The organism is Endozoicomonas sp. 4G, assembly GCF_023822025.1.
Lineage (GTDB): Bacteria > Pseudomonadota > Gammaproteobacteria > Pseudomonadales > Endozoicomonadaceae > Endozoicomonas_A.
Genome location: NZ_CP082909.1, coordinates 4343358 through 4401028, shown reverse-complemented (window position 1 = coordinate 4401028; position 57671 = coordinate 4343358). Strand labels below are relative to the sequence as shown.

General features: G+C 47.4%; 44 protein-coding genes and 2 rRNA genes (2 of these 46 cut by a window edge). 24 read left to right on the top strand and 22 right to left on the bottom strand.

What is annotated here, in order from left to right:
* Together K7B67_RS17220 and rrf are read left to right on the top strand one after the other, a co-directional pair.
* Positions 1-1116, top strand: a 23S ribosomal RNA gene (locus tag K7B67_RS17220) (it extends 1865 nt beyond the left edge of the window).
* 191 nt (positions 1117-1307) lie between these two features.
* A 5S ribosomal RNA gene (gene rrf / locus K7B67_RS17215) occupies positions 1308-1423 on the top strand.
* 114 nt (positions 1424-1537) lie between these two features.
* Here the strand turns inward: rrf and ilvA are convergent.
* Entirely contained in the window at positions 1538-3052 is a 1515-nt protein-coding gene (gene ilvA / locus K7B67_RS17210; protein WP_252177111.1) for a threonine ammonia-lyase, biosynthetic, read from the bottom strand.
* Positions 3053-3237: 185 nt separating this feature from the next.
* Between ilvA and rpiA the strand changes: the two genes are divergently transcribed.
* Positions 3238-3909, top strand: coding sequence for a ribose-5-phosphate isomerase RpiA (rpiA, locus tag K7B67_RS17205; protein ID WP_252177110.1), 672 nt, complete (start codon positions 3238-3240; stop codon positions 3907-3909).
* A 53-nt stretch (positions 3910-3962) separates the two neighbouring features.
* Here the strand turns inward: rpiA and K7B67_RS23905 are convergent, their stop codons facing one another.
* The gene (locus K7B67_RS23905) at positions 3963-4085 is read right to left on the bottom strand and encodes a hypothetical protein (protein WP_256484535.1); all 123 of its coding nucleotides are present in this window, start codon (positions 4083-4085) and stop codon (positions 3963-3965) included.
* Positions 4086-4331: 246 nt separating this feature from the next.
* Here K7B67_RS23905 and K7B67_RS17200 point away from each other — a divergent pair, with 246 nt between their 5' ends.
* Positions 4332-5447 carry a branched-chain amino acid ABC transporter substrate-binding protein gene (locus tag K7B67_RS17200; protein WP_252177109.1) on the top strand — a complete coding sequence of 372 codons (1116 nt, stop codon included), beginning with the start codon at positions 4332-4334 and terminating at the stop codon, positions 5445-5447.
* A gap of 70 nt (positions 5448-5517) precedes the next feature.
* On the opposite strand, the gene K7B67_RS17195 is transcribed toward K7B67_RS17200, so the two are convergent.
* Positions 5518-6570 carry a PDDEXK nuclease domain-containing protein gene (locus tag K7B67_RS17195; RefSeq protein WP_252177108.1) on the bottom strand — a complete coding sequence of 351 codons (1053 nt, stop codon included), beginning with the start codon at positions 6568-6570 and terminating at the stop codon, positions 5518-5520.
* Here K7B67_RS17195 and K7B67_RS17190 point away from each other — a divergent pair.
* Together K7B67_RS17190 and K7B67_RS17185 are read left to right on the top strand one after the other, a co-directional pair.
* Positions 6563-6859, top strand: a complete 297-nt coding sequence (locus K7B67_RS17190; protein ID WP_252177107.1) for a hypothetical protein — start codon at positions 6563-6565, stop codon at positions 6857-6859. The two genes, K7B67_RS17195 and K7B67_RS17190, sit on opposite strands and share 8 nt — an antisense overlap.
* Before the next feature lie 294 nt (positions 6860-7153).
* Positions 7154-8566, top strand: a complete 1413-nt coding sequence (locus tag K7B67_RS17185; protein WP_252177106.1) for a hypothetical protein — start codon at positions 7154-7156, stop codon at positions 8564-8566.
* A gap of 69 nt (positions 8567-8635) precedes the next feature.
* On the opposite strand, the gene K7B67_RS17180 is transcribed toward K7B67_RS17185, so the two are convergent.
* From K7B67_RS17180 to K7B67_RS17160, 5 genes are all read right to left on the bottom strand, one after another.
* The gene (locus K7B67_RS17180; protein WP_252177105.1) at positions 8636-11908 is read right to left on the bottom strand and encodes a DEAD/DEAH box helicase family protein; all 3273 of its coding nucleotides are present in this window, start codon (positions 11906-11908) and stop codon (positions 8636-8638) included.
* Between the two features lie 131 nt (positions 11909-12039).
* A complete protein-coding gene (locus K7B67_RS17175; protein WP_252177104.1) occupies positions 12040-13086 on the bottom strand; it encodes a PDDEXK nuclease domain-containing protein in 1047 nt (348 codons plus the stop codon).
* On the bottom strand, positions 13083-14402 hold the full coding sequence (locus K7B67_RS17170; RefSeq protein WP_252177103.1) for a restriction endonuclease subunit S: 1320 nt from the start codon (positions 14400-14402) through the stop codon (positions 13083-13085). The genes K7B67_RS17175 and K7B67_RS17170 overlap by 4 nt, the downstream gene beginning before the upstream one ends.
* Positions 14402-15454, bottom strand: a complete 1053-nt coding sequence (locus K7B67_RS17165) for a PDDEXK nuclease domain-containing protein (protein ID WP_252177102.1) — start codon at positions 15452-15454, stop codon at positions 14402-14404. Before K7B67_RS17165 ends, K7B67_RS17170 begins: the two co-directional genes overlap by 1 nt.
* Positions 15451-17685, bottom strand: a complete 2235-nt coding sequence (locus tag K7B67_RS17160; protein ID WP_252177101.1) for a class I SAM-dependent DNA methyltransferase — start codon at positions 17683-17685, stop codon at positions 15451-15453. The genes K7B67_RS17165 and K7B67_RS17160 overlap by 4 nt, the downstream gene beginning before the upstream one ends.
* A 197-nt stretch (positions 17686-17882) precedes the next feature.
* On the opposite strand from K7B67_RS17160, the gene livH reads away from it, so the two are divergent.
* Genes livH through K7B67_RS17140 form a run of 4 tightly spaced genes read left to right on the top strand, consistent with a single transcriptional unit; the run spans position 17883 to position 21697 of the window.
* Complete coding sequence (gene livH / locus K7B67_RS17155; protein WP_252177100.1) at positions 17883-18809, top strand: high-affinity branched-chain amino acid ABC transporter permease LivH; 927 nt, start codon at positions 17883-17885, stop codon at positions 18807-18809.
* On the top strand, positions 18806-20125 hold the full coding sequence (locus K7B67_RS17150) for a high-affinity branched-chain amino acid ABC transporter permease LivM (RefSeq protein WP_252177099.1): 1320 nt from the start codon (positions 18806-18808) through the stop codon (positions 20123-20125). The genes livH and K7B67_RS17150 overlap by 4 nt, the downstream gene beginning before the upstream one ends.
* Before the next feature lie 39 nt (positions 20126-20164).
* Positions 20165-20932 (top strand): high-affinity branched-chain amino acid ABC transporter ATP-binding protein LivG, encoded by a 768-nt coding sequence (gene livG, locus K7B67_RS17145; RefSeq protein ID WP_252177098.1) that lies wholly within the window; start codon positions 20165-20167, stop codon positions 20930-20932.
* 45 nt (positions 20933-20977) lie between these two features.
* Positions 20978-21697, top strand: a complete 720-nt coding sequence (locus K7B67_RS17140) for an ABC transporter ATP-binding protein (RefSeq protein WP_252177097.1) — start codon at positions 20978-20980, stop codon at positions 21695-21697.
* Positions 21698-22035: 338 nt separating this feature from the next.
* Here K7B67_RS17140 and K7B67_RS17135 read toward each other — a convergent pair whose 3' ends face one another.
* Positions 22036-22800 carry a hypothetical protein gene (locus K7B67_RS17135; RefSeq protein WP_252177096.1) on the bottom strand — a complete coding sequence of 255 codons (765 nt, stop codon included), beginning with the start codon at positions 22798-22800 and terminating at the stop codon, positions 22036-22038.
* Positions 22801-22986: 186 nt separating this feature from the next.
* Here K7B67_RS17135 and K7B67_RS17130 point away from each other — a divergent pair, with 186 nt between their 5' ends.
* The 4 genes from K7B67_RS17130 (at position 22987) to K7B67_RS17115 (ending at position 29988) form a co-directional block, all read left to right on the top strand.
* On the top strand, positions 22987-27147 hold the full coding sequence (locus K7B67_RS17130) for a response regulator (RefSeq protein ID WP_252177095.1): 4161 nt from the start codon (positions 22987-22989) through the stop codon (positions 27145-27147).
* Complete coding sequence (locus K7B67_RS17125; RefSeq protein WP_252177094.1) at positions 27144-27974, top strand: protein-glutamate O-methyltransferase CheR; 831 nt, start codon at positions 27144-27146, stop codon at positions 27972-27974. The genes K7B67_RS17130 and K7B67_RS17125 overlap by 4 nt, the downstream gene beginning before the upstream one ends.
* On the top strand, positions 27974-28552 hold the full coding sequence (locus K7B67_RS17120) for a chemotaxis protein CheB (RefSeq protein ID WP_252177093.1): 579 nt from the start codon (positions 27974-27976) through the stop codon (positions 28550-28552). Before K7B67_RS17125 ends, K7B67_RS17120 begins: the two co-directional genes overlap by 1 nt.
* A 71-nt stretch (positions 28553-28623) precedes the next feature.
* A complete protein-coding gene (locus K7B67_RS17115; RefSeq protein WP_252177092.1) occupies positions 28624-29988 on the top strand; it encodes a diguanylate cyclase in 1365 nt (454 codons plus the stop codon).
* A 64-nt stretch (positions 29989-30052) separates the two neighbouring features.
* Here the strand turns inward: K7B67_RS17115 and K7B67_RS17110 are convergent, their stop codons facing one another.
* On the bottom strand, positions 30053-31318 hold the full coding sequence (locus K7B67_RS17110) for a 6-phosphofructokinase (protein WP_252177091.1): 1266 nt from the start codon (positions 31316-31318) through the stop codon (positions 30053-30055).
* Between the two features lie 209 nt (positions 31319-31527).
* Between K7B67_RS17110 and mpl the strand changes: the two genes are divergently transcribed.
* Positions 31528-32892, top strand: coding sequence for a UDP-N-acetylmuramate:L-alanyl-gamma-D-glutamyl-meso-diaminopimelate ligase (mpl, locus tag K7B67_RS17105; protein ID WP_252177090.1), 1365 nt, complete (start codon positions 31528-31530; stop codon positions 32890-32892).
* A gap of 4 nt (positions 32893-32896) precedes the next feature.
* Complete coding sequence (locus tag K7B67_RS17100; protein WP_256484529.1) at positions 32897-33511, top strand: flavin prenyltransferase UbiX; 615 nt, start codon at positions 32897-32899, stop codon at positions 33509-33511.
* On the opposite strand, the gene K7B67_RS17095 is transcribed toward K7B67_RS17100, so the two are convergent.
* From K7B67_RS17095 to K7B67_RS17070, 6 genes are all read right to left on the bottom strand, one after another.
* The gene (locus K7B67_RS17095) at positions 33504-34355 is read right to left on the bottom strand and encodes a hypothetical protein (protein ID WP_252177089.1); all 852 of its coding nucleotides are present in this window, start codon (positions 34353-34355) and stop codon (positions 33504-33506) included. The two genes, K7B67_RS17100 and K7B67_RS17095, sit on opposite strands and share 8 nt — an antisense overlap.
* 77 nt (positions 34356-34432) lie before the next feature.
* On the bottom strand, positions 34433-35356 hold the full coding sequence (locus tag K7B67_RS17090; RefSeq protein WP_252177088.1) for a hypothetical protein: 924 nt from the start codon (positions 35354-35356) through the stop codon (positions 34433-34435).
* A 49-nt stretch (positions 35357-35405) separates the two neighbouring features.
* Complete coding sequence (locus tag K7B67_RS17085; protein ID WP_252177087.1) at positions 35406-35711, bottom strand: hypothetical protein; 306 nt, start codon at positions 35709-35711, stop codon at positions 35406-35408.
* A gap of 146 nt (positions 35712-35857) precedes the next feature.
* Positions 35858-36391, bottom strand: a complete 534-nt coding sequence (locus K7B67_RS17080) for a hypothetical protein (protein WP_252177086.1) — start codon at positions 36389-36391, stop codon at positions 35858-35860.
* A gap of 160 nt (positions 36392-36551) precedes the next feature.
* A complete protein-coding gene (locus K7B67_RS17075) occupies positions 36552-36923 on the bottom strand; it encodes a c-type cytochrome (protein WP_252177085.1) in 372 nt (123 codons plus the stop codon).
* Positions 36924-36980: 57 nt separating this feature from the next.
* Positions 36981-38102: a polysaccharide deacetylase family protein gene (locus K7B67_RS17070; protein ID WP_252177084.1), complete on the bottom strand. Its 1122-nt coding sequence runs from the start codon at positions 38100-38102 to the stop codon at positions 36981-36983.
* 151 nt (positions 38103-38253) lie between these two features.
* On the opposite strand from K7B67_RS17070, the gene K7B67_RS17065 reads away from it, so the two are divergent.
* Positions 38254-39507 carry a bifunctional DedA family/phosphatase PAP2 family protein gene (locus K7B67_RS17065; protein WP_252177083.1) on the top strand — a complete coding sequence of 418 codons (1254 nt, stop codon included), beginning with the start codon at positions 38254-38256 and terminating at the stop codon, positions 39505-39507.
* A gap of 60 nt (positions 39508-39567) precedes the next feature.
* On the opposite strand, the gene K7B67_RS17060 is transcribed toward K7B67_RS17065, so the two are convergent.
* The 6 genes from K7B67_RS17060 to K7B67_RS17035 form a co-directional block, all read right to left on the bottom strand.
* Positions 39568-41238, bottom strand: a complete 1671-nt coding sequence (locus K7B67_RS17060; RefSeq protein WP_252177082.1) for an alpha/beta fold hydrolase — start codon at positions 41236-41238, stop codon at positions 39568-39570.
* Positions 41239-41430: 192 nt separating this feature from the next.
* The gene (locus K7B67_RS17055) at positions 41431-42165 is read right to left on the bottom strand and encodes an FAD-binding oxidoreductase (protein WP_252177081.1); all 735 of its coding nucleotides are present in this window, start codon (positions 42163-42165) and stop codon (positions 41431-41433) included.
* A 118-nt stretch (positions 42166-42283) separates the two neighbouring features.
* A complete protein-coding gene (gene iscB / locus K7B67_RS17050) occupies positions 42284-43630 on the bottom strand; it encodes an RNA-guided endonuclease IscB (protein ID WP_252177080.1) in 1347 nt (448 codons plus the stop codon).
* Between the two features lie 314 nt (positions 43631-43944).
* Complete coding sequence (locus K7B67_RS17045; protein WP_252177079.1) at positions 43945-45360, bottom strand: transposase; 1416 nt, start codon at positions 45358-45360, stop codon at positions 43945-43947.
* A gap of 373 nt (positions 45361-45733) precedes the next feature.
* Positions 45734-48727: a death domain-containing protein gene (locus K7B67_RS17040; RefSeq protein WP_252177078.1), complete on the bottom strand. Its 2994-nt coding sequence runs from the start codon at positions 48725-48727 to the stop codon at positions 45734-45736.
* A gap of 429 nt (positions 48728-49156) precedes the next feature.
* The gene (locus K7B67_RS17035) at positions 49157-49528 is read right to left on the bottom strand and encodes an RRXRR domain-containing protein (RefSeq protein ID WP_252177077.1); all 372 of its coding nucleotides are present in this window, start codon (positions 49526-49528) and stop codon (positions 49157-49159) included.
* Between the two features lie 607 nt (positions 49529-50135).
* Here K7B67_RS17035 and K7B67_RS17030 point away from each other — a divergent pair.
* From K7B67_RS17030 to K7B67_RS17005, 7 genes are all read left to right on the top strand, one after another.
* Positions 50136-52784, top strand: a complete 2649-nt coding sequence (locus K7B67_RS17030) for a hypothetical protein (protein WP_252177076.1) — start codon at positions 50136-50138, stop codon at positions 52782-52784.
* A gap of 33 nt (positions 52785-52817) precedes the next feature.
* Entirely contained in the window at positions 52818-54692 is a 1875-nt protein-coding gene (locus K7B67_RS17025; protein ID WP_252177075.1) for a hypothetical protein, read from the top strand.
* A 250-nt stretch (positions 54693-54942) separates the two neighbouring features.
* Positions 54943-55077 carry a hypothetical protein gene (locus K7B67_RS23900; protein ID WP_256484526.1) on the top strand — a complete coding sequence of 45 codons (135 nt, stop codon included), beginning with the start codon at positions 54943-54945 and terminating at the stop codon, positions 55075-55077.
* A 63-nt stretch (positions 55078-55140) separates the two neighbouring features.
* Complete coding sequence (locus K7B67_RS17020) at positions 55141-55428, top strand: hypothetical protein (RefSeq protein WP_252177074.1); 288 nt, start codon at positions 55141-55143, stop codon at positions 55426-55428.
* On the top strand, positions 55425-56066 hold the full coding sequence (locus tag K7B67_RS17015; RefSeq protein ID WP_252177073.1) for a hypothetical protein: 642 nt from the start codon (positions 55425-55427) through the stop codon (positions 56064-56066). The genes K7B67_RS17020 and K7B67_RS17015 overlap by 4 nt, the downstream gene beginning before the upstream one ends.
* 81 nt (positions 56067-56147) lie before the next feature.
* Positions 56148-56723, top strand: coding sequence for a hypothetical protein (locus K7B67_RS17010; protein WP_252177072.1), 576 nt, complete (start codon positions 56148-56150; stop codon positions 56721-56723).
* 51 nt (positions 56724-56774) lie between these two features.
* Positions 56775-57671: the 5' portion of a hypothetical protein gene (locus tag K7B67_RS17005; RefSeq protein ID WP_252177071.1), read on the top strand. The gene runs 945 nt beyond the window's last position; only the first 897 of its 1842 coding nucleotides appear in the window; its start codon is at positions 56775-56777; the stop codon falls past the right edge of the window.

Here is a 57671-nt window from a genome sequence, read left to right as displayed (position 1 = left end):
AACACAGCACTGTGCTAACACGTAAGTGGACGTATACGGTGTGACGCCTGCCCGGTGCTCGAAGGTTAATTGATGGGGTTATCTTCGGAGAAGCTCTTGATCGAAGCCCGAGTAAACGGCGGCCGTAACTATAACGGTCCTAAGGTAGCGAAATTCCTTGTCGGGTAAGTTCCGACCTGCACGAATGGCGTAACGATGGCCACGCTGTCTCCACCCAGGACTCAGTGAAATTGAAATCGCTGTTAAGATGCAGTGTATCCGCGGCTAGACGGAAAGACCCCGTGAACCTTTACTACAGCTTCACAGTGGATCTTGATGTTGCTTGTGTAGGATAGGTGGGAGGCTTTGAAGTGTGGACGCCAGTCTGCATGGAGCCAACCTTGAAATACCACCCTGGCAATATTGAGGTTCTAACCCAGGTCCTTTACCAGGATCGGGGACATTGTGTGGTGGGTAGTTTGACTGGGGCGGTCTCCTCCCAAAGAGTAACGGAGGAGCACGAAGGTTGGCTAAGCACGGTCGGACATCGTGCGGTTAGTGTAATGGTACAAGCCAGCTTGACTGCGAGAGGTACATCTCGAGCAGGTACGAAAGTAGGTCATAGTGATCCGGTGGTTCTGAATGGAAGGGCCATCGCTCAACGGATAAAAGGTACTCCGGGGATAACAGGCTGATACCGCCCAAGAGTTCACATCGACGGCGGTGTTTGGCACCTCGATGTCGGCTCATCACATCCTGGGGCTGAAGCCGGTCCCAAGGGTATGGCTGTTCGCCATTTAAAGTGGTACGCGAGCTGGGTTTAGAACGTCGTGAGACAGTTCGGTCCCTATCTGCCGTGGACGTTGGAAGTTTGAGGAGAGCTGCTCCTAGTACGAGAGGACCGGAGTGGACGAACCACTGGTGTTCGGGTTGTGTCGCCAGACGCATTGCCCGGTAGCTAAGTTCGGACGGGATAACCGCTGAAAGCATCTAAGCGGGAAGCCCCCTTCAAGATGAGACTTCCCTGGCCTTAAGGCCCATAAGAGACGTTGAAGACTACGACGTTGATAGGCGGGGTGTGTAAGCGTTGTGAGGCGTTGAGCTAACCCGTACTAATGACTCGAGAGGCTTGACCATATAACGCCAAAGCGATCTAGCAGCTGAAAGCTTGAAGCTGGAAGCTTGAAGCCGTACACAGTGAAAGAGAGTGTTGAGCAAGAATAGACACACAGCTTAAAAAAAGATTTGGATTCCAGAGCCTCAGCTTTCGAGAAACAGCTTCAAGCTTCAAGCTTCCAGCTCAAGAGCCAACGGCTCGACCAGTTTTGCCTGGTGACCATAGAGCGTTGGAACCACCCGATCCCATCCCGAACTCGGTAGTGAAACGACGCATCGCCGATGGTAGTGTGGGGTTTCCCCATGTGAGAGTAGGTCATCGCCAGGCATTGAATACAGCAAAACCCCAGTTGAGAGATCGACTGGGGTTTTTGTTTATACCTTGTTTTCTTCCTGAGAGAAGCTGAACCCCGGACAAGAAATCCGAGGTCTCAGCAGGTCATCACCCCAAAAACGCCTGATAAGCCTTATTACCCGTTTCTTCACAATAGTGATATCCCAGCTCACTCAGGAACTTGGCGATATGATGTCTCTCTGTTTCTGGTATTTCCAGACCGACAGCAACACGGCCATAAGCAGCGCCGTGATTCCGGTAATGGAACATACTGATATTCCATCGGGCACCCAGTTTGTCCAGAAAGTTGAGCAGGGCACCGGGACGCTCCGGGAATTCAAAACAATAAACGACCTCATCTTTTACGGCTTTACTGTGGCCGCCTACCATGTGGCGAATATGTAACTTGGCCATCTCATTGTCAGTAAGGTTCTCTACCGGATAACCTTTCTCTTTTAACTCATGGATCAGATTGTCGATGGGCATATGGTCAGGATGAACCTGGACACCTACAAAGATTCGGGCACTCTCGGGGTTATGAAGACGGTAGTTGAATTCGGTGATATTCCTTTTACCAAGGGTTTCACAGAATTGTTTGAAGCTGCCGGGCTGCTCAGGAATGGTGACAGCGATGATGGCTTCGCGCTTCTCACCTAATTCTGCACGTTCGGAAACATAGCGCAGACGATCAAAGTTGATGTTGGCACCACTGGCTATAGCCATCAGTTTCTGATCGGTGGCTCCGGTCTTGCTGACATACTTTTTCAGGCCAGCCACACTAGCCGCACCCGCAGGTTCACAAACCGAGCGGGTATCATCAAAGATATCCTTGATGGATGCGCAGATTTCGTCAGAGCTGACCGTGATTACGTCATCAATGTATTCCCGACAGAGTTTGAAGGTTTCTTCACCAATCTGGGCCACGGCAATACCATCAGCAAAAATCCCCACATGGGGCAGTGTTACCCGCTCATCAGCTTCCAGGGCTGCTTTCAGGCAGGCAGATTCTTCATACTCAACGCCGATGACTTTGATATCAGGACGCAGATATTTGATATAGGTTGCGATGCCTGCTGCCAGACCGCCTCCACCGACAGGTACAAAAACCGCGTCGAGCTGACCGGAATGCTGACGGAGAATCTCCATGCCAATCGTGCCCTGACCGGCGATAGTGTATGGATCATCATAGGGATGAATGAAGGTATAGCCCTGCTCTTCAACGAGTTTCATGGAATAGGTCAGCGCCTGATCAAAGGTATCTCCGTGAAGAATGACCTTGGCGCCTCTGGCCTCGCAGGCTTTGTACTTTATTTCAGGGGTGGTGCCGGGCATTACGATAACGGCTTCGATGCCCATGGTATTGGCTGCCATGGCAACGCCCTGGGCATGATTGCCGGCGGAAGCACAGGTGACGCCCCGGGCTTTTTCTTCAGCGGTTAGCTGGGCCATCTTGTTGTAAGCACCGCGGATTTTAAATGAAAATACCGGCTGCAGGTCTTCACGCTTCAGAAACACCTTATTATTCAAACGCTTGCTGAGAAAGGGAGCCTCATGAATCGGAGTCTCAATCGCCACATCATAAACTTTGGCTTCGAGTATCTTTCTTATGTATTGATGAGACATGGGACTTCACTTTGTAATAGCTGATCTTGGTTCGACCGATTCTAAACAGCCATATGTGCAAGAAACAATCTTTTATCGTGCTCAATGGGTAAAAGGCTGACAGAAATAAGGCATTTAGTTCAGCGGTGGGTCGTTTCCGGGAGTATAATCCCCAGCTCCATTTTATATGACCGCAAGGTAGAGACATGACCCAGGACGAGCTGAAGAAGGCGACTGCCGAAGCTGCGCTGCAGCGGATTCTCCCTCATCTGGAAGATGACATGATCATCGGCATTGGCACTGGCTCCACGGCCAATTTCTTTATTGATGCTCTGGCGGAGCACAAAAACAGTTTTGATGGCTGCGTAGCCAGTTCAGAGGCTTCTGCTGATCGTCTGAAGCAGCACGGAATCCCGGTTTATGACCTGAACAGTATCAGTGAGCTGCGCTTTTATATTGACGGGGCTGATGAGTGCAATGATCACCTGCATCTGATCAAAGGCGGTGGGGCAGCCCTGACAAGGGAAAAAATTGTGGCAGCAGTGGCGAAAGAGTTTATCTGTATTGCTGATGAGAGCAAGCAGGTCGACGTACTGGGTGAATTCCCGCTTCCGGTTGAGGTGATTCCCATGGCTCGCAGTCATGTTGCCCGGGAACTGGTTAAGTTGGGTGGCGACCCCGCTTATCGTGAAGGGGTTATGACGGACAACGGCAATATCATTCTGGATGTCTGGAATCTGAATATCATTGACGCCATCGGTCTGGAAGAAAAGATTAACCAGATTGTGGGAGTCGTGACCAATGGTTTGTTTGCGATGAGGTCTGCTGATGTGTTGCTGCTGGGTACTGCTCAGGGGGTTAAGACCATCAAGCTTTGAAAAACTTGAGCCGGGTGTAAACCCGGCCACTGCTACGATTGAACTTGTAGCTGTTAGAAAATCGCATTTAAAAAATAGTGAAGCGCAGCCAGGACGCTGCCTAAAGAAAGTGATAATAAAATCAGTTCGCCGGTTTCCAGTTCATGATCCTGAGTGTTGTGCTGTCTCATATCCATACTGCTTCTCCCTACATCTTATTCTGGGCATTTCCTTGCTGGATGTTTTTACTCTAGATGGGTAATGGCGCTCCTGCCTTACTACCTTGGTCGGTTTTTAGACTGAAGTCGAAGAAAAAAGTTTGGAAAAAAAGCTGTTATGACTGAAAAAAATACTTAATATAGCTTTTCGAGAGAAAGAAGGATTTAAATAATTATCAAATGGAATTAGACCCTTTCCAAGAGAATAACACCATGATAAGAAAAATGAACAAAACTCTGGCCACTCTGGCATTATCTGCCGCCGTAGCAGGGGCTTCTGGCCTGGCTCAGGCCGCAAACACGATAAAAATTGCTTTGGCTGGCCCGGTAACTGGCCCTCTGGCTCAGTATGGTGATATGCAGTTCGCCGGAGCCAAGATGGCCGTTGAGCAGATCAACAAACAGGGGGGCGTCAATGGCAAGCAGCTGGAGGCGGTCGTTTATGACGATGCCTGTGATCCTAAGCAGGCCGTAGCCGTTGCCAACAAGATCGTTAATGACGATATCCGCTTTGTAGTGGGTCATCTGTGTTCCGCTTCCACACAGCCCACTACCGACATCTATGAAGATGAAGGCATCCTGATGATCACCCCTGCCTCCACCGCCCCGGATATTACCAGTCGTGGGTATGAGCTGATATTCCGTACCATCGGGCTCGATAGTCTGCAAGGGCCTACTGCAGGTAACTACATCGTAGAAAGCATCAAGCCCAAGAGGATGGCCGTCATCCATGACAAGCAGCAGTACGGTGAAGGTATTGCTACTGCGGTGAAGGATACAGTTGAAAAAGCCGGTGTTGATGTAGCCGTCTTTGAAGGTGTTACTCCGGGTGACAAAGACTTCTCAGCGCTGATTGCCAAGTTGAAGAAAGAAGACGTTGATTTTGTCTACTACGGTGGCTACCACCCGGAGCTGGGTCTGATCCTGCGTCAGAGCGCAGAAAAGGGTTTGAAAGCTAAATTTATGGGGCCTGAAGGTGTTGGCAATAAAGATATCTCCGCCATTGCCGGCCCTGCTTCTGAAGGTCTGCTGGTCACCCTGCCGAAGAGTTTTGACCAGGATCCTGCCAACGCTAAACTGGTAGCCGCCTTCAAGGCAAAAGGTGAAGACTTCACCGGTCCTTTCGTATTCCCTTCCTATTCTGCTGTTCAGGTGATGGCTGAGGGCATGGAACTGACCAAGAGTGAAAACCCGGATAAAGTAGCCGACGCTCTGCGTTCAAATACTTTCAGTACGCCAACAGGCAGTCTGGCCTTCGATGGCAAGGGAGACCTGAAAGACTTCAGTTTTGTCGTTTATGACTGGCACGCTGACGGCACCAAGTCTGAGGTTTCAAAATAAGCGCCTGACTTACTGTCGATGGCTGTGTCAGGCCGACGCTGAACCGTTCAGTGGTCGGCCTGCTTCTGGCTCACTTTCCACCTCCCAGTTCCTGCTCAATGTCTTCCACGCTGGGTAATTGCGATTGCAGGTTTTCCGGCAATGATTGAGTGAGCTGGTATTCCGAAACGCCAATAGGCTTTTGCATATCACTGAGAGAGTACTCTGCCACGAGTTTGTCTTTGTTCTTGCACAGCAGAATGCCAATAGTGGGCGTATCGCCCTCTTTGCGCAGTTGTTCGTCCACGGCTCTGATATAAAAATTCAGTTTGCCTGCGTGTTCCGGTTCAAAATCTACCGTCTTCAGCTCAACCACCACATAACAATGCAACCGGACATGGTAAAACAGCAGGTCGATGAAAAAATCCCGTTGTCCCACCTGTATATGAAATTGCTTGCCCATATAAGAAAATCCAGCCCCTAATTCCAGCAAAAACTGGGTGATATGCTCAGTCAAACCTTTCTCAAGCTCACGCTCGTTGTAGTTTTGGGTCAGAGCGAGGAAATCAAATACATAAGGGTCTTTCAGGGTTTGTTGCGCCATGTCAGATTGAACGGCTGGCAGGGTGGCACTAAAGTTACTGACGGCTTGTCCTTCTCGCTGCCAGAGGCCGCTTTCTATCTGGTGAGTGAGTACGCTTCGGCTCCAACCGTGCTTGATAGTATTCTGTACGTAATACAGGGCTTCCTGTTTGCTTTTGCATTTGTTGATGATGAGTTGGTTATGCCCCCAAGGAATTTGAGTTAATTGTGCAACAGGCTGTTGCGCAATTGCCCCATCATCAGACCAGAACGTGTACCATTGCCGGATTAACTCAAGATTTCGACGAGAAAACCCCTTCATTTCAGGGAAATCCGACATTAAGTCCTTACTGAGTTGTTTCAGGAAGCCTTCACCCCAGTTAGCCTGAGCCTGTCGACGAACAATGTCTTCCCCCAGTTCCCAGTAAAAAGCCAGTAAAGTCGAATTCACCTGAACAGCGGCTTTAAGCTGGGTAGACAGCACCTTCTGTTTCAAGGTTTTCAGCCAGTTTTTATATTCGCCGTCCAAGCTTAGGTTGACGGTGTTTTTTTGTTTGCTCATGCACGAACCTCTTTTAGCATCGCTGAAACTTAGTCGAGATATTGCCCGAATTCAATGTCAGCATTCTGCTACCAGAGCAACGCAGGAGCAGTTGCCACGTAGATCAGCTATTCTCGGTCAGGCTCCTAGGGCGGCTACAGCAGCTGTTGCTGAGTTGAACAAGATGGATGGAGAATACAAGCAGGTTGGTAGTGATTTGCCGCAGGCGACTTTTATCCAGCAGTTTGGAGATAGTAGTGGCTATTTGAAGGACCAGCACTTTGTTGTCACCTCTCATGACACAGATTGATAGGGGGGGAGGCCAAGGGGGTTGGACAGGGAGTCCCATGCATAAATAAATTAGAGTTACCTCTATTGTACAAACACTTTATTAATTAATTTTATTCAGGAAAAAAATAGGAACTTTCTACATATGATGCAGTCCAAGCGATAATAATAAATTAAATGGGATGGAATTCGCATATGTTTAAAAAAAACTTGGCTATTTGCTTTTTTGATAGTCACCAGTATTGCTAACGGGAAAGGAGTTCTTGTTCTGACGTCCCATGAGCTTATTGAAAAATCTATAATCCGGGCCAACCATATGATTGCTCCAGATTACAATGGAACAATGATTCAAAGAGTGATCGATATAGAGGGTTTCTTTGATTCAAGTGAAGATTTAAATTCTGAAAAAAATGTTGATAAGCTTAAGCAGTACATCTTGAAAGTAGATCAAGATGTTATTCTTGATGGTGTTATTTTGGTTGGCGACTTTCCATTACCCGCCCCATTATTTGAAGACGAGCCTGAATATGTTGGCGTTTCAGATGAGCAGTGGGTTGATAGACCTTTTAGCTGCGTACCGTCACGAAATTCAGTTTTAATAAGTAGGCAGATACTAACCAGAGATAGAGCAGCTGTATTGGCTAGATATCGAAATATCCAAGATGCGGCATTACAAGGGAAGCCTTTCATTGTTGGCTTGAGAACTCCAATTACAGGGGATTTTGCACTTGCTGAAGATATTCGGAGGAAACACCCACTGATACAGACTCATGATATTCCATCTTCTTTTTGGATTTCTCGATTTACTGCTCGTGGGAATCCAGGATCGAGGGCGCTGTGGGATCTTAGGTCTGATACTGGTCAAAAGGGCAGCTACTATAGAGTCTTGAATAAATCAGGAGTTCAATATTGGGGAGAAAAGTTCCATTTTCCTGGTGGGCGACCAGAAACACCTTATAGAGCGGGAAGGAAGTTATTCTTTGATCTCATCCCAGCAGAGAGTGAGTTGCCAATATCCTTTGATTATACGGTCGGAGCAGTATCACCAGTCTACGAAGCTGCTTCAACCTTTTCACGTATATTTGACTACATAGGAGCATCCCCGAAAAAATTCAGAGCTGGGGCATCTATGTTCCACTCATTTGAAAACAAACCAATCCCGAAAAACCTTGATTCTCTTTTGTTAATTATTTCATGGAATTCAAATAGTAACAGCCAACCAATTATGCCTGAAGATATATTCAATCATGTAGCGCATTGGTGGTTTACTTCCTTGCGAGGACGAGCAGTTATCTTTCCTGTATCACCATTATCTCATGATATAACAGGTGACGTTTTCCGACTACTTTTGGAAAAAGAATATCATTTTGTTGGTGATTTTTATCTGGATCTTCAAAAGTTGCTGAAAAGGAAAGAACCGAATAAAGCCTTTAATAATTTGGTTTTGTTTGGCAATGGATTGGCCCATATGCCAAAACTTGATCTTACAACAATAAATAAAGGTGCACTAATGTCTCTTTATCCTGATGCTTTCTCAGAAGCTTTACAGACTTCAGTTGGTAGCGAATTTAATAAAGCAAATATACCTTTTCAGGAACAGGAGCAGGATGCTTTACAAAAAGCTAATGCAACGGATTACTCCTATCATGTGTTGACTGCATTTAATGTAGTTATAATAGCGGCTTATGTCTTATACCAAAGGCAATTACAACCGCAAGGCAATAAATAAACCATTTCAAATTATTAGGAGAAATTATAACTCTTAAAGTGAGGGAGGTAAGAGCCTCCCTTTCTGATCTCACCCCTTCAACATATCAAACACAACCCGAGCAAACCCCCGAGCCAATTCCGGGTTGGAAAGATACTGCAACATCATTTCCTGTTGAGCCTCGTTGCTGTCCATCACAGCATCATCAATGGCTTGTGGGAAGTCACCAAGCAGTGCTTGTTCAGCGGTATTGTTCTCAATCTGCTTCATCACCGTTTCGTTTTCGGCCAGTTTGTCCCGCACGGTAAAGGCGTAGTTGATCAAGTCAGCATCGGTCAGGTTGTCGGTAATAAACATCTCATTCAACCTGGCCACAATCTGGGACAGGAACTCTTCTTTCTTGTCCTTGGGCTTGGCTGAACCGACATCGCTGGAGGGTTTCAGTTCATAGCCCTCGGCGTCTTCCTTCAGTTCCCTCTCTTTTAAAGAAATGGCCTGCTGGCGAATCTTGGACAACCGGTAATGGCTCATCACCACGTTATCCAGGTCAATATCATCCTCTTCAATAACCTTTTCACGGAGCAGTGGGCGCAGGTAGCGAGCGTAAAGGCTGAGCTTTTCCAGATCTTTGTTGTCGTAGTCCACAATCTGGGACATAAACTCGTAGAAACGGGTAAAGGTGCCTAAGTCCTTTTTGAAGATTTCCAGCCGGTCTTTTTCCAGCTTGCACTCTTTGAAGCTGTTTTCAGCATTAGCGATCAGCACGGCATCTTTGCTCTTCTTGGTTCGTTCGAACATCTCCTTGGCACGCACATAAGCATCAATGGCAGAACTGTATCGCTTCTGCCAGCGATCCACAGCGGGCTTGCAGATGTTGCTCACCGCAGCATTGCTTTTGCTCTTGGAAAGAAAAACCTCGCAGAACTGTTCGACTTCGTTCCAGGTAAAGATACCGCTGGCACGGAGTTTTTCGTAAAGGTCGAATACCTTATCCGGGTCTGTCACATCCGCCAGTTCAGCGATTTGGTAATACGGCTGGAATGCGGCCAGAATATCTTCCGGCTCATTGACAAAATCCAACACAAAAGTGCCGCACTCGGCTTTGCCGGGATAGGTACGGTTCAGACGGGACAAGGTTTGCACACATTCCACACCACCTAAGGGCTTGTCTATATACATGGCGCAGAGTTTCGGCTGATCAAAGCCAGTCTGGAATTTGTTGGCAACCAGCATGATCTGGTAGTCGTCGCTATCGAATGCTTTGCGCATGTCCCGGCCCTTTAGAGCTGGGTTCATATTGGTTTCGGTGAACTTTTGGTCCAGCAGGGCAGAGCTGTCCGGATCGTCCTTATGGAATTCCACCTCGCCGGAGAAGGCAATCATCACGGCTATCGAACTTTTGTGCTCTGCAAGATATTTATCAAACGCCAGCTTATAACGCACCGCTTCCTTACGGGAACTGGTGACCACCATCGCCTTGGCCTGACCACCCAGCAAGCCCATCACATGCTCTTTGTAGTGCTCGGTGATGACTTTCACCTTCTGGGAAATATTGTACTCATGGAGCCGCACCCAGCGGTTGAGTTTTACCTTGGCTTTTTTGCTGTCTACCTCTTCGTCCTCGGCCTCTATTTTTTGAGCCAGCTGATAGGCCACCTTGTAGTTGGTGTAGTTTTTCAGCACGTCGAGAATAAAGCCTTCCTCAATGGCCTGGCGCATGGAATACACATGGAAGGCTTCAGGCAGGTTCTTCTCGGAAGCAGGCTCATCAGGTTTGGGCAGGCGACCAAACAGCTCCAGGGTTTTCGCCTTGGGTGTTGCCGTGAACGCATAGTAGTTCAAGTTGCTGCTGCCCCGGCGTGAGGCAATGGTTGCGTCCAGCATATCTTCTGAAGACAGTTCTTTGTCCTCATCCCCATACTCTTTATCAGAAAAGGCACCATCCACCATCAACACTTCCTTCAGCTTACGGGCGGTGGAGCCGGTTTGTGACGAATGGGCTTCGTCGGCTATGACAGCGTAACGGCGCTCTTTCAGACTGGTGCTGTTCTCAATGGCCGCCAGTACATAAGGGAAGGTTTGAATGGTGACAATAATAATCGGTTGAGCACTCTCCAGGGCCGCTGCCAGTTTCTCCGACTTGGAGCCATCACCTTCTTTTTTGTTGATGCGCCCCACCACACCATCGGCGTGTTCAAACTGGTAAATAGTGTCTTGTAGCTGATCGTCCAGCACGGTTCTGTCGGTAATCACAATCACCGAATGGAACTGCTTGTTGCCTTCGCTATCGTACAGGGTAGAAAGCTGATGGGCGGTCCAGGCAATAGAGTTGGATTTACCGGAACCGGCACTGTGCTGCACCAGGTACTTGTTGCCCGTGCCTTCCGCCTTTGCCGCCGCGATCAGCTTGGTCACCACATTCCACTGGTGATAACGGGGAAAGATCAGGGTCTCTTTTTTCGACTTGCGGCCTTCCCAGTCTTCCTTCTCTTCGATCTGCAAATGCACAAACCGACCAATAATATTCAGCAGGTTATCGGGCAGCAGTACCTCGTTCCACAGGTATTCGGTGGCGTACTCATCCTTGTTTTCGGGAATATCATTGCCTGCACTGCCTTCCGCCGTGCCTTTGTTAAACGGCAGAAAGAAGGTATCGCTGCCCGCCAGCTTGGTCGTCATATACACTTCGTACTGACTCACGGCAAAATGCACCAGCGCCCCCCGTTTAAAGGTCAGCAGTGGTTCCGGCTTGCCGGTTTCCGGGTCTTTGGGCAGACGGGTCTTTTGATATTGTCGTTTGGCGTTTTCAATGGCCTGTTTGAATTCCGATTTCAGCTCCAGCGTTGCCACGGGCAGACCGTTGATAAACAACACCAAGTCAATGCGCCATGCCTTGGCTTTTTTACCAGTTTCTGCCAGATAAACGTCGGTGGCATAAGGACTGTAAACCAGCTCCGGCACCACACGACAACGGTTTTCTTTATAGCGGGCAAGCGTGTCCGGGTTCAGGGTATGTTCCGGCATAAACTGGCAGAGGGTGAACCGGGCATTGCGAATCTTCAAACCATGACGCAACACGCCCAGGGTGCCAAAACTGCGAAGCTCTTTATCAATGGCATTGGCATCGGCTTTCTTTAACTGGTTCACCAGATGGCTGATAAAATGCTGTTCCGAATCCACCGGAAAGCTTTTGCAAAACTTCTGCCATTCCTTCGGCTGGGTGTTCTTGACAAAATCCAGTACATCGCTGGTATACAACGCCGTTTCCCGGTTGTACTGGTCACCACTGCCCAACAGCCAGCCTTTGGCTTGCAGGCGGGCGATCATATCGTTCTGGAAGGTGGATTCGCTGGTACTGTCCATATTTCAAGGTCTCAAAATGGTACCTAAAGGTCTCGATATGGGACTCTTCAGGCATTGTGCAGACAGTGTCTGCACAATGTATCAATCTGGCTGAATTGTCTCCACACTGCGGAGACAATTCGAGGATTCCACTATTCAGTTTTATTCTCAATACGTTTTCGGGCGTTGCTGACGGCTTCTTGAAAGCGCTCTTCCAATATTTCTTTGGAGGGTATGTTGGTGAGATAGTCTGCTACATGGATACCGCTTTTATCCAGTTCAAGTAATTCAATTTGCTTTTGCTTCTTACCTGCACAAAGAATGATACCGATAGGGGGGTCTTCTCCATGCTGACGGTCATATCTATTCAGCCAGCGTAGATATAACTCCATCTGTCCTTTGTACTCAGCTTTAAACTTGCCTGTTTTCAGTTCAATAGCAACCAGTCGCTTCAGTTTTCGGTTATAGAACAAGAGATCAATATAAAAATCATCTTCATCAATTTGAACTCGGTGCTGGCGTGCGACAAAAGTGAAGCCCATACCCATTTCTAACAGAAAATGCTCCATTTCCCGCAAAATAGCATCCTCAAGATCTTTTTCCACGTAGGTATCATTAAGCTCAAGAAAATCCAGAATGTAAGGGTCTTTCAGAACGATATCCTGATCGGCTTTCCCTTGATCCCTCAGCATTTTCAGATCGTGAACAATGGTTTCTTCCGGCTTTCGGGATAAGGCAGTACGCTCAAACAGCATGGAATCCATACGCTCGCTGAAGGTGCGGACAGACCATCGCTCCTGAATCGCCATGGTCATATAGAACTCACGTTTTAGTGGGTCATCAATGTAAATCAACAGTTTCAGGTGTGACCAGCTCAATTGTCTCCACACTGTAGAGACAATTTCATCAGCCTCACAGATTTCGGCAAACTTAATACAATGTCTCAATTGCTGAGGGCTCCAGCCCTTACCAAACTGCCCGGAGAGCTGGCGGGACAAGTCGGAAATAACCTGTTTGCCGTAGTCTGCCCGCTTACCCTTCAGGATTTCCTGCTGAATACGCTGACCGACCTTCCAATAGAGTGCGGTTATCTCGGCATTGAGTGCCACCGCTGCCTGTTGTTTGGCTCTTTGTATCAGGTCCTTGATTTCGCCGAACAGGTTATCCGGCTCTTTTGATGAAGCGGGTGTTTTGCTCATACGGTGGCCTCTGCGGGTTGTTCTTGTTGTTGTGCTTCTGGTTGCCAGTCACGGACGTCGATTTTGCCGGTGACGGCGGCGGAGATTAGGGCGGTGCGGCGTTCTTGGAATAGCTCTATACCTTTTTGAGCATCGTTAATCAGAGAGTCAACAACCTTTAACTTCGTCTTTAGTTTTTGAACAATATCTATTTGCTCTTCAAAATCAGGAATGGCAATTTTCATTCGCTCAAAGACTTCAGTTCTCAAACACTTTGTTCCATGAGCAGATTCTTCAACCAAATCCAAAATGAAATCCTTCAGCCCTTTCATGAAAAAAAGGAGGAATTCACCATCAATCCCTTTGATTGGAATTAAGGCTTTCATGTCCTGATTTACAGTTACTGGTTCTTGGGTCAGGGCAACAGGAACAGAATGAACCAGAATCATACCTCGCACCACAATCAACACGCTTCCAACGGGTATGAGCTTTGTTGAGGACTCTTCAATGGCTTGAGTGGTAATTTTATCTCGTGAATCAGAAATATAATCAACCTTCATATCCTTGGGTGACACCCATGGTATGCTGCCATTCCAAAAATCTAATCGATCTTTACTTGGTGTACCGCCCCCCATCTGGCGGGTGATATAACGAACTTCAGTCTGTGTCCAATGCTCCGGCACTTCCCCAAGCCACTCCACACCGGAATCCTTCATCGGTGCATCAGGGTTCAGCCCCTTGGTGACGGCATGACTGATCACCGCCTGTCGTTTTTCTTTCAACAGCCGGATCAGGGATTGCTGCTCTTCGATCAGGGTGTCGATTTTGGCGGTTTCGTGGTCGAGGAAGTTTTGAATATGCTCTCGTTCATTTCTTTTGGGTGGCACACCAAACGAATAATTTCCAAGGTGCTCCTGTGTCATGCTTGGAAGAGCAGTGTTAGTAGAGTAGCGGTTGAACTGAATTGACAGAGCAAGATAGTGCAGGTACTTTGCCGGAACATCTTTATTGATTTCCGTGTAGTACATCGTATCCACAGTCCAAAAGGGTTCATTGATATAGAGCGGTTTATCAATGGTACCCTTCCTGCCAAGCAATACAGATTCTTTGTTGTACAGAAACTTGGTTGCGTAGGTAAATTGCCCGCCTGACCCTAAAACCGGATATCCTTCGCTAGTTTCCACGGCTTTGTAGTCTTGCCCATTTTTAATCTGAGCCATGTGCTTCAATCGAGTAACTTCCCAGTGTGCAGGGATTGAACCCAACCATTCAACCCCAGAATCCTTATATTCCGCATAAGCCGCATATTTTTTGCGCTCAAGGCTGTTTCCACCCATCACAACTCACCCCCCAGTCCCTGCTCAATTTCTTCAATACTGGGCAGTTGCGATTGCAGATTTTCTGGCAGTGATTGGGTCAGTTGGTATTCCGAAACACCAATAGGCTTTTGAATATCGCTGAGGGCGTATTCCGCCACGAGTTTGTCCTTGTTCTTACACAGCAGAATGCCGATAGTCGGCGCATCGCCCTCCCTGCGTACCAGTTCATCTACTGCTTTGATATAAAAATTCAGTTTGCCTGCGTGTTCCGGCCTGAAGTCACCCGCTTTCAGTTCAATGACTACGTAGCAATGCAGGTGTGCATGATAAAATAAGAGGTCAATATAAAAATCCTGCTGCCCTACCTGTATATGAAACTGCTTGCCCATGTAGGCAAAACCTGATCCCAATTCCAGTAGAAACTGAGTGATATGCTTAATCAATCCCTGCTCCAGCTCTCGCTCTGTGTAATGATCAGTGAAGGCAAGAAAGTCAAACATATAGGGGTCTTTCAGGGTTTGCTGTGCAAGGTCGGACTGGACGGCAGGCAGTGTTGCATTGAAGTTGTTGGGCGCTTGTCCCTTCCGCTGCCAGAGTCCACTTTCAATCTGGTGAGTGAGGACGTTTCGGCTCCAGCCATGTTCTATGGTTTTGCCCACGTAATACAGAGCTTCAGCCGTTGTTTGGCACTTGCTGATTATCTTCAGGTTATGTCCCCAGGGCACCTGAACTAATTGCGAAACAGCCTGTTTCGCAATTTCCGGAGATTGGTTCCAGAACAGATACCATTGTCGGATAAATTCAAGGTTTCGACGGGAAAATCCTTTGATTTCAGGAAATTCCGTCATTAAGTCATGGCTTAGTTGCTTCAGAAAGCCATCGCCCCAATTAGCCTGAGCCTGTCGGCGAATAATGTCTTCCCCAAGCTCCCAATAAAAAGCCAGCAAGGTTGAGTTCACCTGAATGGCGGCTTTGAGCTGGGTGGACAGTACCTTCTGTTTAAGGTCTTTCAGCCAGCTTTTGTATTCCTTATTCAGGCTCAGGTTAATGTTGTTTTTTGGCTTGCTCATGAGTGAACCTCTTGTAACAGACTCATGATTCTAGCACTCACCGCATCCAGATCAGCATCAATGGCTTCCAGCGCACGGGGCGGCTGATACACATAGAAGTGTCGGTTAAAGGGAATCTCGTAACCCACAATACCTATCTCACCATCCTGGGCATCGCATTTGTCGGCATTGACCCAGGCATCGGGTACATGGGGAGCCACTTCCCGGTTGAAGTAAGTTTCGATCAGGATATGGGTGGGCATTGCTGGATCAAGAGGAATGTTCTCGTTATCCCGCAGGTCACCATCAGTCTGGAATTCGACGACTTTGCCTTGGTATTCAAATGCGCCGTAGAGCGGTTGAACTTCTTCATTCAGCACCTTTTTGATGACTGGTTCAGCTTCGGGGTTCTTGCAGGTGACGGCATCAAGGAACTGCTTTTTCTCTCTGGTATCCAACTTCAAATTAGCGGCTTTAAGGGCGGCTTTCAGGTCTTTATCAAACTGGTTAAAGTCGTTGGACAGTACCGTTCCGAATGTATTTTGCAGAGTTTGGGCTTTCTCCATCAGCCCCCGCTGAAACAGCCAGAGTTTGTCGTTCAGTACCTCTTTGATCTGCTTCTCTTTCAGTTCTTTGAAGTCTTTTTTGATTTTGGTGCGAATGGTTTCTTCGTTGTCTGACAGTGTTGTATGACATTCTGTGCCGAATTCCTCAACCATCCAGCGCATAACGGCGTTATACGGCCTGGGTGCATAGCGTAGATCCGTTACAGCGTCATCAGTAATCTGGGCAGACAGGCGAAGTGGGCGTTCCACGGTAATACGACGGTAGCCGAATTCATGGCTGTCGAAAATTTTGGCGGCAAAGTTTTCTTCGGATACTTCTGCAAAGGCTCCAAAGTTTTGGGTAATGATGCGACGGTCAGCTTCGCTCATTATGTTACGTTTGGAGCCCAGGGACTTACGCATTTTACCGCACAGGTTTACGCCGTTAATCAGCTGCACTTTACCTTTGCGTTCATCAGACTTTTTATTGGTCAACACCCACACATAGGTAGCGATACCGGTGTTGTAGAACATGTCTGTGGGCAGGGCGACAATGGCTTCGAGCAGGTCGGCTTCGAGAATATAACGGCGAATCTCGCTTTCACCACTGCCTGCACTGCCGGTAAACAGCGGCGAACCGTTGAGGATAATGCCGATGCGGCTGGGGTTCTGGTTTTCTGGCGTGATGTCCCTGAACTTGCTGATCAGGTGCATCAGGAACAGCAGCGAACCATCAGACACTCTTGGCAGGCCGGGGCCAAAGCGACCGTCGTAGCCTTTGTGTTCATGCTCATCTTTAATAGTGCCTTCGATCTTCTTCCAGTCCACCCCGAATGGTGGATTAGACAGCATGTAGTCAAACTGGTCGCCACTGAGGTGATCGTTCGACAAGGTGTTGCCCAGTTTGATGCGACTGACATCCTGACCCTTGATCAGCATATCGGCTTTACAGATGGCGTAGGACTCCGGGTTCAACTCCTGGCCAAAGGCCGTCATACGAGCTTTTGTATTATGCTTGTACACGTACTCCATTCCCGCAGAGAGAAAGCCACCTGTACCTGCCGTTGGATCATAAATACTGCGAACGATCCCTTCTTTGGTTAAGGCATCATCATCTTCCATAAACACCAGTGAGGTGGTGAGCTCGACAATATCCCTTGGGGTAAAGTGTTCACCGGCGGTTTCGTTGGAAGATTCGGCAAAGCGACGGATCAGTTCTTCAAACACCAAACCCATATCGTGGTTGCTGATCGCCTTGGGGCTGAGGTCGATGGTGGCAAACTTCCGCAGTACCTTGAACAGCAGATTGGCTTCGTTCAGGCTGCCTACAAACTCATCAAACTTGAAATGCTCAAAGATTTCACGGGCATCTTTGGAGAAGGAGAGGACATAGTTTTCAAGGTTGTCCTTGATATCGCCCTGACCCATTTTTGACAGGTTCATGGGTGAAGTATTGAAAAACGACAATCCGGAAGCACGCAGCAGCATCTTCTCCATACCTTCTTCAGGCAGGTTCATAGCCTTTACTTTTTCGTGCTGGGCAACCACTGCTTCCTTGGTGGGCTCCAGAACGCATTCCAGGCGGCGCAGCAGGGTAAACGGTAAGATGATGCGCCCGTACTGGGACTGCTTGAAATCGCCTCGCAGGAGGTCGGCTACGGACCAGATGAAGGCGGCAAGGTTGTTAGAGGTTTGGGTGTTGGGCATATCTTGACCAGATTGGACTTTTGGCTGGCAGGTGAGCCAGAAAAAGTGACCATTTGATTGACTTTGATGCTGCTAGAGTACATCAAAATTGCAGTATTAATGAATATTTGTTCCTTCCCTACCAAGAGCCGTTGTCGTATGAGAGAATCAGCCTGGCATTAGGGGTTTTCACAAGAATAAAAAAACGAGGTCGTAGAATGGGGGATGCAGGTTTTTACCTTATTCAGCAACTGCTTAACGGACTGACGATAGGTAGTACTTACGCTCTGATCGCTATTGGTTACACCATGGTTTACGGCATCATTGGCATGATCAATTTTGCTCATGGTGAGATCTACATGATTGGCAGTTACATCGCTTTTGCAGTACTGGCTGCGTTAGCGATGATGGGAATAGACAGTGTGTCACTGATGCTTGTTTCCGCCTTTGTTATCAGCATTATTATCACCAGTACCTATGGCTTTGCGGTGGAGAGGGTTGCTTATCGACCCTTGCGGAACAGTAACCGACTGATTGCCCTGATTTCTGCCATTGGTATGTCCATTTTTCTGCAGAACTATGTCCGCCTGGCCCAGGGATCAAGGGATATAGCCATGCCCAGTATGATCAGTGGTGGCTGGACCTTTGGTCCTGAAGATGGGTTTAATGCAACTGTGTCGTATATGCAGTTAATTATCTTCGTGGTGACGTTTATTGCCATGACGGCCCTGACTCTGTTTATTTCAAAGTCAAAAATGGGTCGGGCCTGTCGAGCCTGTGCTGAAGATCTGCGTATGACCGGGCTGCTGGGCATCAACACTCATCAGATTATTTCGATCACCTTTGTTATCGGAGCGGCGCTGGCGGCAGTAGCCGGTGTGTTGCTGGGCATGTATTACGGGGTGATCAATCCCCACATCGGTTTTATGGCAGGTCTTAAAGCCTTCACTGCCGCCGTGCTGGGAGGAATTGGAAGTATTCCCGGAGCTGTGTTGGGTGGTTTGATTCTGGGTGTCACGGAAGCTTTTACCGCAGGTTACTTCAGTGCCGAATATAAGGATGTTGTCGCCTTCAGTCTCCTTGTTTTGATTCTTCTGTTCAGGCCAACGGGCCTTCTGGGCAAGCCGGAGGTTGAAAAAGTATGAAATCATTACGTTTTACTCCGGCGATACTCTCAGCAGTGGTTCTGCTGGTGTTAACCAGCCTGATGATAGGGGTTCGTCTTGAGCCCTCGGGCGTCGGGCTGAAAGTTACACTGGCCGATCCTTCTTCCCTCTACTGGATAGTGGCAGGTGTAGCTGTCGTCTTTTTCTTCCAGTTATTCAGAGCACCAATCGATCAAAGACTTTCTGGAATTAAACAACAGTTACCCGCTATTAATGCGGTAAAGCTGACCAGAGTCACTGAGAACAAAGAAACTAAAACCCTTTTAATCTGTTTTGCCGTAGCAGGATTGATGATCTGGCCATTCTTTGTTTCCAGGGGCGCTGTGGATCTGGCCACTCTGGCCCTGATTTACGTCATGCTGGGTCTGGGGCTGAATATTGTGGTGGGTCTGGCCGGTCTTCTTGACCTGGGCTATGTCGGCTTTTATGCCGTAGGTGCCTACAGCTATGCACTATTGAATCAATATCTGGGCTTCGATTTCTGGAGCGGCCTGGTAATGGGCGGCATTCTGGCTGCTTTCTTTGGTTTTATTCTAGGTTTCCCGGTGCTTAGACTTCGAGGTGATTATCTGGCCATCGTGACTCTGGGCTTTGGAGAAATCATTCGAATCCTGCTCAACAACTGGACGACACTCACCGGAGGTCCCAACGGCATCAGCCAGATTCCTAAACCGACTCTGTTTGGCCTTGAATTTGGACGCAGGGCGAAAGAAGAAGGGAATGTCCCTTTTCACGAATACTTTGGTATTGATTACAGCAGTGAGTACAAGGTGATTTTCCTCTACATACTGGCCGTACTGCTGGTGATTGCCACACTGTTTGTGATCAATCGACTGCTTCGAATGCCCATTGGCAGAGCCTGGGAAGCTTTGCGTGAAGACGATATTGCCTGTCGTTCACTGGGCCTGAACCCTACCGCTATCAAACTATCTGCATTCACCATAGGGGCTGCATTCGCTGGCTTTGCTGGTACCTTCTTTGCCGCCCGTCAGGGTTTTATCAGTCCAGAGTCGTTCACTTTTATCGAGTCTGCCATCATTCTGGCCATTGTTGTTCTTGGCGGTATGGGGTCTCAGGTCGGTGTCATTCTTGCGGCTGTGATTATGACGGTTTTGCCTGAGTTTGCCCGTGAATTCCAGGAATACCGAATGCTGATGTTTGGGTTGATGATGGTCTGCATGATGGTATGGCGTCCTGAAGGTCTGATGCCCATGAAGCGGCCTCATATCAAGATCAAACCCGGCAAGTCGTCGGAAGGTTCCGTAAAGGCGGCATCATTCGCTGAAAGCTTATAAGTCGTGTCTGCAGCTGAATAATAAAAAGAGGGGGTCAGAATGAGTGAATGCTTACTGGATGTTTCTGATTTGAGTATGCGCTTTGGCGGATTGCTGGCTGTGGATCAGATGGCCCTGAAAATCCATCCGGGCGAAATTGTTTCCATGATTGGGCCCAATGGGGCCGGAAAAACGACGGTTTTTAACTGCCTTACCGGCTTTTATAAGGCTACGGGTGGTTCTGTTCAATATCAGGGTCAGGCTATTGAAAAGATGCCGGGCTATAAAATAGCACGGCTGGGTGTCGTGAGAACCTTTCAGAATGTACGACTCTTTAAGGGTATGACCGTGTTGGAAAATCTTCTGGTTGCCCAGCACCGACATCTGGATACAGGGTTGTTGGCGGGGTTGTTTAAAACCCCGGGTTATCGGCGCAGTGAAGAAAAAGCGATGGCGAGGGCTGAGTTCTGGTTGGATAAAGTCGGTCTGACTGAATTTGCCAACCGGGAGGCGGGCAATCTGGCCTACGGACAACAACGCAGATTGGAAATTGCCCGTTGTATGGTGACCCAACCCCGGCTATTGATGTTGGATGAACCCGCAGCTGGCCTTAATCCTAATGAGACGGCAGAGCTGGATGAACTGATTTCTGATTTGCGACGGGATCATGGTGTTACGGTGCTACTGATTGAACATGATATGAAGCTGGTTATGGATATCTCTGACCGGATTTATGTCATTAATCAGGGGCGTCCCCTGGCCTCAGGTGTACCAGAGGAGATTCGTAATAACCCTGAGGTGATCAAAGCTTATTTGGGAGAAGGATAGTGGTGAGTTTCGCAATAATCAGAATAAATAAAAGGCAGTAGCAGTATGTCAGCATCTGAACCCCTTCTCAGTATTCGAAATGTGTCTACCTTTTACGGCAAGATCCAGGCTTTGGACGATGTCAGTGTAGATATCCCGGCAGGCGAGATTGTCACTCTGATAGGTGCCAATGGCGCTGGCAAGTCTTCATTGCTGATGACTATTTGTGGTGAACCTCAGGCCGAATCTGGCTCCATACTCTACAAAGGGCAGGAGTTAGCGGGTCGTCCTACCTCCGAAATCATGCGCTCAGGGATTGCCGTTGTGCCCGAAGGACGAAGGATTTTTTCCCGACTCTCCGTTGAAGAAAATCTGACCATGGGTGGTTTTTTCGTGGAGGGTGAGTCTTTTCGAAAAAACTATCAGCATGTACTGGAGCTTTTCCCCCGTCTGAAAGAGAGATTGCACCAAAGAGGTGGCACTATGTCCGGGGGCGAGCAACAGATGCTGGCCATTGCCAGAGCCCTGATGAGCAACCCGGAATTGTTGTTGCTGGATGAGCCCAGCCTGGGGCTGGCACCGATTGTGATTCAACAAATCTTTGAAATCATTGAGCGTCTTCGGGAAGAAGGCGTTACCGTTTTTCTGGTGGAGCAGAATGCTAATCAGGCTCTCAGGTTGGCAGATCGGGGTTATGTTTTGGAAAACGGCCGCATCGTTCTGCAGGGCAGAGGTGATGAACTGTTGGCGGACGATGCCGTCCAAAAGGCTTACCTGGGAGCCTGACGCTTTTCTGGCGAAAAATGACTGACAGCGTAGTCTGGACTATCAAAAGACCGTTCATCTATTCCTGCCTGTAGACACTGAGATGATGGAAGCAGGCTGGAGCGCCACGGGCATCAGACTTTTGATGCTTTGGCGGCAATTTTGATGTCGATTCCGATCACTACACTGGAAAATGTAATGTTTCAATAGCGATTACGAAGTACGAGGTAAGCATTATGAATGTTTCGAGTGATCGACTGTCCCACCGGGAAATTGCTTTGTTAACCTGCTCTTTCAGCAGCCTGGCCTGCACTACGATCTGGCTGATCAGGATGATTCACTGATCGGATAAAAACTGGCTATTCTGATGATGACCTGCCGGTCTGTAGGTCATCATCTATTGGGTGGCTTCTGGAAAAGCCCTGAAGTACTTGCTCATCGTTAATTCTGAGATCGAATTGGGCATACTGAAGGCTGAAAACGATACTGTCAGGTTCAAAGCCAAAGCCCTGTTGAATGGTTTTTTTCGCTTCAGCTGTTTTGCCCAGAAAAACCTGAATGGCTGCCAGAGAATTAAACAGGTCAGAAGCAATGACAACCGGTCTTGCTATTCTCTTGCTGATTAAATCCTCTCTATGTTGCATAAATTTCTGCTCAAGTTGGCTCATTACGGTCTCGAGCTTTTCATGGCTGGCAGGGTTCTGTTTATCCAGTTCCAGTAGATAATAAGCCCGAAACTGCCGTATAGGATATTGATTTGATGAAATCCAGTAGGGTAATTTGCTGAGTGAATAACGGGTGGGGCATTTAATTAACGTTTTACTCACAGCAGACAGAGTGTCATCAAATTGCTTTTGATCGGTCAGGTAGGCATTTCCAACATGGACTTCTGGCTTGGGTGCCACTGTTTCAGCAGTGACTTCTCGCTTTTGGAGGCTGGTATCTTCAGGGTATGAGCCGTAGTTATTGTCAGACCTTAAGCCTGTTTCCCGAGAAGGACTCTCGATCGATTTTGTCGCAGGGTCGGTTTTATGGTCTGACTGAGTCTCGCTTTTCTTATCCGGGTAATCGGTCAGGGTTGCAGGGCCTGTTCGCAGAGGTGGGAGTTTTCCTTTTCCTTCCATAGCTTCACTCCTGATTTCCTCAGACCCATTGGACAACTGGTGATATTTCCCTGCTTATCGGCTCTAAAACTTTCCTTTAAAGAGGCGATGCAATAAAGGATAAACCGCTGGAGTCTCGCAATTCAGACTGTAGGCGCATTACATCGTACTTAGTTGGGGTATTAAGTGGCAGGGATGGCGAGATAAATGCAGGATACACAACAATCATCTGATAGAAAATTCAGGCATGGTCTATCAGTCACACTCTTTGTTTGGTTTATGGTTCTGTCGCTGGGACCTATTACGGTTATTGGTTTCAACGAATACCGTGAAGGTAAGCAAACCATTGTTCAGAGTCGTTATGAGCAGTTGAGTACGGTCAACCAGCTACTGAGTCAGCAGATTAATGATTATTTTGACTCAGTAGTGACCAATCTGTTTATCAAGGCCGGAGTCGCCCAAGAGTTCCTGTCTCATCTGACACAGAGTTACCAAGCTCAAGAGATATCAACAGAAGCGTTTATTAAATCTGACAGTTACCAGCAGATTTTGGATCAGTACTCCGGCGAGTTTGTGGATTTTTTACGCTATTACGATTACTCCGACCTGATTCTGGCGGATGCAGAAGGCAACATTCTGTATACCGTGAATGCCTATGATGATCTGGGCAAAAACATTTTCAAAGGACCTTTTGCTAATACCGTATTTGCCAAAGCCGCCCGCGACAGTCTGGCAGAGGTAGTCCCCAAGTACGCTGATGTGGCGGCCTATCCACCCGTCGGGGATCAGAAAGTCAGTTTCTTTATTTTACCAATGGTGGATGAGAGTGAGAAAACAGCCGGTTTTCTGGCGGTTCAGATTCTGGCTCATAACGTTCAGAACATTTTTGAGAGTGAAGACCATTTTGGTGGTGTTTTGAAGTCCTATCTTATTGGTGACGATGGCTATATTCGCTACGGTACTGATCTGGATTCAGACCTGTCCATGACATTGAAAGCGGCTAATACCCTGACAGTGGACTGGATGGCCCATATTGATGCCGAAGGTGTGTTTCATGAAATCCATGATCATGAGGCGGAGAATGAAAGTCACGGCCTTGATAGCGATGCAGAGCTGACCGAGCTGTTTGGTGAAGAGGTCGCACTTGAGTCAGATGCCTCCGGCCATCATAAAGTCGACCAAAGGCTTCATATCAAGAGCTACAAAAACGTCTATGGGGACAGTGTTCTGGGAACCTTCTATGCCATTGAAGTAGCCGGTACGCCCATGGCGCTGATCTCTGAAGTGAGCGAGAAAGATGCCTTTGCCTCTGTTATTCAGTTCAGAAACCGCTTGATCTATATCACAGCCATTACCGCCCTGATTGTTATTTTGATTGCACTGATCATTACCCGCAGGCTGGTCAGGCCGATCAGAACCATCACGGCCTGGGTCAACCGGGTGGCGTCGGGAGATTATGCCCAGGGGGCGGTACTCAGTGGCCACAATGAAATCAGCGACCTCAGTCGCAGCTTCGCTGAGATGACGGAGAAGTTGAGACATGTCATCACTGATAACGATCGCAAGAGCTGGCAACAGGAAGGCCAGACCGGCTTGAATAACTGCATGAGGGGAGAGCAGGAGCTGTCAGAGGTCTGTAAAAACATCGTTTCCTATCTTGCCCGTTACCTGGATATGCAGACCGGTGCCATGTATGTCATGGATGATGAGAAGCGATTGCAGTTGATGGCCTCCTATGCCTGGAAAACACGCAGGCAAAGCAAAAACAGTTTTGAGATTGGCGAAGGCCTGGTGGGTCAGGCGGCCATGGAGAAGCAGGCGATAGAGCTGACCTGCATTCCTGAAGATTACATCAAAATAGAATCGGGATTGGGCAGCGCACCTGCGAAAGTCATTATTACCGTACCGCTTGTTTATGAAGGAGAAATTAAAGGTGTTCTGGAGTTTGCCCTGCTCAGGGAGCTGACCGATGAGCAGAGAAGCTTTCTGGAAGATGCCTTGGAAAGTGTCGCTATCGGCATTAATTCTGCCCAGTATCGCACCCGTGTTAATCAGCTGCTCGAAAAGACCACACGCCAGTCGGAAGCTATGAAAGAGCAGCAGGAAGAGCTGCGTTCAGTGAATGATGAGCTGGAAAGCCGGGCCCGGGTGCTGGAGGAGTCTCAGGAAGAGCTGAAAGCCCAGAGTGAAGAAATGCAGAAGTCTAACGCTGAACTGGAAGAGAAAACCGAACTTCTGCAACAACAGAAAGCCGAGATTGAACGGAAAAATCTGGATATTGAGCTTTCCAGAAAAACTCTGGAGCAAAAGGCCGAAGAACTGGAACAGGCCAGTAAATACAAGTCTGAATTCCTGGCCAATATGTCCCATGAACTGCGCACACCTCTGAACTCACTGCTCCTGCTGGCGCAAATGCTCGCCGATAATGACGAAGGCAACCTCAACGAAGATCAGATTGAATCTGCCCAGGTGATCTACAGCGGTGGTAAGGAGCTGCTTGACCTGATCAACGACATTCTTGATCTGTCCAAGGTTGAAGCCGGTAAGATGAGTATCAATCTGGATGATATGGATATCGAAGAGCTGTGCTCCAGTATGCGGACGCTGTTCAAACCTCTGGCCGGAAACAAGGGACTGGATTTTGCCGTGGACATTGATCCTGGTACCACCAAGGTCATTCTCTCCGACAGCCAGCGGGTTATGCAGGTGCTCAAAAACTTCCTGTCCAATGCCTTCAAGTTTACGGAACAGGGGGGCGTCTACATTCGGGTATTCAACTCAATCCGCAAGACAGACCATGGCGATGAAACCTATGTCGCCTTTGCCGTCAGGGATACCGGAATAGGCATCCCGGAAGAAAAACAGGAAGCCATCTTCGAGGCATTCCAGCAGGCGGACGGCTCAACCAGCAGAAAGTACGGCGGCACGGGATTGGGGCTGGCTATCTCACGAGAACTGTCTTCTATACTGGGGGGTTACATCGGCATAGAAAGTGCTGAAGGTGAGGGAACAACATTCACTGTCTATCTGCCTGATAATGCTGTCTGTTCAATTGATGGCGAAAAAATCATGGCTGAAAGCCATTCCTCCGCTACCAGCAATGGTTATCAACAAACGGCCTCGGCTCCTGCTGCAAAAAAACCGAAAGCGCCACCGGCTTCTGTGGCTGAAAAAGTTCCGACCAAAAAGAGAAGACCCACGGCTGGCAAGAATATTCTGATTATTGAAGATGATCAGCACTTCTCGGATATCGTTAAACAGCTTTCCGGCAGTCATGGTTATCAATGTCTGGTGGCGGCCAATGGCAAGGAAGGGATTCAGACCGCGATCGAAGAGCAGCCGATGGCCATCATTCTTGATCTGGGCCTGCCCGATATGGATGGTGAAGAGGTGCTCAGCCAGTTGCAGAAGAATGCTGTGACAAAAGACATACCGGTTCATATCGTATCGGGCCGTGATCCCGACGAATTAGAGCGAGAGGGGGCTGTGGGTTATCTGGTCAAGCCGGTGTCAGTCAATGACCTGGAAATGGTTTTCAGCACGCTGGAAACGGCTCTGTCAGAAGATATCCAACATGCCCTGCTATTAGACAGTGACACTGAAAGTCGATCGCACCTGGCGAACATGCTCAGGGAAAAAGGGATGAACATCGCCGAGGTTTCATCCGCTGAAGAAGCCGAACAGTCGATGGCCGAGAATCACTGGCAGTGCCTGGTGATGGATATCGATTTACCCGACAGCAGTGGTCTGGCGTTTTTACAGAAACTGCAGGAAAAGATGGGCGACACTATGCCGTCCATCGTCATTCATACCGATAAGAAGCTGACGACCGAAGACCAGAAAGCGCTGCAGAAATATACCCGTGCCCTGGTTATGAAGGGAGATTACGCTTCTGAAAGGGTCACGGATGAGGTCAGCCTGTTTATTCACTCCGTTGAAAAGTTGGCTCCGGCTGAAGCAAAGCCAGCAGCAGAGACCGTGAATAAAAAATCCCTGGAAGGTCATAAAATCCTGCTGGTGGATGATGATCTTCGTAATACCTTCGCTTTGTCCAAGGGGTTGCAGGGACTTGGCCTGGAAGTGGTCATTGCTGACAACGGACAAAATGCCCTTGATAAGCTCGATGAAGAAGAGGGTATTGAGCTGGTGCTGATGGATATCATGATGCCGGTAATGGACGGCTATGAAGCCATGGCCAAAATACGTGAGATTGACCGGCTTAAGAATCTGCCTGTGATTGCACTGACAGCCAAGGCCATGTCCGATGATAAGGCCAAGTGCATAGAATCAGGAGCCAATGACTATATGACCAAGCCGGTGGACATCGACAAGCTGGTTGAAATGATGAAGGTGTGGTTATTCAAATGACAGAAGCCGGGAATTCGGATCAGGACTTTGAACTGAAGTTACTTTTGAGCGCCGTTCAGGGAAAGTACGGCTATCAGTTTGGCAGTTACGCCAGGGCCTCCTTGATGCGTCGTGTCAGAAGGCATATGCAGACATCGGGTGTTCAGCACATCAGTGACTTGATTCCCTTGTTTCTTCATGATGAGTCGGCTTTTGCCGCTTTTGTTAAAGATATGTCGGTGGTGGTAACAGAGATGTTCCGGAATCCGGAATTCTTCAAGTCGCTGAGGGAAAGCATCGTTCCGATTCTGAAAACCTATCCGTTTATCAAAGTCTGGCATGCAGGTTGTGCCAGTGGTCAGGAAGCCTACTCCATGGCCATTCTTCTCGACGAAGAAGGCTTGCTGGATCGCTGTCAGATCTATGCCACAGACTTTAACGATCAGGCATTGCGTCATGCCAAAACCGGTATCTATCCGGAGTCTGAGATGGCGCTCTATGAAGAGAATTACCGAAAGGCAGGGGGCAAGAGAGAGTTATCAGACTACTGCCACAGAGGCTATGACTCCATAAAGTTTAATGGACGACTGGCTGATCATATTACCTTTGCCAATCACAATCTGGTGACGGATGGTGTATTCGGGGAAATGAACCTGATTCTCTGTCGTAATGTGCTCATTTATTTCAATCAGGAGCTTCAGGATCGGGTGCTGCAACTGTTGTTTGACAGCCTCTGTTCCAGGGGGGTGCTCTGTATTGGCAAACGGGAAAATATTCTCTTCAGTTCAATCGGTGATCAGCTGGAAGTCGCGGATCGAGACCAGCGCATCTACAGGAAGTGTATTTGATGAACAACGGGGTTGTGGTGATCGGAGCCTCCGCCGGAGGTCTTTCGGCACTGGAATCCCTGCTCGTGGAGCTGGGGAGCTGTCTTTCTTACCCCGTTGTTATTACTAAACACCTGGCCCCCGGTGATGAAGAAGGCTTATTGAAAGTTTTGAGCAAAACATCGCCACTGGCTGTCAGCATTGCTTACGACAAACAGAAGATGACCAACAATCATGTTTATCTGGCTCCCGGTGGTTACCACCTGCAGATTGAGGACAGGGAAACCCTGAGTTTGAGTATTGATGAAGCCGTCTGCCACTCCAGACCTTCGGTGGATGTCCTTTTTCAATCCGCTGCCGATGTTTTTGGTAAACAGCTGGTGGGCGTCGTTTTAACCGGGGCCAATAGAGATGGTGCAGAGGGTATCAGGGCCGTTAAACAGGCAGGAGGCATCACCCTTGTCCAGAATCCAAAAACAGCCGAGGTGCCGATCATGCCCAGGTCAGCCATTGCCACCGGCTGTGTGGATCATGTACTGGACTTGAGAGATATTGCGATCTTTTTAAAAGCTATTTCTTTAAAAGCTATCTCTTTATAAAACTATTTATAAAACTCTTTATAAAACTATGAATTTCAAATTTGGGACTTGAATAAATCAGGAGAGCAGTCATGGATGACAAGCCGAAAGTCAAAATTCTGGTCGTGGATGATCGTCCTGAGAATCTGCTGGCCATGAACAAACTGCTTAAGCCCCTGGGGGCGGAGATACATAAAGTGGACTCGGGTGAAGCGGCTTTATCAGAAGTGCTTCATCATCATTTTGCAGTCATCCTTCTGGATGTGCAGATGCCGGGCATGGACGGTTTTGAGACGGCAACCTTGCTACACAGCAATAAGCAGACAGCCAATATTCCTATCATTTTCGTGACTGCCATTAACAAGGATCAGGCTTACATCAGTAAAGGCTATCAGGCGGGGGCGGTTGATTATCTGCCTAAACCCATCAATCCGGATATCTTGTTGGGCAAGGTTAAGGTGTTTCTGCAACTGGAAGAGCAGCGGCTTGAGCTTGAACAGGTCTCCAAAGAGCTACGCTGGATCAGCCGAAAAAATAAGCTGCTGCTGGATAATGCCGGTGAAGGGATTGTCGGCCTTGACCCTGATGGCAGAATCTCGTTCATTAACCCAACCGCTTGCGCCATGCTCGAGGGAACCGAAGAAAATCTGTTGGGAGAACATATCAGTCGGTTTTTGTTCGACACTGAAGGGGAAGAGGCGCTGGAAAATTGGCAAGCGTCTGAGATACGTGAGAAGACCATGGTCGCCGGAGGCACCTTTCATACCTCAGAAAGACAACTGTGGACGTTTTTGGGAAACAGCTTTGCCGCCGAATACAATATGGCAGCCATTGTTAATGGCAGGCAGGAAGTGCAGGGTTGCGTGCTACTCTTTCAGGACATCACTGAGCGCAAAAAGCTGGAAAATCAGCTGTTGCAGATGGCGAAATACGACAGTTTGACGGGACTGGCTAACAGGACTCTGTTCAAAGAATTCCTGGGAACGTCATTGGCCAGGAGTGAAAGACGTAATAAGAGTACCGCCGTCATGTATCTGGATTTGGATCATTTCAAGGAAATTAACGATACCCTTGGGCACGATGCGGGCGACCTTTTGCTGAAAAGTGTTTCACAAAGGTTGCAGGAGTGTGTCCGTGAAGGTGATCTGGTGGCCCGGTTAGGAGGTGACGAATTTGCCATTATCCTGGATGACGTGGCGGAAGCATCGGATGCCAAACTGATTGCCGAGAAGATTCTCACCAGCATCCGGGAGCCCCATGATCTGAATGGCGAAGCCAGGCACGTCGGCACCAGTATCGGCATTGCAACCTCTGAAGATACCGGCTCCGATGCCGAAGCCCTGCTCAAGGCGGCCGATCAGGCCATGTATGTGGCCAAGAAATGCGGACGGGATGATTATCGGTTGGCGTCTGAGCTAAACAGTGAAGAGCGGGAACAGGCAGAACAAGGCAGCTAGTGCTCCCCTGAAGACGCCCGGAACAGACACATAAATTGTGATTTCCTAATCCGGGCATCGCTTATTAACCTTCAAAAGTATTGTTGAGTTTCTTCTCAACCATGACTTTCCTGAGTTTGGCGAATCTTGGCAGGCCATTGAGGTAAGGTGGATATTCTTCACCTTCAATCAGCGGCTCAAGGTATTCCCGGCAAACCGGGGTAATGCCGAAGCCTTCATCATCAATAAACGCCATGGGCATTTTCTTTTCGTAATTAGCCACTTCTTCCAGCTGAACTTCATCGATAGACCAGCGATAGGGTGCATTGGACTCACGGGTGATACAGGGCATTACGGCATTCTTGCCAGTGACCGCCAGTTCAACCGCCGCTTTACCCACCGCATAAGCCTGCTCAACATCCACTCTGGAGGCAATATGTCTGGCGGAACGCTGAAGATAGTCGGCTACCGCATAGTGATATTTGAAGCCGTGTTCTCGCTTGATCATGGTGCACAGTGCCGGTGCCACGCCGCCGAGCTGGTGGTGACCAAAAGAATCAATAACCGTGGTTGAGGCCGATACGAAGCTGCCATCGGCGTATTTGGCGCCTTCTGAGGCAACAATCACACAGTAGCCTTCTTGATCCACGGTTTTCTTGACCTTGGCCAGAAACTTTTCTTTATCCAGTGGTGTTTCGGGAAACACAATAATATGGGGAGGATCGCCATCCTGACGAGCGGCAAGACCCGCAGCCGCTGCCAGCCAGCCGGCATGACGGCCCATCACTTCCATGACAAACACTTTTGTTGAGGTATCGCACATGGAGGCAATATCATGGCTGGCTTCTTTAGTGGAAACTGCAAGGTATTTGGCCGCAGAGCCAAATCCGGGACAGTTATCGGTGACCGCAAGGTCGTTATCGATGGTTTTGGGAACGCCAATGCAGGTAATGGGGTAACCCATTTTTTCACTGAGCCGGGATACCTTCAGCGCCGTATCCATGGAATCGTTACCACCGTTATAAAAGAAGTAGCCGATATTGTGTGCCTGAAACACTTCAATCAACCGGCGGTATTCGGCTTCACTCTCTTCAAATGATTTGAGTTTGTAACGGCATGACCCAAAGGCACCTCCGGGGGTTCGGTGCAGTGCACCGATGGTTTCGTGGGATTCCTGGCTGGTGTCGATCAACTCTTCTCTGAGCGCGCCAAGGATTCCGTTATGACCCGCATAGACCTTACCGATTTGCTCCGGGTAGCGACGTGCGGTCTCAATAACGGCGCAGGCACTGGCATTGATAACCGCGGTAACGCCTCCTGACTGTGCGTAAAATGCATGCTTGATGGACATCCTGAGTAGCTCTCGCAAGTAGTCTTGGCTTTGTGAGTTTATGTTGTTTTATGGTGAAACGGATTTTGCCCTGAATGATACTTAAAACAAGCCTGTTTGTCCGTTTATTTCGTGGCACTTTTTCTGTAAAAAGGTAACGAGATAGTGTTAAAGATAGTGTTAAAGATAGTGTTAAAAAGTCCGACCAAAACGACATGAGTAAGGATAATATGCGCGTACATATTCTGGGAATCTGTGGCACATTTATGGGAAGCCTCGCGCTTCTGGCCAGGGATGTCGGGATCCGGGTCAGTGGTTCTGATGAGCACGTCTATCCCCCCATGAGCACGCAGCTGGAAGCTCAGGGCATTGAGTTGATGCAGGGTTATCACATTGAGCACCTGAAGGATGAGCCTGATCTGGTGGTGATAGGAAACGCCATGAGCCGGGGGAATCCGGTGGTGGAGCACGTCTTGAACAAAGGACTCGCCTACACCTCGGGCCCTCAGTTTTTTGCCGAGCATATTCTTAAAGACAAATGGGTGCTGGCAGCCGCTGGTACTCATGGTAAAACCACCACCAGCAGTATGTTGGCCTGGATTCTGGAACATGCCGGGATGGCGCCGGGCTTTCTGATCGGAGGCATTCCGGCTAACTTTGGTATTTCGGCAAGAATGGGAGAAACCCCCTTTTTTGTGGTCGAAGCGGATGAGTACGATACGGCTTTCTTCGACAAACGTTCCAAATTTGTCCACTATCATCCCCGTACCGCCATTCTGAATAACCTTGAATTTGACCACGCTGATATCTTTGAAAATCTGGCTGCCATTCAGAAGCAGTTTCATCATCTGGTCAGAACGATACCGGGTGATGGGCGGATACTGTCTCCGGCCAGCTGCGAAGCTCTGAACCAGGTTCTGGAGATGGGCTGCTGGTCGGAACAGGAGCAGTTAGGCGTAGAGTGGACGACCCGTCTGATTAAGGCAGATGGCACTGCTTTTGATGTCCTGTATCAGGGCAAGGTGGCAGGTCAGGTAAACTGGTCGCTGACTGGCGAGCATAATGTTGCCAACGGTCTGGCGGCCATAGCCGCTGCCCGGCACGTTGGGGTGTCGCCTGCTCTGGCCTGTGAAGCCTTGTGCCTGTTCAAGGGGGTCAAACGCAGAATGGAGTTGCTGGCAGATATAGATGGCATCAAGGTCTATGATGACTTTGCCCATCACCCGTCGGCTATTGAAACCACTTTGAATGGCTTACGCGCCGGACATCCGAATGACCGTATCCGGGCTATTATCGAGCCGCGTTCTAATACCATGAAAATGGGCGTCCATGGCAATGCCTTGTCGGATTGTGTTAAGAACGCTTCGGAAGTCATCTGGTTTCAGCCCACAAACGTTGAGTGGCTGATGGATGAGTTTGTTGATAAAAGTCCTGTACCTACTCTTATGATGTCGTCTACTGAAGAGATTATCGATTACCTGATAAAGACCTCTGAAAGTGGCGATCATCTGGTCATCATGAGCAATGGTGGCTTTGAGGGCATTCATCAGCGTCTGCTGATGGAGTTTGATAAAACAGCACTGGCAAAAGGTTAAGACATTGGCCGAGAGAATAACGCTTGCTATCACCGGGGCTTCCGGAGCCCAGTACGGACTGAGGTTGATGCAGTGTCTTACCGCTTCGGGGGCGGAGATTTTTTGCATGATTTCAAGAGCCGCAAAGGTGGTGATCGCAACCGAAACATCGCTGAATCTGCCTGACGGTGACCGGGAAGCAGAGGCAGTCTTGATGGACTACTGCAAAGCCAGGGCTGGACAGATCAAATTATTGGGCCATGAAGACTGGATGTCGCCGGTAGCTTCAGGCAGTGGCGCCCCCAGTCAGATGATCGTCTGCCCCTGCAGTTCTGGTACTTTGTCGTCTATAGCCTATGGAGCCAGTAATAATCTGATCGAGAGGGCGGCGGATGTCGCTTTAAAAGAGCGCAGGAAACTGGTTCTGGTGCCCAGGGAAGCGCCGTACTCAGAAATCCATCTTGAGAATATGCTTAAGCTGACCCGAATGGGGGCAGTGATTTTGCCTGCATCACCAGGATTTTATAACAAGCCTGAAACCATGGAAGACCTGGTGGATTTCGTGGTGGCCAGAATATTGAGCCAGCTGGGCATTGAGCAGACACTGATGCCCAGGTGGGGAGAGGATTATATTAGTTAAGTCGTAACTGAAGGTTGTAGAGCCAGAGTGCCAGTGCATCCAGATAAAGTATTGCCCGGGTTTGTTTATCCGCTGTTTGGGCAGCCACTTCGGGTTGAAAGGCTTCAGGCAGTTCCTGTTTCACCACTTCCAGTTGATAGTGTGCATGGGGTTGGTCAGAAATCACCAGTGTCTTGCCGGGAACCGGCGACCTTTTCATCCATTCAATCAGGGTGTCCCGTGTGTTGGCTCGCTGCCAGTAATTTTGTTTCCAGACTCTGGGAGAATCAATAAATTCTACCGGTAGCTTTTTCATTTTATCGGGGAGTTTCATGGTGGCAAACAGTTGAATGGCGCCTTCTGTTTCTGTGATGGGTCTGGCTGCCTTAGGGTTCTTTCCCCTGGGGAGCTTGCCAATACTGCCGGCCATCAGGCGGTCAATGTTATCGATACAGGCTTTCAGGGGGCGCTGCCCTACCAGAAAAACGATTTTGTTAAACCGAATACCTTCCTGCCAGAGTCTGGCGAGGTGGTTAAGTCTCCGCTCCATTCCGGGAACCGTTGCCCCCAGGACTAAGCTGTACTCATAGTTTGAAGATGAAGGGAGTAACTCTTGAACCAGATTGAGTGTTTTAAGATGATCCATGACCGCTTTATGCTGGTTCGGCGTTAAAGGCAGATCTTGCATTTCCCAGCGTTCCTGGCCGGGTTGTCTGCGCCACTGTTGAGAGGCAGAGATCAGTGACTCAAGGGAATAGGAGTGAGGGATACCGACTTCGTCCATTAAAGTGGCTAAGTCTGACAGTTTCAGAATCGTGCCGTACTCAGGAAGCTCGTTGTCAGAGGTGGGATGATGTTGGTGCATAGAGTCCTTCCATGGAATCATTCAAGAGGCAGGTGCTAAAGCCGTACAGGTTTTTTTCGGCTGGGCAGTGGTGTGGTTTAGTCAGCCTGTCGCTGAGACATTCTGATCTGGAGGTTGTGGAGCCAGAGAGCTAAAGCGTCCAGATACATGATGATCTGGCCGTCAGGATCTGCCTGCTGGGCTGTTCCCTCGGTTGTAAAACCTGCGGGCAATTCCTGCCGGATCACCTCCTGCTGATAAAGAAGGTGAGGCTGGTTCGATACGATCAGAGCCGAGCCGGGTCTGGGGTTAGTTTTCACCCAGCTTTTGAAACTGTCTCTGGTGTTGCCTCGTTGCCATCGATCCACCAGCCAGGTTCGACTTGATGAGAAGAACTCGACGGGGATAGCCCGCATATCATCAGGCATTTCAGTAGCCATATAGACCATTCTGGCCGCTTCTTTTTCTGTGGCGGGGCGTGCCTTGTGTTTTTTATCTTTTGAGGCTTCTTTGCCAACCACTTCAGACACCAGTGCTTCGGTCAGGTCGATGTTGTCCTGAAGGGGGCGCTCTCCTGATAAAAAAATGATCTTGTCGAATCGGACACCCTCTTCCCAGAGGGTCACCAGATGCTGAAAACGGCTTTTCATTCGCGGTACTGTTGCACCCAGCAACAGGGCGTAATCAAACTGTTTTTTATCGGGTTTGGCCTTATGGATTAAGCCCAAGGCTTTCAGGTGTTTCAGTACCTTTTTTCTCTGTTCTTTTGAAAGCTTCAGGTCTGACACTTCCCAGCGCTCCTGACCGGGTCTTCTTCGCCACTGCTGGGTGGCTTCGACCATAGAATTAAATTCTTTTTTGTGAGGAGTGCCGGTTGCAGAGAGCAGGGCTGAAAGTGAGTCAAGCTGTTGTTCGCTTAACGCCGATCCCGAAGCCAGAGCTTTGGCAGTAAGGAAGAACGTCAGTACAAGCCCTGATAGCAGGAGCTCATACCGTTGATAAGGATTGAAGTTCATGGTCAAAATGGATTTGTATTTGTTTAAAGCACTTCATAATAGATCAACTTTTGGCTTAATGGGGTAAAGTTGGAAGAGAAGATTGCGTCACGGCATTGATCAGGTTCTGATCCAGGTCTGGCAAGGCCCAGGCTTCAGGATAGTTTTTTGAAAGTTCTTTAATCATGACCGAATACTCTTCTGCCGGTTTATTCAGAAGGTACGTTAGAAAGGTGTAGATACGGTTGGACATCTGATGATTAAACTGGGTCATCTGCTCTTGTGAAATAGCGTTGGCCTGTTCAGCCTCTTCCAGAACAGAGTTACGGGTGCAGTTAGCGGCAATCATCAGGGCTAGTTTTTTGACGGTATCGTCGTTCATGGGGGGCTTCCTTGGCTTGTTTGTTTTCCTATCTTCAGTGTAGATCGGTAAGAGCTGCTCAAGGTAAAGCAGGATTATTTGGATCAGGTGAAGTAAGCGTGGCATTAGCAAAATGCCACGCATGAGTGAAGGGCATTAATCATCCCTTAATTGAGAACATTTTCTGCTGTCAGTTTATAAGGCTCATCAGGAGTAATATCTCCGTACATAGCCTTATACATTTGCAGCTCGGCGGCATCCTGATCGGCCTGCTCCTGTTGTCTGGCAACGCTTGACCAGGTGTTTGAGGCGAAATAAAACCCGACCGCACCGCCCAGACCCATGCTAAACGCAGCGCCTACTGTGGATCCGAAAAGGAAGCCACCGGCCAGTACTCCTCCCATGCCCCACCGGGCGACGGTTCCCCAGGCTTCATTGGCCCGTACACAGTACTGCTTGATGGATTTCCAGGCTCTGGTGTTTTCGATGGATTTGATCTTGTCCTTTATGAACGTCGGGGTTTTGAAACTGTCCACAGTCAGCCCCATAAAGGTTCTTTTGGCTCTTTCCCCCACTTGCCCAAGAGCCCTGCCTCCAGTCGCAACCAGGACATCAGCGGTTTTTTGAGCCAGCTGATTGACAACCTCATAATCCTTAGCCCCTGTTGGCGGTGAGTTCGCTGCTATTGTTCCGTAAGCCATGGCATACCTCCTTGATAATCCATAAGCGTGTTGGTTTTTCACGACAAGGAGTATTGCATGGAGTGAAAACAAGGGTCACTGACGACCCGGTCAGCATGACTAACTATCGTGACGAACTATCGTGACGAACTATCGTGACGAACTACCGGCGGAGATCGATCTATAAAGAATTGACGGGACACCTTTGCAGCGAGTACCACTCACTGATGGCATCTACCTCTTCTTCGGTCAGCATTCTGGCGATATTGACCATGGGAATATGATTGCCACGCAGGCCATCCCGATAATCATTCAGCTGTTTCACCATATAGGCTTTCTTCTGGCAGGCCAGATTAGGGTTGAAGTCAGCAGTGCCTATGCCGTCGGGGCCATGACATCCGGAGCATAAAGTCAGCGCCTTATTTTTCGCAGCTTCCAGTCTCGGCGTCATTTCAACCGGACGAAATTCAGAGTTTTTGCTCCCGGACAGATCGCATCCGGCCATCAGGACTGCGAATAACAGGCTGAGTGGCAGCCAAGGCTTGATCTTCATAATATCTTTCCCGTGATGCTCTCTTATCACCCGGCAGTGATAAGAGAGCGTGGAGCCTTAATCAATGGCCTTCCCGTCTTCCGTTAAACGAAGCCACTGGTGAGAAAACCAGTAATAGTGACTGCCATCTATAGAAGGGGCCGTACAATTATAACGACTGCGACCCACCGGCAGTGGCGATTTGGCCCGGGTTGTGAACCGGGTTTTCTCTTTATCCAGCCATTCCACTTCTACTTTGCCCTGGCCGGAGACATAGCAACTGATTTGTTGTTTCTGATAGTTGCCATGATAGCGGCCATCCGCCAGGGTGAGGGTAAAGGAAGGTGTCAGATCCTTCGGATTGACGAGGGCGTTCTCCGGTTCCTGTCGGGTCACGGGCAAAGGTTTGCTGTTGATTTTGGTTCTGAAGCCGCTCAGGTCGCTATAGTTTCCGGACATAGGATAGCGGGGCAGGCGAGTAAAGTCTGACAGTGGACCTATCGCCCCCGATTGCTGACCAAACCCAATGTAGCCCATCTCACTGATCATTTTTCTCAGCTCCGGGGTTGTCTCACCAAAAGGCCAGGCCAGCATTTTGACACTCTGGCCGGTTTTTTCCCTGATGCGTTGCTCAGTACCTGTGATTTCCTTTCTGGAGCGTTCCAGCCAGGCCAGGTCGGATTCACCAGGTTGCTTTTCCGGCATATGAGGGTGGTTGGTGGTGTGGTTGGCGATGGTGGCGCCAGAACGGGCCATCTCCCGAAGCTGCTCCCAGGTCAGGAAGTTGTTAAAGCCTCGATCTACCGGCTGAGTGCTGACAAAAATGGTAAAAGGCCAGCCCTTTTCTTTTAGTACGGGAAAGGCGTTTTCATAGATGTTCTTATAAGCATCATCAAACGTGATCACTACCGTTTTATCGGGCACGGGCTCGCCATTTTGTATGGCTTTGGCAGTAGCCTCTATGGGTGCTACGTTAAAACCATTCTCATCGAGATAATCCAGATGTTGCTTGAACATTTCTGGTGTAATGCTGGTGATTGCTGGAGTCTTGTCACTGACATGGTGATATTGCAGGAAAACTGCGCTATCCGCAGCTATTGCCAGAGAAGGTATCAACGCAGCAATGGCCAGTAATCTTTTCAAAGAGCGGGAGATAAGATGCTTGGGCAGTTGGGTGTACGAAGCCGTGGGAGGGGTCATGAAGCCTCTGTTTTTAAAGTAAGAGTGATTAACAGGATCCTTTCAATGTTGAAAACTAAGGCATTTGCGGTGTGTTTGGCAAGAGTCGAAAAGTTCCGGTGTTATGGCTCTGCTCGCAATTAAATTTTGATGACTCTGAAAGAGGTTTTTTGTGGAATCTGAAAGCTTTGTAGCAGTACACGCATGGCTTCAACATCATGGGCACTGGCTGGGCCCGATCATCGCATTGGCGGCATTTGTGGAATCGCTGGTGGCCATCGGTTTTCTTATTCCCGGTGTTGCCTTGCTGTTTGCTCTTGGGGCTCTGGCTGGCAGTGGGCTATTGGAGCCCTTACCTATGTTGGCCTGGGCGTTTGTCGGTGCCGCTGCGGGTGACGGCATCAGCTTTCAGGTAGGTTATCATTTGCACAGTCGAATTCGAGACTACTGGCCATTTAAAGCTCATCCCGGCTGGCTGGAAAAAGGCGAACGTTTTTTTGAAAAGTACGGCGGTTTCAGTGTTGCCCTGGGACGTTTTATCGGTCCTATCCGGCCAGTGATTCCAGCCGTTGCCGGGATGATGGATATGTCTCCCCTGCGTTTTTATATCATCAACCTGCTTTCGACGGCGCCCTGGGCAATCGCTTATACCCTGCCAGGCTATCTGACCGGAGCTGCCTTGACGCTGGAGGTGCCGCAATCCTTTTACTACCTGTTAGCTTGTTTAACCGTTGTTTCGTTGCTGGTTCCTTATATAGCACTGATTCTGGATCGCAGACTCTGCAAGAAAAAGTTAATGCTGTTGTTACCGGTCAGCTTTGTGGTGGTGGGGCTGATCAGCTTAGTACTGCTGACGGTAATGGACGTCAGTGGGCAGCTGGATGACCACAATGTCATGGTACGTTCGTTTGTTGCCAGTTTATCGGTACCGGTCGTCGAGCATATCTTTGCTCTGGTGACCTGGCTGGGGAGTGCGGTTGTGCTCTGGTTTCCTCTGATGTTGTTTGCTGTTTATTTTCTTCGGGTAAAGCGTTACAGAAAGTTGTTGATTATGTTGGTTGGTCTGGCGGGTATGGAGGTGACACTCTGGTTGATGAAGTGGAGTATCGATAAACCCAGACCGTCTGATTTGTATGGCCTTGATCCGTTTTCTTTTCCCTCCGGACACACCACTCAGGCAACCTTTGTCTGGTTGTTGGTGACGCTGTACCTGGTGGCTGGGAAAAGAGGGGTTGTTAAGTTTTGTTCCTACAGCTGTTCCATGGTGATCGCCCTGATGGTGGCGCTGTCCAGACTGGTGCTTGAAGCCCACTGGCTGGGTGATGTTCTGGCTGGTTTGCTGTTGGGCAGTACCTGGTTCGGTTTGGTGGTGATTGCAGAAAGAGTCTGTATCAAGAGTAGAGTTTCCAGCCCGGGGATGCCTTGATAAAAAAACCGCCCGAAATGGTTCCGGGCGGTGATGTTCAGAAGAAGAAACTGTGTAGATTCAGTTCACCTGAAGGGCTGGAATCGTGAGTGTAGATTGCTTCTGGCGACTGAACTCGAAATCAATAAAGTAATTGTCGCTTGTAGGTCTCTTATACTGAGGATCCATAGTATCTATAGCTAACACAACCCGGTGTCCTTCGGGTACATCGTAGGCTGTGGTAACCAGCTCGAAGGATATTTCGATTGTTTGTCCGGGTTCAGCCTGAGGTAAGGTTGATACGCCGTGGGTGATCAATCTTGCATTACCCAAACTGTCCATGTCATAGAGATAGCCCACCAGTTGCACCTTGTCATAGTGTGGTTGTACGACAAGGTTAACGAACGGATTACCTCTTATTTTCATGACTTTCTGGAGCCTATCGGTGTTGAAATAAATGCCCCTGAAATCGGATGCGGCATAAATGTTAGTGACGACAGGGACCTCAAGCTGTTCCAGAAGTTGTGAAAGAACAGGAATCTGGGTGCTGAATAAAGTACCGGTCCAGGAGTTGATAGTGTTGTCTTTTGACATCCGGAACGGTGGTTTATAGGGATAGGCTTCTAAATCGCCGTTATCAAATGCAGACCTTGGGTGGAGATAGTACTTCTGCGTCAAAGCCTCTTTTATTGGAAAACCGTCGAACCCTTCATACCGGTCTTCGAACTTAACTTTCATCTGCACCGGACTGGCCTGACTCAGTTCATTACTTTCTCCCTTCAGATGAATGTCGAACCATTGGTAGACATTGTTCCAGATTCTGTCCTCTCCAATGCCCAATAGTGGCGGCAGCAGCTCCGCCGTTGCATGGGTTCCGGTCAGCAGATCGATATATTTTGGAGTGCTTAATTGGCTGTACATATCAAGCAGAGAGTTTGCCTGGAAAAGGTTATCTCCATAAGTTTTGGCAAGATAGACGGCAGTATTATTCTGATTCAGTTGTTCGACGTAGCTGATCGGGGATCTTTCATTTGCCCACTCGATAACGTCAGGTAACTGATCCAGCTTCTGGTTTTTAATGATGTCCCAGTTTTTAGCAATGACAGGATCAGGGTTGCCTCTGAGGTCAGCCATCAAAGTGAGTATTTCTGCCCAGGCCAGCCTTGGGGTTTGATTGCCGTAAAGTGCGTCAAGCAAGCTTCCCCAGCTGCTCATGGCGGCAACGGCCTTGACCCGTTCATCATGAGCGGCTCCCATCAGACTGATACCTGAGCCATAAGAAACACCCGCAGTACCAACGGCATTGGGGTTTACAGGGTAGTTATTCAGTAGAAAGTCAATGACCTGACTGTAGTCGGCAATGTCTTTAGGGCCAGCCGTGTCAATTTGTCCGGTAGACTTGCCAAAGCCCCGGGTAGAGTAGCTAAGAACAATATATCCCCGCTCAGCCAGTACTGCTGCCTGTTGCAGGTACTGGTACTCATTTAGCCCCCAACTGTTAATAAATACGACAGCGGGTGCAGACCCGGTTAGTGGGGTGGGTACAAAGATATTAGCAGTCAGTTCTATGCCGTCATTGGTCAAAATGACAATATCATCATCAGTCGTATAGCGCTCAGACTCTGGAAACTTTCCAATGTTTAGCAATCCCGCAGCAAACTGAAACAGTGGCTGTATGGACGCGAAGGAATGGAGAGGGAACAGAGACAATGTCAGATGAAGAACCAGCAGCTTGAGTAGTCGTTTCGACATGGAGTTACCTTATTTATTATTTTTATATTGTTTCACCCGCATTGAATTTTGACCATTCTTGTTGTGTTCCAATGGGGTGCGACTCATCGTACACAGGTTTTAAGTGAGTGTGTACTAATTTATGGGAGCTAGGCATAAAGATGATAAACGGATCCCAGAAACTGAAGCCAGTCGGTTCAGTCTCGGGAAGGACTAACTGGAAAAAACATACTTTTCCCGCTTGACCTGTCTTGCTCCAAACCCCAGCTCTTTCAGTTCTCCGGACGCATCGTCAATCATGGCAGGGTTGCCACACAGATAAACAAGGTCTTTTTCCGGGGAAAGATTCAGTTGTGGAAACTGGTTCTGGAGGTAACCCGGGTATTCGTTGGCAGAGGGGGTCAATGATTTTTCCCTGCTGTAACAGGCTCTGTATTCTATGGCTTCAAATGAGGCTGCAAGGTTACGAAAATCCTGCTCGTAAATCATATCGGCCCTGTGTCTCACCCCCATCATGATTAGAATCCGGGTGCCTTTAGCGGCCAGTTTTTCCAGTGCGGGTATCATAGCCCGGTACGGAGCAACGCCGGTTCCGGTACCCGCCAGTATGATGCGTCCATCGTACTGCTCTGGTGCGGTGAGTACTCCAAAAGGCCCTCCGATGGATAATTCCAGACGCGGTTCTGCTTCGCTGAACAGAGCAGAGGCGACCCCTCCCTTAACAAAGCTGATGGCTATCTCAATCTGCTGAGAGTTTCGGAAAGACTCGGGTGAGTTGGCGATGCTGTAACTTCTTTTGTAGTCCTGCCCCTGAAAGGAAAAGTGCAACTGCACAAATTGTCCGGGCTGGTAGTCAAACCCGGCCTCTATGCTGAAGTTGAGCTGCACAGTGTTCTGGCTGAGCTGATGCTTGGCTATCAGGGTGGCAGGGTAGAGTGGGCGTGGCATTTTGAGCTCCTTGAGCGTATTAAATGTGAACTGGTTAATCTGTTTCAGGGGTTTTCATCGTTTTATCTCAACTGGATACCCCGTACTTCTAGTGCGGGGAGGAATGTTGACTTGCTCGTTAGAGCAAGCTGTAACCATAACCATCCACAGACTGAATTTTCTGACAGTTTCTCCATGAAATTCCTTGGATGGTGTCACTTTCAGTCTTGATGTTGAATGAGCCTGTAGTTCTCACTGCAACCCGTCCTGTATACGTTCCTTGCCGTTTACCAGCTGGAACGATAGCCTTGACGATATCTCCAGTCTGAAAACCCTGAACCTGCTTGGAACCTTTAGCTTTTGTACGGGGAAACCCATGCTTGTCAACTCTACACATTTGTCGTGAGCCTCTACCCATAGCCTTAATGATTAAGGGTTTTGTGCTCTCTGCTATGTATACACTGGCTCCAGACTCTCCTACACAAGCGGCATCTATCCAGTGCTCTTTCTTGTATCCTTGCTGAGTGCGGTTGAACTTCGTTCTACCGCCAGTAGCAAAGGTGGTAGGAAGACCGATAGCCTGAACACGTCTGGCGGTTTCGTTTCTTGTGGCATTGACGGCAGCAGCATCTTTAAAACAATTGACTTTCTTTCCTTTCAGGATGTTGGTCACATTTCTGACTCTTGCTGTATCCAGCTTGTTCTTGTTCTTGTTCTTTTTCTTTGAAATAGATTCAAGCCACTGCTTAGGGTGGATAGCTCCTTTCTCTTCATTGCATGTACGACATGCAATGTACAAATTGCCGATCCGGTTTGAGCCTCCCAGAGCTCTGGATATGAAATGTTCGATGTTGAGGATTGGGTCGTTACTCACTCCCTTACAGTAAGAACATTTGTGTCCATCCCTGTAGAGTAAGTACTGTCTCAACTCAGTACCAAACAATGTACCTCGTTGGTACTCAACTCCTGAGATATCGGGGTTCTCCATCAACTGCATATCGAACTTAACACGCTCAACAGCTACATCACTGATTGGTGCTTTGAGACAAAATCTCTTTGCCCAAGTCTCGGTATTGAAAACCCGACTCATAAGGCTAGGCGGTAGCCAGCCTTCGGGTCTTGTTCTATTCATGAAACGGGCTTTTCTATAGCGGGTTTTCCGGCTCCTTCTGGATCGACGTGTTGCACGTCGAGACTCAAGAGAATCTTTAATCCTCTGTCCTCTATGCTGGAGTTCAGCAGCAAAGACAACTTTCTTTCCACGATCACAGTCAGCAACAACGGCTATGCCTGTTGTTTTGCTTCCAACGTCGAATTTGAGTTCCAGCGGTTGTACAACACCACCTTCTCTCTCTTTCAGGATGATCGTGAAAGGATAGCGTCTGAAGACAGCCGCTTTACCCTTGTCTAAAAGCTTTCTTGCCCTTGCCGGATGGCAAGGCATAAGAGGCTTTTTGTTTTTGCCTAATACGAACACTCGGTTCATAGGTCGTTGTCCTTAGATTTGGCGCTTACGTACCGTTCTAGCCTTGCGGCAGTAAAGTTCACCTCGACAATGTTAATGGACGGTTTCTTGATAGCAGCACTGTGATTAACCCTCAATGCACTGTTTAACCACTACCCTTAGAGCGTGGGACTGGTGAAGCATCCCACGGTAACTATACATTCGCCTTTAACGTAGCCACTCGAAGTGGCTTAGTCTGGTCACTTACATCCCTGAACTAGAGGCTTTTACAAGCCCCGTCCTTCAGGGCGGGGTTCAGTGACTAATGTTGTAATCTCAATGGATTATAATGTGAACTACTCGCCCCTAAAGGAGCGAGCTTCCAATACTAAGCAAGCTACCGGAGTAGTTACCGTTCTTTTCTTTTTTGACGTTTCACTGCGAGCTGCGGAAGAGGGCTTGCCCTTTCCCGACTTACATTTCGCTCCACGTCCTTTAGTTAGCACAGGAATTCCTTTGCCAACCAACTCCGTTCCAGAGTCCATAAAAAACCTAATTGCTCGTTTCTTGATTACGATGCTGGCGTTTCTGTCAGCGTTGTCAAAGTGTCCACATTGACTGCAAAGAAACCGTTCTTGTGTCTTGCGGTTATCGGGGTGAGTGTGACCGCAATCAGCACACTCTTGACTCGTAAAGGGTGCAGGCACTTTGAAGACTGCTTTGCCTGCTCTTGCTGCTTTATATCGGGTGTAGGTTTCCAGGAAGTGCCATCCTACGTTGAGAATGGCCTTGTTCAGTCCGGCTTTTTGTTTCGCCTTGTTGGAGATGAACTTCCCGTTTTGATCTTTTTTTGCCTTTGGTCTGCGAGTCATTTTTGAGGTTTTCAGATCCTCGAAAACAATAACCTTGGCCTTGCTGTCAACCATTTTACGGCTGGTTTTGTGACAGAAGTCTTGCCGAATGTTGGCTACTTTCTTGTGCTGCCTGCTAATCCTGTTCTTTGTTTTCTGACGACGGTTAGAGCCTTTGGTTTGGCGTGACAAACGGCGCTGAAACCTCTTTAGGTATCGCTGGCGCTTATCCATGCTCTTTGTCTGGTTTTCTGTAAAGTCGTAAGGCTTAACGCCAGTATGAACAGGTATAACAACACCTCGATCCACGCCGATAACATGCGCTTCCAGCCACTCTTTGGAAGCACCTTTAAGGTATTCCAAATGCTCTTTTTCTGTTGCTGGTTCTTCTGATCCATCGTCATAACAGAAAGAAACGGAGTACTGACCAGCCTCTTTTCTAATGTAAATGGATTTTGGTTCACTGAATGGACGGTGAGTTTTAAACGACAAATAACCAATATTATTGGTCTTTGTACCAATGAAAAGACGGGTTACTCCATCTTCACAGATATCGAACCGGAAAACTTCATTGGTGAGGTGAATGCTGCCCTTGTCGGATTTTGGCTTTTTCTTTGGCTTACCGCACTGGCCATTAATGTGTTTTTGGTAGGTCTGATACCAATTGACGGCAGAATTCCTGATTATCTGGCTGGGACAATCGGATAACCAGGGTGTCAATTCTTTGCTTTTGAATTGCGAAGTCTTCTGATCGACCGGAGCATGAGTTCCGACAGGGCAATACTTTCTGGCGTAGGTGCTGTAGTAGCGATGTTCATCACACTTTGCATTCCAGATAACCCGAGCGCAACCCATCCACTGAGACAGAACCAACTTTTGCTGATCTGTTGGATTGGCTTTGAGTTGGATACCTTGAAGCATTACATAACCTGTTGAATTGAATGGCTTCATGCTAGTCTGGTTACAAATATCAGTCAAATATGAAGTTTGTATGTACAAACGGAAATCATGTAAATCCTGTGTATTTAGGAATAACGTACATCTAATATTTGATACTAAATACCGTAGAAACGTGTTCACCAAGGAAATGATCGACCGGCTACGAAGCGACTGTCACAGCAAGGCTAACGCCTTGCAAGGGCTTGACCCGCCTCTAAAGAAGCGGGATTGCGCCCTTAATTTCGTTCAACTGAAGTGTTCCATCGACGAGATCTTTCGTTCTCTTATGTGGAGTACCTCGATACAAACATCTGGCAAAGTAGTTGCGCTCTGGCATTCTGAAAAGCCAGTAGTCTCAAAGACCATAACGATCCATTATCTCACGCCTAAGATCATATCGTTTTATTTTTTCAATAATGACCAGTAGCTCTTTGAAAGTAATTTGAACTTTATTTGTTTTCCATTGTTCTAGCATTAGCATTGCCTTTCCAACATCTTCTCCGATATTTGCATCAATAGTCTTTATATTGTCATCACTAAAAACATCGGTATGTCTGGCAAAATTTTTCCAATCTTTAGCTAGTTTAAAACCAACATTCAGCAGCTCCCCTAGTGGTAAAACGGCGCCCATAATGACCGACTGTGGTGTGCTTGTTTTAAATGGATGATAATGGGGATGTCTAGTTACATAAGCCGCGGCTTGCGTTAACGGAAAACATTCGTAATTGAATTCCCAGGACAATAGATTAGATATTTCTTTAGGTACCATACCAAAGATCAAAAACATATTACGAATTAATTCGTCTCTTTCTTCTGGTTCACGAAGCTCTAATGCTTCAAAAAATTTTCCCCTGACTTTTGAGTTAAAATTTCCTAAAAGAACAAGCTGCTCACGGGGTATAGTTTTAGCAAGAAGATCATGTTCAAAAAACATACCTTTAAAATGTCCCTCTAACATGGATCCTATAAAAATCAGAGCGGTAAACATAGTTTTAATATCTTCAATATCTGATGATCCATCGGTAGAAATAATTAATGCAATATCTTGAAGTGTTTGAAGACTATTAATTTCAGACAGCTCATTCTTGTTAGATGGAGTAATAAAAGAATATTTATATTGGTTCGCATAGCCCCACATAATAACATCTAACGCCTGGTTTTTGACAACCGGAAGACCAAAAAAATACTCAGAATAAACATCTCTGGCTAATGTATTTAACATTTTTATTATTTTAAAATCTGTTGGAACGGCTTCCTCTTGTAGTAACTCACCAATTTTTTTAAATATCTTATAAATAGAATCAATTAGCACTGCTTTCTGTTGGCGATCTAATCCTGAATAACTAACTTTATGCAAGTCATCGGGCACCAAAAGATTTTTACTTGTCAAGAAAATCAGTAATTCGTTTTTGTGTTGCACCGAACTCGTTTTTTCTTCATATGCGCTCCTGTATAAAGCCAACGCTTTAATAATTCTCGTCACCTCAACATAATCCTCGACTCCTTGCGATTGTGCCAATTCACCGACTTCTGAAATAAGCTCGTATAGTGATATTCTGAGAGCTATAAAATCAATCCATTTCGCATGAAATTGAACTAACGCATTTTTGTCTAAAAAGAATCTACGAGCTAAAAGATTATAAAGTTCTGGAGAATTATAATAAATACTAATGCGAAAAAAAACTTCTTTCTGCCTTTCATTTGATTTCAAAGTTTTGAACCATTCAAATACATGGATTGCTGAGGCATCAGCCTCTTGTGTGCCTGACACAGCTACTTCTTTATTGTCTTGCCCTATTGCAGGAGACTTTTCTTTAGTCTGTTCTTGCTCAAGTACACAGGATTCACAATCCAGACATTCTCTGCATTTATTATAAGCGAGTACAGGTTTACCACAAATCTGGCATGACTCACTGTCTGGTGATCCACCTGACCCATCATCCCCTCCACTCTTTCTGCCACTCTCTTTGCCACTCTCTTTGCCACCACCACTGCCTTGATTTTGACGACCGTAGCCGCCTTGAAACTGAGCACTGGCGGATGAGTCACTACTAAAATCAGTTTGAGTTTCGGCCTGACTGGTTCCGGCACCTCCAGGATGGCCGATCCCTGTGGGGACATGGCCCGGAAAAACGGACACGCTGCGTAATTGCTTGGGACTTAAAACGAACTCTTGCTGTGTATAACGACGGTAGTCTTCTGTTTGAAGCGGTTGTGGCGGGTTGCTGTTCTGGTAGTGATCAAATACAGCTTCGGGATTATCGGGATTTCTGGATAATGCCAGAAAAAGCCCTGAACTCCTTTCAAGATTTGCACCTTTTATTTTATCCCAAAGTTCCTGCGAAATAATGATGGCCTGCTCATTCCAACCCTGCTTGATTTTGAGCACAATCCGGGTATCCCAAATCTGTTTTTTTACGGTCTGGCCGTCAGTACCAGGTAGCATGATCACTCTGCTGAACTGCTCACTCATCCATTCAAAGGAGTAAAGGGGGCCCATCCCACTGCCCGGTCTTTTCTTGAATAAATTGCCGAAATCATCGCCACTGCCAAAACTGTCACCACCAGAACTTGTAAATGGTTTGCTGTTATCTGCAGCACCAGAGTTTCCGGGTATTGCAAAAGGCCCAGTGAAATGGCTGCTGTCGTCAGAATGATCAGGCTCATTTTTTACCGCCTGTTGATTGCGATAAAAAATATCGACAAATGATGATTTTTTGTTTGCTGGTGTATTACTGCCCGATGACGGCGGTAAAGCCGTACTTTCTGACAAAATACCGCTGCATTCCGGCTCTATAACCCATCCATTATCGTTGTCTTCAATCGTCAAAACCAACGATTGATGACCCGCCGGTAAACGCCATCTGGTCGAGTACTCATGTTGCCAGCGATCCCTTTCGGGTGTCGACGCAACACGCCGCATTCCCCCATTTTGTATATCCGGTATACCCTGACCCGTTACAGGCTTTTTAAATACCGGTGGAGAGGGAAGGTTTTCTGTTGACGATGCAGGGGGCGTCCGAAAACAAAAATTAAATTGATCGCCCGGGTGGCTGTCGAGGATGACATAAAACTGATTGTTCTCCAGTTCAGAAACTGCTTTACCGCTCCCGCCAATCGCCTTGCGATCATAAGTAAGAAGAAGGGGCGGATTGTTCCCTATAAACGACAGTTTGCTAATATCCCCCGTTGCCCCACTCCACTTCTCAATGTTTTTGGAGGAACTCCCCCAACCCGTCCAGCTCAACAGGTTGGTATAACTGGCGCTGTGACCAGTAAGCGGCAAAATAACAGACAAGATGAATAACAAAAAATGGTGAACCATAGTCTGAAGACTTGCGGTTTTCATCGTTTTACCTCAACTGGATACCCCGTACTTCTAGTACCCGAGGGCATAAATGCGGGGAGGAATGTTGACTTGCTCGTTAGAGCAAGCTGTAACCATAACCATCCACAGACTGAATTTTCTGACAGTTTCTCCATGAAATTCCTTGGGTGGTGTCACTTTCAGTCTTGATGTTGAGTGAGCCTGTAGTTCTCACTGCAACCCGTCCTGTATACGTTCCTTGCCGTTTACCGGCTGGAACGATAGCCTTGACGATATCGCCAGTCTGGAAACCTTTTACTTGTTTGGAGCCTTTAGCCTTTGTACGGGGAAATCCGTACTTGTCCACTCTACACATTTGTCGTGAGCCTCTACCCATAGCCTTAATGATTAAGGGTTTTGTGCTCTCTGCTATGTATACACTGGCTCCAGACTCTCCTACACAGGCGGCATCTATCCAGTGCTCTTTCTTGTATCCTTGCTGAGTGCGGTTGAACTTCGTTCTACCGCCAGTAGCAATGTTGCACGCCGAGACTCAAGAGAGTCTTTAACCCTCTGTCCTCTATGCTGGAGTTCAGCAGCAAAGACAACTTTCTTTCCACGATCACAGTCAGCCACAACAGCTATGCCTGTTGTTTTGCTTCCAACGTCGAATTTGAGTTCCAGTGGCTGAACATTTCCACCTTCTCTTTCCTTCAGGATGATCGTGAAAGGATAGCGTCTGAAGACAGCAGCCTTACCCTTGTCTAACAGCTTTCTTGCCCTTGCCGGATGGCAAGGCATAAGAGGCTTTTTGTTTTTGTCAAATACGAACACTCGGTTCATACACCTACCTTCGTTACTTTTGGTGCTTACGCACCGTTCTAGCCTTGCGGCAGTAAAGTTCATCTCGACAATGTTAATGGACGGTTTCTTGATAGCAGCACTGTGATTAACCCTCAATACACTGTTTAACCACTATCCTTAGAGCGTGGGACTGGTGAAGCATCCCACGGTAACTATACATTCGTCCTTAACGTAGCAACCTTGCGGTTGCTGAGTCTGGTCACTTCTAACCCCAAATTGGGAGCTTTTTCAAGCCCCGTCCTTCAGGGCGGGGTTCAGTGACGATTGGATTTCTCCAAAAAATTTTACCGATGAGGCATAACAATAGACCTTAATTTTGAAGTTGTTTTATCGATTTCCACCTTTAATTTCTAACCAACCACCATACTGACAATTTTTGATGCGGGTGAAATCATTTAACAAATTTCACGCAAAGCATCGCCCAAACGGTCATGGCCACGAAAGCGCTGATCTGAATATCCGTAGCTGTATCCCGAGTACTTCATAGGAGACCCGGTAAGCCTGTGTCTGGGCGAAAAATTCAAAAGAGCCAAATTTACGGTCTATTGTTACGTCTTACCAATAAAACCTTTAGGCAAATTCGACTATGAAAACAGCAAGGTTTCTAACTATGGATCGCCTGTTTTTTTTATTTACCTTGCTTGTCACTTTTCCGCTTACGGGTCACTGCGCTGCTTATACCAGCCTGGTGAGCTGGGCGGGTTGGGGGAGTTCCTCCAAAGCCATTCAGGCACCGGGGGAGATCAGTAAACTGTCGTTTATAGGGAGCAATCCGCCCCTTCTTCTTACCTATGATCGCAAGGCGGTTGGTGACAACGGTAAAACAATTTCTGAACTGGAGAACAACCAGTTTTATGTCATCCTCGATAGCCAGCCGGGCAATCAATTTAATTTTTGTTTCCGGACGCCCCCTGCATCGTCGACAGGGAATTTCCCCTCTCCCCCGGTATTTAAAAAGCCTGTAACGGGTCAGGCTATGCCGGATATACAAAATGGGGATATCAGACGGATTGCATCGGCACCCGACAGTGATCGCTGGCAACACGAGTACTCGGCCAGGTGGCGTTTACCGGCAGGTCACCAATCGTTGGTTTTGGCCATTGAAGACAATGATAATGGATGGGTTATAGAACCGGAATGCAGCGGTTTTTTTTCAGAAAGCGCGGCTTTACCGTCGAGTCATACGTCAGCCAACAAAAAGACATCATTTGTTGATATTTTTTATCGCAATCAACAGGCGGTAAAAAATGGGCTTGATCATTCTGACGACAAAAGCCGTTTAAGTGGGCCTTTTGCAATACCCGGAGCCTCGGGTACTGCGGATAACAGCGAACCATTCATAAGCTCTGGTGGTGGCGGTTTTGGCAGTAGTGACGATTTGGGTGATTTATTCAAGAGAAGGCCGGGCGGTGGGATTAGACCTTTATACTCCTTTGAATGGATGAGTGAGCAGTTCAGCAGAGTGATCCTGCTGCCCGGTACTGGCGGCCAGACCGTAAAAAAACAGATTTGGGATAACCGGATTGTGCTCACTGGTCGTTATGCACAGCAAGAGTTCATTTTAAGTCCCAAACAATTACGCAGTGTTACCGTTTTTCCGGGCCAGGTTCCTACCGGGATCGGCCATCCTGGAGGAGGCAGAACCCGTCAGGCCGGAAGTCAAGCCGACCTTAATAAGGCCCCAGCTGCCAATACTCGGTTTCAAAGCGGCTCTGGTCGTCAAAGTCAAGGCAGCAGTGGTGGAAGAAAGAGTGGCAGAGAGAGTGGGGGAGATGGTGGGGCAGGTGGATCACCAAACAGATGGTCATGCCTGATTTGTGGTAAACCTTTACTCGCTTATAACAGATGCAAAGCATGTCTGGATCGTGACTCCAGTGTACTTGAGCGGGAGCTGACGGAAGAACTGCCTCCTGCAATAGGGCAAGACAGCGAGGTATCTGAATCAGGCACAAAACAGGCTGACACTTCAGCAATCCGTCTATTTGAATGGTTCAAAACTTTAAATTCAAATTCAAATAGCTATATAAGAGAGAGTTCTTTTCACATTAGTCATGACTATAATTTTCCAACACTTTATAAACTTTTAACTCAAAGTTTTATGTCAGACAAAAATACCCTAAGTAAATTTTATTCAAAATGGGTTAAGTTTTTAAATTACAGTATGTCCCTTTATCAGCTTATTTCAGAAGTGGGTGAATTGGCAAAATCTCAGGGAATTGAGGATTATGTTGAGGTGGCAAGAATTGTTGAAACACTTGCTGTAAACAGGGAAGAGTTTGAGAGTGAAACCAGATCGACACCCTTCAGAAACGTATTACTGGACCATTTGAGGATGAAAAAATTGTCGTCTCCTTATGACCCCGATCAAATTTATTATTCAAGATTAGGTCACCAAGAGAAGGCAGAGTTAATCAATTATATTTATCAGGTATTTAAAGAAACGAGCCTGTCGCTGCAAGCTGAAAAATTCCCATCGAGATTTATAACAACAGCAATGTTAAATGAATTTGCCAGAGATGTTTACGCTAAGTATGGTTTTGGTATGCCGGATCCGGAAATGAGTAATAATGGCTTGTTGCAGATTTTGATGTGGGGCTGTGGGAATTCAGGTGGATATTCTTTTATTACTCCCTATAACAAGAAGTTTTTACTTGGATTCACTGGTGGGCCACTTCATGTTCAGGCAGTCGCTGTTACTAACTATCAAAGTTTAGAATTTAGAGATGTTGAAGCTATGTTTACTGCTTTGGTTATTATAAGGTCAATGCTCGGACCGACCTTATTAGGAATGTTTCCTGAGCGTAAATATTTTTGTGAATATGCACCCATTGAGGAACTTGAGCTGTTAAGCACCTTTGCCTTAAAAGCCCGTGGGCAGCTTGTCAGGTTTCTGGAGTCCAGGGGAGCAGAAGAAAAAGACAGATTTATACATAGTATGTTTTTGATCTTTGGTATGGTTCCTACGGAGCTATCGCGTGAACTATTGGATCCCGAACCTGTGCCGATAGCGCAAGCTGTTGCACACGAAGTCGCCCGTCTCCGGGATCAGCAATCAAAAAAAAGTACATCAGAGCCTGTAACTTCGAGCTCTGCCTTAACACTAAAGGAACTCCTTCACAGCGAAGAGCAAGCCTGCGCAGGGCATCAGGAGACCTTGCAAAATGCTCAAAACCAGTCGAATCACAAAAGGCGACACCGGAAACGAAGTTTTAAGGATGCAAAGCAAAGTCATTGATTTCCAGGCATCAAAGCAATAAGGCTCCTGACTATGGTTCACCTGTTTTTTTTATTTATCCTGACTGTCACTTTGCCGCTTGCTGGTCACTGTGCTGCTAAAAAAACATCATTTGTCGATATTTTTTACCGCAATCAACAGGCTGTAAAAAATGGGTCTGATCATTCTGACGACAGCAGCCGTTTCAGTGGGCCTTTTGCAATACCCGGAGCTTCGGGTACTGCGGATAACGGCGAAACATTCACAAGCTCTGGTGGTGGTTTTGGCAGTGGCGATGATTTAGGCGATTTATTCAGGAAAAGGCCGGGCGGTGGGATAAGGCCTTTTTGGGATACCCGGATTGTGCTCAAAATCATGCAGGGTTGGAATGAGCAGTTCATCATTATTCCGGGTCAGGTTCCCACCGGGATTAGCCATTCTGGAGAAACGGGTCAGGCTGGAAGTCAGGGAGGCGATCTTGATAGCGCCCCGCCTACTCAGTTTCAAGGAAGCTATGGTCGTCAAAATAGTCGTCAAAATGGTCGTCAAAATCAAGACAGCGGTGCTGGCAGTGATAGTAACGGAGATGATGGGGCAGGTGGGTCATCAAACAGTGGGTCATGCCAGATTTGTAAGAAAAAAACGGCACTCGTCTTTAATAATAAATGCAAAGAATGTCTGGATCGTGAATCCAGTGTACTTGAGCAGGAATCGACTGAAAAATGCCCTTCTGCAACAGAGCAAGACTGGGAAGAAGTATCGGTGTCAGGCACACAAGAGGCTGACACTTCAGCAATCCGTTTATTTGAATGGTTCAAAACTTTGGAATCAAATGAAAGGCTGAGAGAAGGTTGTTTTCAAAGAAATGATTACTATAAGTTCTCAGCACTTTATAGACTTTTAACTCAAAGTTTTATCTCAGATAAAAATGCGCTAAGTAAATTTTATCCGAAATGGATTAAATTTTTAAAGGGTAGCTCGTCTCTTTACCGTCTTATTTCAGAAGTAGGTGAATTGGCAAAATCTCAAGGGATTGAAGACTATGTGGAGGTGACAAGAATTGTTAAAACACTTGCTCTTTATGAATTTGAGAACCAAGCCGGTTTGGATCAATTTAGCAACGAATTGCCGAACCAGTTAATAAGTAATAATTTTTTAGCTTCTGATGACCCGGAACAAATTGTTTATTCAGAAATAGGTCGCCAACAGAGAGCAATGTTAATTGATTATATTTATCAGGTGTTTATAAGAATAGGCTGGCGGCTAGAAAGTGAATTGGTTCCATCCAGATTAATAACAATAAGCATGTTAAATCATTTTGCCGGAGCTGTTTATAATAAGTATGGTTTTGGTATGCCCAATATATCTAGAAGTACTCTCAGTTCAACAGAAATCTCTGCGTGGGGCGTTGGTGAATATTCTTTTATTACTCCAAGTAGTGCACATTATTTAATTGATGAAGGTGATGAAAGTGATGAAGGTGACGAATCACTTCATGTTCTGGGATCAATCGTTGCTGATGATGAATATTTATGTTCTTGGGATGTTGAAGCCATGTTTGTTGCTTGTGCGCTTATAAGATCAATGCTCGGACAACGTTTAAGTGGTATGTTCCCTGAGAATGTTCGTTTTGCGCAATATGTACCCAGTGGGCAATTTGAGATTTTAAAAACCTTCACCTTAGAAGCCCGTAAACAGCTTGTTAAGTTTTTGAAGGATAGGGGAGCAGAAGAAAAAAACAAGTTTATACATAGTATGTTTATGATTTTTGGTATGGTTCCTGAGGAGCTATCTGATGAACTGTCGGATCCCAAACCTGCTCCGTTAACGCAAGCCGATACACACGCGGTCGCACATTCCCAGTACCAGCAATCAGAAACAAGCACATCACAATCTGTAACTTTGGACTCTGCCATGGCACAAGAGTAACAAATGTTTGACAGGACGGTTGTGCGGGTGCGACCGTTTCGAATACCTGAAATAAATAAAACATTTTCAAATATAAAGTCTACTTTTATTTCTTGTCGATAAAACTTTTAGGCAAGTCCAGGTATGAAAGCAACAAGGCTCCTGACTATGGGTCAGCTGTTTTTTTTATTTATCCTGTCTATCACTTTGCCGCTTGCTGGTCATTGTGCTGCTTATACCAGCCTGGTGAGCTGGATACAGGCTGTAAAAAATGGATCTGATCATTCTGACGACAGCAGTCGTTTCAGTGAGCCTTTTGCAATACCCGGAGCCTCGGGTACCGCGGATAAGGGCGAACCATTCACAAGCTCTGGTGGTGGCGCTTTTGGCACTGGCGACGATTTAGACGATTTATTCAGGAAAAGGCCGGGCAGTGGGATGAGGCCTTTATACTCCTTTGAATGGATGAGTGAGCTGTTCAGCAGCGTGTCCGTTTTTCCGGGCCAGGTCCCCACCGGGATTGGTCATTCTGGAAAAAGCAAAACCAGTCAGGCTGGAGGGCAAGCCGACCTTACCTCACCTGCCAATACTCAGTTTCAAAGCGGCCATGGTCGTCAAAGTCAGGGCAGTGGTAGTGGCAGAGAGAGTAGCAGAGAGAGTAGCAGAGAGAGTAGCAGAGAGAGTAGCAGAGAAAGCGGCGGAGATGATGGGTCAGGTGGATCAGCAAACAGTGGGTCATGCCAGATTTGTAAGATGAAACCTGTACTTGCTTATAACAAATGCAAAGAATGCCTGGATCGTGAATCCAGTGAACTTGAGCAGGAATCGACTGAAGAAGTGCCTTCTGCGATAGGGCAAGATGAGGAAATGTCAGTATCAGGAGCCCATGCTGTTGAGCAGGAACCGATCGAAGAACAGCCTTATGCAATAGGGCAAGATAGGGAAGGAATACCTGAGTCAGGCACACAAGAGGCTGATGCTTCAGCAATCCACGTATTTGAATGGTTCAAAACTCTGGATTCAAATGAAAGTCAGAGAGAACAATGTTTTCATGTTAATGATCACTATCATTTCCCGGCACTTTATAACCTTTTAACTCAAAGTTTTTCGTCAAATCAAAATGCGCTAAGTGAGTTTTATCCGAAATGGGTTAAATTTTTAAACGGCAGTATCTCTCTTTATCACCTTATTTCAGACGTTGGTGAATTGGCAAAATCTCAGGGGATTGAAGATTATGTTGAGGTAACAAGAATTGTTAAAATACTTGCTGTTTATAGGGATAAGTTTGAGAACGAAACGGGTTTGAAAGAATTCGGCAACGAATTGTTGAACCAGTTAATGAGTAATGATTTTTTGGCTTCTGATAACCCAGGGCAAGTTTTTTATTCAGGGTAAGGTCGCCAACAGAAAGTAGCGTTAATTAATTATATTTATCAAGTGTTTGAAATAGTGAGTCGGTCGCTACAAAGTGAAATAATGCCATCGGAATTTATAGTAATATCAATGTTAAATAAATTTGCCAGAGATATTTATGCTAAGTATGGTTTTGGTATGCCGGATCCGGACGTTAATCATAAGGAGTTAGCAGAGATCTTTATGTGGGGCTGTGGGAGTTGTGGTAATTATTCTTTTATTACTCCAAATAACAAACCTGATTTACAGGGAATGATTAGTCAAGCACTTCATACTCTGGCATTATATATTACTATCGATCAAAATGTATATTTTCGTGATGTTGAAGCCATACTTACTGCTTTTGTTCTTATAAGATCAATGCTTGGACAACGTTTGAGTGATATGTTCCCCGAGAATGTTCGTTTTGCGAAAGATATACCCGGTACGCAACTTGAGCTTTTAAAAAAATTCACCTTAACAGCCGGTAAAGTACTGGTTGAGTTTCTGAAGGAGAAGGGAACAGAAGAAAAAGACAAATTTATACATAGTATGTTTATGATTTTTGGTATGGTTCCTGAGGAGCTATCTGATGAACTATCAGACCCCGAACCTGCTCCGTTAACGCAAGCCACTGCACACCCGGTCGAACATCCTTAGTAATCGATGAGTGTGGTTACAGCTTGCCCCTGCGGTCTAGGGTACCAGAAGATGAAAACAGCAAGGCTTCTGACTATGGTTCGCCTGTTTTTTTTATTTACCTTGCCTGTCACTTTACCGCTTGCCGGCCACTGTGCTGTTTATACCAGCCTGATGAGCTGGGCGGGTTGGGAAAAACAGGCTGTAAAAAATGGGTCTGATCATTCTGATGACAGCAGTCGTTTCAGTGGGCCTTTTGCGATGCCCGGAGCCTCGGGTACTGCGAATAACAGTGAAACATTCACAAGCTTTGCTGGTGGCGGTTTTAGCAGTGGCGACGATTTAGGCGATTTATTCAAGAGAAGACCGGGCAGTGGGATGAGGCCTTTTTGGGATACCCGGATTGTGCTCAAAATCATGCAGGGTTGGAATGAGCAGTTCATCATTATTCCGGGTCAGGTTCCTACCGGGATTGGCCATTCTGGAGGAACGGGTCAGGCTGGAAGTCAGGGAGGCGATCTTGATAGCGCCCCGCCTACTCAGTTTCAAGGAAGCCATGGTCGTCAAAATGGTCGTCAAAATCAAGACAGCGGTGGTGGCAGTGATAGTGACGAAGATGATGGGGCAGGTGGGTCATCAAACAGTGGGCCATGCCAGATTTGTAAGAAAAAAACGGCACTCGTCTTTAATAATAAATGCAAAGAATGTCTGGATCGTGAATCCGGTGTACTTGAGCAGGAATCGACTGAAGAACGCCCTTCTGCAATGGGGCAAGACAGGGAAGCTGACACTTCAGCAATCCATCTATTTGAATGGTTCAAAACTTTGGACTCAGATGAAAGGTTGAGAGAAGATTGTTTTCACAGAAATGATTACTATAAACTCTCAGCACTTTATAGACTTTTAACTAAAAGTTTTATCTCAGATAAAAATACGCTAAGTGAGTTTTATCCGAAATGGGTTAAATTT

Coding starts and splice junctions, on each gene's coding strand:
- ilvA (WP_252177111.1), bottom strand. CDS start 3,052: ATGTCTCATCAATACATAAGAAAGATACTCGAAGCCAAAGTTTATGAT.
- rpiA (WP_252177110.1), top strand. CDS start 3,238: ATGACCCAGGACGAGCTGAAGAAGGCGACTGCCGAAGCTGCGCTGCAG.
- K7B67_RS23905 (WP_256484535.1), bottom strand. CDS start 4,085: ATGGATATGAGACAGCACAACACTCAGGATCATGAACTGGAAACCGGC.
- K7B67_RS17200 (WP_252177109.1), top strand. CDS start 4,332: ATGAACAAAACTCTGGCCACTCTGGCATTATCTGCCGCCGTAGCAGGG.
- K7B67_RS17195 (WP_252177108.1), bottom strand. CDS start 6,570: ATGAGCAAACAAAAAAACACCGTCAACCTAAGCTTGGACGGCGAATAT.
- K7B67_RS17185 (WP_252177106.1), top strand. CDS start 7,154: ATGATTGCTCCAGATTACAATGGAACAATGATTCAAAGAGTGATCGAT.
- K7B67_RS17180 (WP_252177105.1), bottom strand. CDS start 11,908: ATGGACAGTACCAGCGAATCCACCTTCCAGAACGATATGATCGCCCGC.
- K7B67_RS17175 (WP_252177104.1), bottom strand. CDS start 13,086: ATGAGCAAAACACCCGCTTCATCAAAAGAGCCGGATAACCTGTTCGGC.
- K7B67_RS17170 (WP_252177103.1), bottom strand. CDS start 14,402: ATGGGTGGAAACAGCCTTGAGCGCAAAAAATATGCGGCTTATGCGGAA.
- K7B67_RS17165 (WP_252177102.1), bottom strand. CDS start 15,454: ATGAGCAAGCCAAAAAACAACATTAACCTGAGCCTGAATAAGGAATAC.
- K7B67_RS17160 (WP_252177101.1), bottom strand. CDS start 17,685: ATGCCCAACACCCAAACCTCTAACAACCTTGCCGCCTTCATCTGGTCC.
- livH (WP_252177100.1), top strand. CDS start 17,883: ATGGGGGATGCAGGTTTTTACCTTATTCAGCAACTGCTTAACGGACTG.
- K7B67_RS17150 (WP_252177099.1), top strand. CDS start 18,806: ATGAAATCATTACGTTTTACTCCGGCGATACTCTCAGCAGTGGTTCTG.
- livG (WP_252177098.1), top strand. CDS start 20,165: ATGAGTGAATGCTTACTGGATGTTTCTGATTTGAGTATGCGCTTTGGC.
- K7B67_RS17140 (WP_252177097.1), top strand. CDS start 20,978: ATGTCAGCATCTGAACCCCTTCTCAGTATTCGAAATGTGTCTACCTTT.
- K7B67_RS17135 (WP_252177096.1), bottom strand. CDS start 22,800: ATGGAAGGAAAAGGAAAACTCCCACCTCTGCGAACAGGCCCTGCAACC.
- K7B67_RS17130 (WP_252177095.1), top strand. CDS start 22,987: ATGCAGGATACACAACAATCATCTGATAGAAAATTCAGGCATGGTCTA.
- K7B67_RS17125 (WP_252177094.1), top strand. CDS start 27,144: ATGACAGAAGCCGGGAATTCGGATCAGGACTTTGAACTGAAGTTACTT.
- K7B67_RS17120 (WP_252177093.1), top strand. CDS start 27,974: ATGAACAACGGGGTTGTGGTGATCGGAGCCTCCGCCGGAGGTCTTTCG.
- K7B67_RS17115 (WP_252177092.1), top strand. CDS start 28,624: ATGGATGACAAGCCGAAAGTCAAAATTCTGGTCGTGGATGATCGTCCT.
- K7B67_RS17110 (WP_252177091.1), bottom strand. CDS start 31,318: ATGTCCATCAAGCATGCATTTTACGCACAGTCAGGAGGCGTTACCGCG.
- mpl (WP_252177090.1), top strand. CDS start 31,528: ATGCGCGTACATATTCTGGGAATCTGTGGCACATTTATGGGAAGCCTC.
- K7B67_RS17095 (WP_252177089.1), bottom strand. CDS start 34,355: ATGCACCAACATCATCCCACCTCTGACAACGAGCTTCCTGAGTACGGC.
- K7B67_RS17085 (WP_252177087.1), bottom strand. CDS start 35,711: ATGAACGACGATACCGTCAAAAAACTAGCCCTGATGATTGCCGCTAAC.
- K7B67_RS17080 (WP_252177086.1), bottom strand. CDS start 36,391: ATGGCTTACGGAACAATAGCAGCGAACTCACCGCCAACAGGGGCTAAG.
- K7B67_RS17075 (WP_252177085.1), bottom strand. CDS start 36,923: ATGAAGATCAAGCCTTGGCTGCCACTCAGCCTGTTATTCGCAGTCCTG.
- K7B67_RS17070 (WP_252177084.1), bottom strand. CDS start 38,102: ATGACCCCTCCCACGGCTTCGTACACCCAACTGCCCAAGCATCTTATC.
- K7B67_RS17060 (WP_252177082.1), bottom strand. CDS start 41,238: ATGTCGAAACGACTACTCAAGCTGCTGGTTCTTCATCTGACATTGTCT.
- K7B67_RS17055 (WP_252177081.1), bottom strand. CDS start 42,165: ATGCCACGCCCACTCTACCCTGCCACCCTGATAGCCAAGCATCAGCTC.
- iscB (WP_252177080.1), bottom strand. CDS start 43,630: ATGAACCGAGTGTTCGTATTAGGCAAAAACAAAAAGCCTCTTATGCCT.
- K7B67_RS17045 (WP_252177079.1), bottom strand. CDS start 45,360: ATGCTTCAAGGTATCCAACTCAAAGCCAATCCAACAGATCAGCAAAAG.
- K7B67_RS17040 (WP_252177078.1), bottom strand. CDS start 48,727: ATGAAAACCGCAAGTCTTCAGACTATGGTTCACCATTTTTTGTTATTC.
- K7B67_RS17035 (WP_252177077.1), bottom strand. CDS start 49,528: ATGAACCGAGTGTTCGTATTTGACAAAAACAAAAAGCCTCTTATGCCT.
- K7B67_RS17030 (WP_252177076.1), top strand. CDS start 50,136: ATGAAAACAGCAAGGTTTCTAACTATGGATCGCCTGTTTTTTTTATTT.
- K7B67_RS17025 (WP_252177075.1), top strand. CDS start 52,818: ATGGTTCACCTGTTTTTTTTATTTATCCTGACTGTCACTTTGCCGCTT.
- K7B67_RS23900 (WP_256484526.1), top strand. CDS start 54,943: ATGGATCTGATCATTCTGACGACAGCAGTCGTTTCAGTGAGCCTTTTG.
- K7B67_RS17015 (WP_252177073.1), top strand. CDS start 55,425: ATGAAACCTGTACTTGCTTATAACAAATGCAAAGAATGCCTGGATCGT.
- K7B67_RS17010 (WP_252177072.1), top strand. CDS start 56,148: ATGCCATCGGAATTTATAGTAATATCAATGTTAAATAAATTTGCCAGA.